Raw genomic sequence first — 54,600 nt, 5'->3', positions numbered from 1 at the left:
CTTCAGCGTCAGCTGCCAGACGTTGCCCAGCCCCGGCAAGGCGTAGCGCATGGTCTGCGGCACCAGGATGCGGCGCAGGATCAGCCAGCGGTTCATCCCGCAGGCGCGCGCCGCCTCGATCTGGCCGTGCGGGACCGCCTGCACGGCGCCGCGGATCACCTCCGTCGAATAGGCGCCGGAGATCAGACCGACCGACAGCACGCCGACCGTGAAGGCGTTCAGCTCGATGTAGCCGTCGTAGCCGAACAGGCGGCCCAGGGCCATCACCATGGTGCCGCCGCCGAAGAACAGCAGGTAGATGACCAGCAGTTCCGGCACGCCGCGCACGATGGTGGTGTAGACCTCGGCGACGGCGTTCAGGATCAGGTTGTGGCTGAGCTTCGCCGCCGCTCCCGCCGACCCGAAGATCAGGCCGAGCGCGAAGGACGTGACCGACACGGCGATGGTCATCGCCGTCCCCGCCAGGAGCTGGCCGCCCCACCCGTTCGGGCCGAAAGAGAGAAGTTCGAACATGGGCTCCGGAACTAGACCGCAATCTCTCCCCCTCTCCCGCCGGAGGCGGGAGAGGGGGAGATTGGCCTTACTTGATCGAGATGTCGTAGCCGAAGTGCTGGGTGCTCAGCTTGGTGATCGTGCCGTCCTTGTTGGCGTCGGCGATCGCCTTGTTGAACAGCTCCTTCAGGTCGGTGTCGCTCTTGCGCAGGCCGACACCCACGCCCTTGCCCAGCACGCCGCGCGAGAAGCCCGGGGCGAACAGCGTCATGTCCTTGCCGGCGTCCGACTTGATGATGGCGTCCACCGCCGAACGGTCGCCGAACATGGCGTCCACGCGGCCGGCGGCCAGGTCGATGCCGGCGTTGTCCAGCTTGTCGTAGGTGCGGACGGCAATCTTCGGCAGGTACTTCTCCATGAAGTTGGCCTGGATGGTGGAGGTCTGCACGCCCACCGTCTTGCCCTTCAGCGCGTCGGCCAGCTTGTCGATGGCGGCCTTGCCGGCCGGGTCATCCTTGGACAGGTCCACGCGGTCCACGTCGAACGTCACCTTGGCGAGCGGCGAGGACTTCATCACGCCGAACATCGACGGCTCCGACCCGTAGGGGCCGGCGAAGGTGATGACCTTCTCGCGCTCGTCGGTGATCGACATGGCGGCCATGATGGCGTCGTACTTGCCCTGCTGGAGCGCCGGGATCATGCCGTCCCAATCCTGCGCGACGATCTCGCAGTCGGTGGCGCCGATGCGCTTGCAGAGATCCTTGGCGAGGTCGACCTCGAAGCCGACCAGCTTGCCCGACGGATCCGTCGCGTTCCACGGGGCGTAGGCGCCCTCGGTCGCGATGCGGACCTTCTTCCACTCCTTGGCCTCGGCGATGCCGCCGGCGGCCGCCACGATGGCGCCCAGCGCCAGCGCCGCAACAATTTTGTTCACGTTCATGCCTCCTCTGTTCGGTTGCCCTGTTGGCCGGGCTATTCTCGAGCTTTGCGGTTTCACGATGCCCGTCAAGGGGCTCGTCAAGGGAATTGCGCGATCATGCGGAGTTGGACAGGTGGCGCGACAGGAACTGTCGCACGCGCTCCGATTCCGGATTGACCAGAACCCGGTCGGGCGGTCCCTGTTCCTCGATTCGGCCCTGGTGCAGGAACACCACCTCCGACGCGACCTCGCGGGCGAAGCCCATCTCGTGGGTCACCAGGATCATGGTGTTGCCCTCCTCCGCCAGCTGGCGGATGACCAGCAGCACCTCGCCCACCAGTTCGGGGTCGAGCGCGGAGGTCGGCTCGTCGAACAGCATGACCTTGGGCTGCATGGCCAGCGCGCGGGCGATGGCGGCGCGCTGCTGCTGCCCGCCGGAGAGCTGGACGGGGTAGGAATCGGCCTTGGCCAGGATGCCGACCTTGTCCAGCAGCATGCGGGCGCGGTCCACGGCCTCCGCCTTCGGCACGCCCAGCACATGGACCGGCGCCTCGATGACGTTCTCCAGGATCGTCATGTGGGTCCAGAGGTTGAAGTTCTGGAACACCATGCCGAGGCGGGTGCGCATGCGGTCGACCTGCCGGGCGTCGGCGGGAACGGTGCGCCCGCCGCGGCCCTTCTTCAGGCCGATGGCCTCGCCGCCGATGACGATGCGGCCCTCGTCCGGCACCTCCAGCATGTTGATGCAGCGCAGCAGCGTGCTCTTGCCGGAGCCGGATGAGCCGATCAGGGTGATGACGTCGCCTTCCCGCGCGGTCAGCGACACGCCCTTCAGCACCTCAAGGCTTCCGAAGCGCTTGTGGAGGTTTTCGACGACGACGGCTTCGGGGGCGCTGGGGTTGGTGGGCGGATGTCGGTGCATGCGGGGGTTGAATCGCGAAGTGGTGCGACCAATCGGGGTCTCAGCCGTTAAGCTAGACCGGCGTCGCGTCCCCCGCAACGCGGATTTTGCAACCCCCGAACGGGAAATGCCGCATCACCAAAGCAGCAGCACCAAAAGCTGCGGCGCCAGGATCCGCAGGCACATCGCCAGCGGGTAGACGGTGGCGTAGGCCAGCGCCGGCGCCTCCGACGTGACCAGCGCGTTGGCGTAGGCGAGGCCCGGCGGGTTGGTCTGCGCGCCGGCCAGCACGCCGCAGATGGTCAGGAAGTTCAGCTTCATCACGCCGCGCGCCACGATGCCGGTCAGCACCAGCGGGATCAGCGTGACCAGCACGCCCCAGGCCATCCAGGGCCAGCCGGCGCCGCTCGCCATCGTCTCCACGAAGCGGTCGCCGGACGCGATGCCCAGCACCGCCAGGAACAGAACGATGCCCAATTCCCGCAAGGCGAGGTTGGCGGCCGGCGGCATGAACCACACCAGCGGCCCGATGTGCCCGATGCGCGCCAGCACGATGGCGACGACCAGCGGCCCGCCGGCCAGCCCCAGCCGCAGCGGCGCCGGCATGCCCGGCAGGAACAGCGGGATGGAGCCCAGCGCCGCCCCCAGCGTCATGCCGACGAAGACCGGGATCATCTCCGCCGTCTGCAACCGCCGCTCCGAATTGCCGATGATGCGGGCGACGGTGCGCAGGTCGTCCGGCTTGCCGATCACGGTCAGGATGTCGCCGAACTGGAGGTGCAGGGCGGCGGTCGGCACCAGCTCCACGCCGGCGCGGGTCACGCGGCTGACCACCACGTCGCACACGCCCTTCAGGTTCAGCGCGGCGATGGACTTGCCCAGCGCCGCGTTGGCGGTGACCACGATGCGCTCCCACTTCAGGTCGCTGCCCTTGGTGGTCAGGCGCACGTCCGACTCCCGGCCCAGCAGCAGGCGCACCTGCTCCAGTTTCAGGCGCGGGCCGACGAGGTGCAGCACGTCGCCGACCTCCAGCCTCGTGTCGTCGCCCGGCACCTGGAGATGCCCGCCGCGCAGCAGGCGCGAGGCGCAGACGCCGAGGCTCGGCAGCATCGTCAGGTCGCCCATCCGCACGCCCTGAAGCGCCGGGTTGCTGATGGCGATGTCCATGGTTTCCAGCGCCGCGACCTCCGCCCGACGGGCGGCGTCGAAGGCCTGGGCCTCGGCCTGCGGGTCGATGCCGAAGACGATGCGCACGGCCGCCATGGCGAGCAGGTTGCCGGCGATGCCGAAGGGATACGTGACGGCGAAGGCGAGGCCCGGCAACGCCATGACGGCGGCGTCGGCCCCGACCTCCTTCAGCACCTGCTGCGAGGCGGCCAGCGCCGGGGCGTTGGTCACCCCGCCCGCGAAGACGCCCAGGCCGGAGCCCAGCGACAGCGCGTCGGTCAGGATCAGCGCGGCGGTGACCAGGATGCTGGACCCCACCATCAGCAGCGCCAGCCCGTTCAGCGCCAGCCCGCTCTTCTTCAGCGCGGCGAAGAAGCCGGGGCCGACCTGGATGCCGATGGTGTAGACGAACAGGATCAGGCCGAAGTCGCGGATGAAGTCCAGCATCTCCGCGTTGAAGGTCACGCCGGCCTGCTTGGCGAGGTGCCCGCCCGCGATGCCGGCGAACAGCACGCCGCCGATGCCCAGCCCCACGCCGCGCAGCTTGATGTGGCCGAGCGCCAGCCCCGCGGCGGAGGTGATGCCCAGCATGAAGACGACGCGCGCGATGGGCGGCATGCCCACGAAAACGCTGGAGAAAACGCTGGCGAAAAGGTCGGCGAGCATGGTCAAGGTCCGTTTCTCCTCGGGCGAGGGAAACGACCGTCCACGGCCCGCCGGACGTACCCGGCGGCCCGCTTCCTACCAGAGGAACAGGACGATCAACTGCGGCGCCAGGATACGCAGGAACATTACCATCGGGTAAACCGTGGCGTAGGCCAGCGCCGGCGCCTCCGACGTGCTCATGGCGTTGGCGAAGGCCAGCGCGGGCGGATCGGTCATGCTGCCAGCCAGCAAGCCGCAGATCGTCAGGTAATTCTCGCGCTCCACCGCGCGGGCGAAGATGCCGACGACGAGCAGTGGAATCAGTGTGACCAGCGCGCCGTAGGCGATCCACAGCAGCCCGTCGCCCTGCGTCAGCGTCTCCAGGAAGCGGTCGCCGGACAGCAGCCCGACCACCGCCAGGAACAGCACGATGCCGATCTCGCGCAAGGCGAGGTTGGCGGCGGGCGGCATGAACCAGACCAGCGGCCCGATGTGCCCGATGCGCGCCAGCACGATCGCCGCCACCAGCGGCCCGCCGGCCAGCCCCAGCTTCAGCGGCGTCGGCATGCCCGGCACGTAGAAGGGGATGGAGCCCAGGATCACGCCCAGAAGGATGCCGATGAAGACCGGCACGAACTCCACCTGCTGCAACCGGCGGGCGGAGTTGCCCATCAGCGCCGCCACCTTGTGCACGTCCGACGGCTTGCCGATGGCGGTCAGGATGTCGCCGAACTGGAGGTGCAGCGCCGGGGTCGGCACCAGCTCCACGCCGGCGCGGTTCACGCGGCTGACCACCACGTCGTAGGCGTCGGCGAGGTTCAGCTGCCCGATGGTCTTGCCCAGCACATGCTCGTTGGTGACGACCAGCCGTTCCCAGCGCATGTCGGTGCCCTTGGTGGTCAGCGTCACCTCCGCCTCCTGGCCGAGGTGGGTCTTCATCCGCTCCAGCTTGGCGCGCGGGCCGACCAGATGCACCACGTCGCCCGGATGCAGGCTGGTGTCCGGGTGCGGCACCTGAAGCCGCCCCTCGCGCAGCAGGCGGGACGCCATCACGCCCAGGTCGCCGAACAGCTGGATGTCGCGCAGCGGCGTGCCGAACACGGCCGGGTTGCGCACGGCGACGTCCAGCGTCTCCAGCGTTTCCATCTGTGCGCGGCGCTTGCGCTCGAAGGCGTCGGCCTCCGCCCCCACGTCGATGCGGAACAGCACGCGGACGGCCCCCATGGCGATCAGGATGCCGACGATGCCGAACGGGTAAGCCACGGCGTAGCCGAGGCTGGGCGTGTTCACCTCCGCCGCCGACGCACCGACCTCCCGCAGGATCTGCTGCGCGGCACCCAGCGACGGCGTGTTGGTCACCGCACCGGAGAAGATGCCCAGCACCGCCGGCAGCGGCACCCCGCCGATCTCGTGGATCGCCACCGCCACCAGGACGCCCATGCCGACCAGCGTCGCGGCCAGCAGGTTCAGCGTCAGCCCGGACTTCTTCAGCGCGGCGAAGAAGCCGGGGCCGACCTGCACGCCGATGGTGTAGACGAACAGGATCAGCCCGAACTCCCGCAGGAAATGCAGGACGTGGTGGTCGAAGGTCAGCCCCAGCACCTTCGCGATGTGCCCGCCCGCGATGCCGGCGAACAGCACCCCGCCGATGCCCAGCCCCACCCCGCGCACCTTCACCTGCCCCAGCGCCAGCCCGGCGGCGGCCACGGCGCTGAGGATCAGCATGATGCGGGCGATGTCGGGCAGTGCGTTGAACTGGTCGATCAGGAAGCTCATGGGGCGTATCCGGGCCGTTCATGATGCGCGCGTGCGTCGAACCCATGAATGCCTGGACAATCGCAAAAGAGCAATGGCGGGGGTATGGGGCGGGCGTCTGGGGCGATTGGGGCGGCCCATCAAAATTTCGCCACTTTCTCCGGTTAGACAGACGACAGCCGCAAGGCATGCTTTGAATGGAAAGGGACGAGACCCCCCGTCCCGAACCTCTGCGACTCACTGGGCGCCCGACCCCGCGGCGCCCCCAGCCAGGCCCCGGCTGGATCCGCGGCCATCGCAAGAACCCCCTTGCGATGGCCGTTTTCTTTTGGATCCGTTTCTTTTTGGCCCGTTTGTTTTTGGTGGGCGGCAACCCTGTGCTATAGCTCCGCAGCCCTTATCAACCGCCCGAGTCCCCCCGCCCCATGCCCGTCTTCGCCGGTTCCGAGCTGACCTGCCTTCGCGGCGACCGGCTGGTCTTCACCGGGCTGGACTTCCGGATCGCGCCGGGCGAGGCGCTGGTCCTGCTCGGCCCCAACGGCAGCGGCAAGTCCAGCCTGCTGCGCCTGATGGCCGGCCTGCTGAAGCCCCTGCGCGGCGAATTGTCCTGGGACGGCGTGCCGGTTCCCGAGGATCCGGACGGCCACCGCGCCAAAATCCACTATGTCGGCCATCTCGACGCCGTGAAGCCGGTGCTGAGCGCGGTGGAGAACCTGACCTTCTGGGCGACGCTGGGCGGAGTCGCCGACCCGCGCGCCAGCGCGCTCGCCGCCCTGAACCGGCTGGGCGTGCCGCACATCGCGAACGTGCCGGGCCGCTACCTGTCCGCCGGGCAGAAGCGCCGCCTGAACCTCGCCCGCATCATCGCCGCCCCCGCCACCCTGTGGCTGCTGGACGAGCCCACCGTGGCGCTCGACCGCGCGGCCATCGCCCTGTTCGAGGAGATGATCGCGGAGCACCGCGCTGGCGGCGGCATGGTCGCGGTCTCCACCCATGTGGACATCGCCATGCCCGGCGCCGGCGAACTGCACCTCGACGACTTCACCCCCGTCTTCCACGACGAGAACGAGGACGAAGTCGTCGAGCATGAGGAGGACGCGGCATGACCCGCTTCCTGCGCCTGATCGGGCGCGACCTGCGGCTGGCCCTGCGCCAGGGGTCGGACGCCACCATCGCCGTGATGTTCTTCGTCCTGTGCGTGGTCCTGTTCCCCTTCGGCGTGGGGCCGGAGCCGAACGTCCTCGCCCGCATCGCGGCCGGCGTGATCTGGGTGGCCGCCCTGCTCGCCTCGCTGCTGTCGCTGGAGCGGCTGTTCCAGAACGACTACGAGGACGGCTCCCTGGAGTTGCTGTCGCTGTCCACCCTGCCCATGGAGGCGGTGGTGCTGGCGAAGACGCTGGCCCACTGGCTGGTGACCGGCGTGCCGCTGATCGTCGCCGCCCCGCTGCTGGCCGTGCTGCTGAACATGAACGCGGAGGGGTTCGGGATCCTGGTGCTGACCCTTCTGGTCGGCACGCCGATCCTCAGCCTGATCGGCAGCATCGGCGCCGCCCTGACGCTGGGCGCCCGGCGCGGCGGCGTGCTGCTGTCGCTGCTGATCCTGCCGCTCTACATCCCCGTGCTGATCTTCGGCGCCGGCGCCATCGACGCCGCGCTGAACGGCCTGACCCCGCGCCCGCACCTGCTGCTGCTGGCCGGCCTGCTGGCGGGTGCGCTTCCGCTCGCTCCCTGGGCGAGTGCCGCGGCGCTGCGGCAGGCCGTGGAGTAGGGCCTTTTTGCCCCTCGCCCGCCTCCGGCTCTCAGCGAATGCCATGGCATTCGCCTGACGCCGTCAGCGCAAGCTTCGCTTGCGCGAGAGGCGGGAGAGGGAGGGACCCATGCGCAGCATGGGAGGGTGAGGGCAAGGTTTCCCCGAAAATCCCGGTGTAGTAGCGTAGGCAGGACTCTCGGGCCAACCTTGCCCTCACCCTCCCACGCCTTCGGCGCGGGCCCCTCCCTCTCCCACCGGGGACGGGCGAGGGGGCCTGCGTCAGCGCTTTAAGCACCATCGTAGCATGGAAATGTCGCCTCTCCTCGTCGTACCGTCAACGCGGAGCAGCAGAAGACCGGCGGAGTGCGGCGCCGCCTCGAAATCGCCACGCTGCACGGCCACTCTTCGTGACCAAGATCAAGGCAAAACCCCTCGCGCTGGGGCATGAGTGCGCTTATATCGTCCGGAGCACGACCAGAGGCCCATAGGTCCTATGCACCGTTTTGCAAACCCTGCCCGTTTCCAGCGCCTCTCTTCGGCGATTCTGCCGTGGAGCGCCGGGGCGACCGTGATCCTGCTGATCGTGGGGCTGTACGTCTCGCTGTTCAGCTCGCCGCCCGATTACCAGCAGGGCAACACGGTGCGGATCATGTACATCCACGTGCCCGCCGCGTGGATGAGCCTGTTCGTGTACGTCAACATGGCGATGGCCGCCGCCGCCGGGCTGGTGTGGAAGCACCCGCTGGCCGACCTGTTCGCCAAGGCCGCCGCCCCGGTGGGGGCCGGCTTCACCTTCATCTGCCTCGTCACCGGCTCGCTGTGGGGCGCGCCGATGTGGGGGACGTGGTGGGTGTGGGACGCGCGGCTGACCAGCGTGCTGATCCTGTTCTTCCTGTATCTGGGCTACATGGCCCTGGTGAACGCCTTCGACGACCCGCAGCGCGGCACGCGCGCCGGCAACGTGCTGCTTCTGGTCGGCGTGGTGAACGTGCCGATCATCAAGTTCTCGGTGGAGTGGTGGAACACGCTGCACCAGCCGTCCAGCGTGATCCGCATGGGCGGGCCGACCATCGACGGCTCCATGCTGGTGCCGCTGGTGGTCATGGCGCTGGGCTTCACCACCTATTTCATCACGGTGGTCCTGCTGCGCCTGCGGGCGGAGATCGTGCAGCGCAAGATCCAGACGATGCGCCTGACGGAAGCGCAGGGCTGAGGGCGAACGAACCATGGCTGATTTCTTCGCGATGGGCGGCTACGCCGCGTATGTCTGGCCGGCCTACGGGCTGGCGGCGCTGGTCATGGTGGGGCTTCTGGTCGCCACATGGAAGGCGCTGCGCTCGGCCGAGACGACGCTGAAGGCGCTGGAGGGCAGCCGCCCGGCGCGGCGCCGTGCCCGCCGTCCGGATGGATCAAAAGGGCAGCCTGCGGCCGGAGCCGCGGCGGAGGTTGGTGAAGGATGACCCGCAAGAAACGTCGCCTCTACATGCTGGGCCTCGCCCTGCTGGGCCTGGGTGCCGCCACCGCCCTGACGCTGACGGCGTTCGAGGACAACATCGTCTTCTTCTTCAGCCCGACCCAGCTGCAATCGCAGCATGTGGGCGACCGCAATTTCCGCCTGGGCGGTCTGGTCGAGCAGGGCAGCGTCAAGAAGCTGCCGGACGGCGTGACCACGCAGTTCGTCGTGACGGACACGGTCAACAGCGTCCCGGTCAGCTATCGCGGCCAGCTTCCCGACCTGTTCCGCGAGGGCCAGGGCGTGGTGGCCGAGGGCAGGATGGCCGGCGGCGTCTTCCAGGCCCGCGAGGTTCTGGCCAAGCACGACGAGAACTACATGCCGCCCGAGGTGGCGGACGCGCTGAAGCAGGCCGAGCATTTCAAGGCCACGGCCAAGACGCTGAAGCCCAGCTCATAGTCTTTCATAAGGGAGCAACGGGTCCGTGATCCCCGAACTCGGCCATTACGCGCTGGTGCTGGCGCTGTTCGTGGCGCTGGTGCAGTCCGGCGTTCCCCTGGCGGGCGCCGCCACCGGCAACGCCGCCTGGATGGGCGTGGCCCGTCCCGCCGCCATCGCGCAGATGCTGCTGGTGCTGGTGGCCTACGCGGCGCTGACCTGGGCGCATGTGGTGTCCGACTTCAGCGTGCTGAACGTCGTTCAGAACAGCCACTCGACCAAGCCGATGCTCTACAAGCTCTCGGGCGTGTGGGGGAACCACGAAGGCTCGATGATGCTGTGGATCGTCATGCTGACCGTGTTCGGCGCGGCGGTGGCGGTCTTCGGGCGCAACCTGCCGCCGTCGCTGAAGGCGCGCGTCATCGGCGTGCAGGGGCTGATCGGAATCGGCTTCCTGCTGTTCATCCTGACGACGTCCAACCCCTTCATCCGCGTGATGCCGGCGCCCATCGACGGCAACGACCTGAACCCGCTTCTCCAGGACCCCGGCCTCGCCTTCCACCCGCCCTTCCTCTACGCGGGCTATGTCGGCTTCTCCATCGCCTTCTCCTTCGCGGTCGCCGCCCTGATCGAGGGGCGCGTGGACCCGGCCTGGGCGCGCTGGGTGCGGCCCTGGACGCTGGCCGCCTGGGCCACCCTGACCGCCGGCATCGCGCTCGGCTCCTGGTGGGCCTATTACGAGCTGGGCTGGGGCGGCTGGTGGTACTGGGACCCGGTCGAGAACGCCTCCTTCATGCCCTGGCTGGCCGGCACGGCGCTGCTGCATTCCGCCATCGTGGTGGAGAAGCGCGACGCGCTGAAGACCTGGACCATCCTGCTGGCGATCATCACCTTCTCGCTGTCGCTGATGGGCACCTTCCTGGTGCGCTCCGGCATCCTGACGTCGGTGCACGCCTTCGCGGTGGACCCGGCGCGCGGCGTGTTCATCCTGGTGCTGCTGGGGGTCGCCACCGGCGGCTCGCTGCTGCTCTACAGCCTGCGCGCGCCGACGCTGAAGGCCGGCGGCCTGTTCGCGCCGATCAGCCGCGAGGGCTCGCTGGTGCTGAACAACCTGCTGCTGTCCACCGCGACGGCGACGGTCTTCATCGGCACGCTGTACCCGTTGTTCCTGGACGTGCTGAAGCTGGGCAAGGTCTCGGTCGGCGCGCCCTTCTTCAACGCCACCTTCGTGCCGGTCGCCATCCCCATGGTGATCGCCATGGTCGTCGGCCCCTTCCTGGCCTGGAAGCGCGGCGACCTGCCGGGCGCCCTGACCCGCCTGTGGTCGGCCGGCGTCGCCACGGTCGCCTGCGTCGCCGTCGCCGCCTACCTGAAGGCCGGCGGCGGGCCGCTGCTGGCGCTGGTGGGCGTGGCGCTGGCCGCCTGGGCCTTCTTCGGCTCGCTGGCCGAGTTCGCGGAGCGCATCCGCCTGTTCCGCATCCCGCTGCGGGACAGCTGGAACCGCGCCGTGAACCTGCCGCGCAGCGCCTGGGGCATGACCATCGCGCACGCCTTCCTCGGCATGTCCATCGCCGGCATGACCGCGACGTCCGCCTGGCAGTCGGAGTCGATCCAGGCCATGAAGCCGGGCGACACCGCCCATCTCGCCGGCTACGCCATCACCTTCGACCGCGTCGGCGAGGTGAAGGGCGAGAACTACCGCGCCGACCAGGGCGTCTTCACCGTCACCCGCGACGGCGCGCCCGTCGCCACCCTGACGCCGGAGCGCCGCAGCTACCCGGTCACCCGCATGACCACGACCGAGTCGTCCATCCACACAACCTGGGCGACCAACCTCTACGTGGCGCTGGGCGACCCGACGCAGAACGGCACGGCCTGGACGGTGCGCATCTACCATCACCCGCTGGTCACCTGGATCTGGTTCGGGGCGCTGGGGATGATGCTGGGCGGGCTGGTCAGCCTGTCCGACCGCCGCTTCCGCGTCGGCGCGCCGGAACGCCGCCGCAGCGCACAGCCCAAGCCTGCCATGCAGCCCGCCGAGTAAGGTCCAACCGATGCGCCGCCTGATCTTCCTGTTGCCGCTGCTGCTGTTCGTCGGCGTCGGCGTGGCCTTCTTCATGGGGTTCGAGCGCGACCCGCGCGACATCCCCTCCGCCCTGATCGACAAGCCGGTGCCGGAGTTCGCGCTCCCCGCGCTGGCCGGCCACAAGGAGGGCATCTCCTCCGCCATGCTGAAGGGCGACGTGACGCTGGTGAACGTCTTCGCCTCCTGGTGCATTCCCTGCAAGGCGGAACACCCGGTCATCACCCGCCTGTCGCGGGAGCTGGGCGTGACGGTGCGCGGCATCAACTACAAGGACAAGGCGGAGGACGCCGCCGCCTGGCTCCAGCGCAACGGCGACCCCTACGCCAGCATCGGCGCCGACCTGGACGGCCGCGTGTCCATCGACTGGGGCGTCTACGGCGTGCCGGAGACTTATCTGGTCGACCGCCAGGGCCGCATCCGCTTCAAGCAGGTCGGCCCCCTGACCCCGCAGGTGGTGGAGGAGCAGATCCTCCCCATGATCAAGCATCTGAGGGCCGCCTCGTGAAAGCCCCCCACGTGAAAGCCCCCCACGTGAAAGCCCCACGCGTGAAAGCCCCGCGCGCGAAAGCCGTCCTCCTCGCCGCCCTCCTGGCGCTGACGCCCATCGCTGCGCCCACCCTCGCCTGGGCCGTCCAACCCGACGAGATCCTGCCCGACCCGGCGTTGGAGGGCCGCGCGCGCGAGATCAGCAAGGATCTGCGCTGCCTCGTCTGCCAGAACCAGTCCATCGACGATTCGAACGCCCCGCTCGCCCGCGACCTGCGCCTGCTGGTGCGCGAGCGGCTGAAGGTCGGCGACAGCGACGAGCAGGTGGTCCATTTCGTCACCGACCGATACGGCGACTATGTGCTGCTGCGCCCACCCTTCAAGGCGACGACGCTGTTCCTGTGGGTCGGCCCCTTCGTGATCCTGGCCATCGGCGCGCTGGGCACGGCGCTGTACCTGCGCGGGCGCAAGGGCGCCGCCGTCGCCGCCGGAGGCGACACCGCCCCCCTGACCGAGGACGAGCGCCGGCGCCTGGACGCCTTGCTCAGCACCACTAAGATGGGCAAGGAAGACGCCTGATGCTGTTCTGGATCGTCGCCGCCGTGATGACGGCGGGCGTGGTGATGCTGATCGTACCGCCGCTGCTGAAGTCGCCGCGCGGCACCGCCGATGGCCGCTCCGCCTTCGACCTGGAGGTCTACCGCGACCAGCTGACGGAGCTGGAGCGCGATCAGGCGCGCGGCCTCATCAGCGAAGCGCAGGCCGCCGCCGCACGGGCGGAGATCGGCCGCCGCATGCTCGCCATCGCCGACGGGAAGGGCGACGAGGCGGCGCAGACGGGCACCGCCACCCCGCGCAGCGCGAAGATCCTCGCGGCTCTGCTGCTGCTCGTCATTCCGCTGGGCGCGCTGGCCGTCTACGGCAAGCTCGGCCGTCCGGAGCTGCCGGCCCAGCCGCTCGCCTCGCGCAACCTGGATCAGGAGCGCGGCGGCCCGCCCAAGAACGTGCTGGCGGCGATGGACAAGCTGAAGGCCCAGCTCGCCCAGAACCCCGGCGACCCGCAGGGCTGGTCGATCCTCGGTCAGGCCTACGCCAAGATGGGCCGCTATCCGGAGGCCGTGGACGCCCTGCGCAAGGCCGCCGAGCTGTCCAAGGGCGACCCGGAGATGCTGGGCACCTATGGCGAGGTGCTGATCAGCGCCAACGGCGGCACCGTGCCGGAGGAGGCGCGCGACGCCTTCGACGCGATCCTCACCCAGAACCCGAAGGAGCCACGCGCCCGCTTCTACGCCGCGCTGGCCCGCTTCCAGGCCGGCGATGCCAAGGACGCCCTGGAGCGCTGGCGCGCCCTGATGGCCGAGTCGCCCGCCGACGCCGCGTGGGTGCCGGTGGTTCAGGGGCAGATCCAGCAGGCCGCCAAGACGCTGGGCCTCGACCCCGCCGCCGTGACGCCGAAGCCGCTGCCGCCGGAACAGCCGCCGGCCGCGCAGGAGAACGGGCCGGGCGATGCCCCGCAGGACCGCGAGCAGATGATCCGCGGCATGGTGGCGAACCTCGCCGCCAAGCTGGAGGCCAACCCCGGCGACGTGGACGGCTGGCTGAAGCTCGCCCGCTCCTACTCCGTGCTCGGCGAAGGGGCGAAGGCCACGGAGGCCGCGCGCAAGGCCAAGGAGCAGGCGCCCAACCGCCCCGACGCGCTGGTCGCCTACGCCACCGCCCTGCTGTCGGCGGAGCCGAAGGCCGACAAGCCCGCCGCCATGCCCGCCGAGGCCGTGTCCGCCCTGCGCCAAGCCCTCAAGGTCGAACCGACCAACCGCGACGCGCTGTGGCTGCTCGGCCTCAACGCCGCCGACATCGGCCAGACCGCCGAGGCGTCGGATCTGTGGAACCGCCTGCTGGCCCAGTTCCAGCCCAGCGACCCGGAATACGCGCTGATCCGCGCCCGCATCGACTCGCTGAAGGCCGGCGGCTGAGCCTCGCCCGCAAAAGGTCACACCCCCGCCCCCCCTGACGCGGTGCGGCGGGGGGACCACCTGAAGGGGGCGCGCGGGATAGGCGATTCGTACGCAGCCAAAAAAATTGAATCGCCCGCCTTTGGCCCCACGCTAGAATGGCGTTTCCCCTTCATCCGGGTTCCCTGGCCCAATGCCCCAAAACGCCGCCTCGACCGCTGCCGCGAACGCCGCGTCGGCCAACTCGGCCATTCGCCGGCCTCGCCTGGAAGCGGCGATCGGCTGGCTGGCGGCGGCCGGGCTGGTGTTCCTGCTGTCGGCCGTCGTCGTCCTCGCCGTCGAATCGCGCCAGCGCGCGATCGGCGAGGCCATGCAGCGCGCCGAATCGGCCGCGCAGATCCTGTCCGAACACGCCGCCCGCCTGTTCGACGCGACCGACCTGCTGGTGGAGCACGCCGCGGAGCAGACCCAGGACCTGACCTGGGACGAGGTGGAAGGCTCGCGCCGGATTTGGGAGAGCCTGCACGGCGAGGTCGCGCGCCTGCCCTTCCTGGATGGCGTGTGGCTGAACGACGGCTCCGGCCGGCTGCGGATGAGCACGGTCGGCTTCCCGCCTCCCGCGTCGAACGCCGGCGACCGCGACTTCTTCCGCGCCCACCTGTCGGGTCCGGAGCGCCCCTACATCAGCGGCGTGTTCGTCGGCCGCGTCACGGGCAAGCCGACCTTCCTCGTCAGCCGACGCCTGAGCGCCCCGGACGGCAGCTTCCGCGGAATCGCGTCGGTCACCGTGGACCCGTCCTACTTCGAAAGCTTCTATCGGCGGCTGGACCTGCCCTACGACCCCGTCATCCTGCTGTTCCGGGCCGAGGACTACAGCGTCCTGGTCCGCCACCCGGAGCCGAACCCCCTGGCCCCGGCGCCTGTGCCGGACTTCGGGCGGCGCGCGGTCGAGGCCAACCCCATCAGCGGCGTGACGGTGGGCGAGCGCGCCATCTTCGCCCATCGGCGCGTGGAGAACTGGCCGATCCACGTCGCCGTCCGCACGAACCTGGACCCGGTGCTGGCCGCGTGGCGTTCGGGCCTCGCCGCCTATGCCGGGCTGGCGGCCGCCGCGGCGACCGCCCTGCTGGCCCTGTCCGCCTTCGGCTTCCGGCAGGCCAAGGCCGCCCGGCTGGTCCGCGAACGGCTGGAAGCGCGGGTGCGGGAGCGCACCGCCTCCCTGGAATCGGCGCTCGCCCAGCGCGACGAGGTGCTGGCCCAGAAGGACCTGCTGATGCGGGAGGTCAACCACCGCATCAAGAACAGCCTGCAGGTGGTCTCCAGCCTGCTGGCCCTGCAAGGCCAGGGCGCCCAAACCCCCGAGGCGCGCGCCAGCCTGAACGAGGCGGGGCGCCGTGTCCGCGCGGTCAGCGACATCCACCAGCTTCTCTACAAGGTGGACGACGTCCGCCTCGTGCCCTTCCACGACTATCTGACCGCTCTCTGCCGCGACGTGGAGCGCTCCGCCCTGGCGGACAGCGGCGACTGGCGGCTGAAGCTGGCGGTGGAGCCCGTGCAGGTGCCGACGGACCAAGCCGTTCCGCTGGGCCTGATCGCCAACGAGCTGCTGATGAACGCCGTGAAGCACGCCTATCCGGACGGCGGCCCCAAGCCCATCACCGTGGGGCTGAGCCCAACCGACGGCGGCGTGCGCCTGACCATCGCGGACGAGGGCGCCGGCCTGCCGGAGGGATTCGACTGGCGGCGCAGCGGCAGCCTGGGCATGCGTCTGGTCCACGCGTTGAGCAGCCAGCTCGGCACCACCCTGTCCGTCGAGCGGCTGCACCCCGGCACCCGCTTCACGGTCGATGTGTCTTTGGCCCCCGTTGCCTGATTGGGCCGCCTGATCAGATTTCCGTTCCAACGGTGGCCTTGCGCCGCTCCGCCTCCAGCGTCGCGCGGGCGCGTTCGCGGTGTTCGGGCTTCATGTTGTTGCTGACGGCCCGGACGGCGGCGGCCAGCACCGCCGCGTCGTCCACGAACCCGATGCCGACCAGCCAATCCGGTATGGCGTCCGCCGGCAGCACGAAATAGGCCAGCGCGGCCATCAGCATCGCCTTGGCCTTGAACGGAGTCCGCGGATCGGTCGCGCAGTAGAAGGCGGCCAGCGCCTCTTCCAGGAACGGCACGCGGTGGAGGTTGGCCCTCAGCGTGTCCCAGAAGCGGCGGCGCACGTAGCGCTCGTCCCGTTCGGCGCGGAGCCGGTCGATCACGGCCGGCAGCATCGAACTGGTCTTGCCCCCATCGGTCGCAGTCTGCATGGAATCCCCCCGCCCGACCGCTGCCCCCCGTTCCGGTTGCGGAAGCGGTCTGTTACACAGGTGTGCCCTTGAACAGATTTACTGGGCCTAAACAGCGCAGCGGCGCCAACGCTCCCGAACGGGACGCCGAAAATGGAGGAGGAACACGCCATGACCATGAAGAAGGGCTACAAGGACCTGCTGGCGGAGGCCAACAGCCGCATCCAGACCATCACGCCCAAGGAGGCGCTGGCCCTGCACGGCGATCCCGACGTGGTGTTCGTGGACATCCGCGACCCACGCGAACTGACCCGCGACGGGATGATTCCCGGCGCCTTCCCGGCCACGCGCGGCATGCTGGAGTTCTGGGTCGACCCGGAGAGCCCCTACCACAAGCCGATCTTCGCGTCGGGCAAGCGCTTCGTCTTCTACTGCGCCAGCGGCTGGCGGTCGGCGCTCGCCACCGACACGGTGCAGAGCATGGGTCTGGAGAACGTCTGCCACCTGGAGGGCGGCTTCAAGGCCTGGAAGGACGCCGGCCTGCCGGTTGCTACCGTGGAAAAGAAGGAGGGCTGACCGCCATGGAACCCCATCCTATGGAACAGCGCATCAGCCTGATCACGTTGGGCGTCGCCGACCTCGCCCGCAGCCGCCGCTTCTATGAGGACGGGATGGGTTGGACACCCTCCCCCGCCAGCCAGGAGGCGATCGTCTTCTTCCAGCTCGGCGGGATCGGGCTGGCGCTCTACGGCCGGGAGGCCCTGGCCGAGGACGCTCATCTGGCCGAGTCCGGCCCGACCTCCGGCTTCGGCGGCATCACGCTGGCCCACAACGTCCGCAGCCGGGAGGAGGTCGCCGCCGTGCTCGCCCGGGCCGAACGGGCCGGCGGACGCATCCTGAAGCCGGCACAGGACGTCTTCTGGGGTGGCCACAGCGGCTATTTCGCCGACCCCGACGGCCACCCGTGGGAAGTCTGCTGGAACCCGCACTTCCCCCTGGCGGAGGACGGGAGTTTGCAACTGCCGGGGTGAGCACCGCCCCTTGCTTTCTTATGAAAGAATTCTACTATGAATTTTCATAGGAAAGCCGAGGAGCATTCCATGCAGCCCAACGCGACGGTCGCCTCGGCGGAGGCGCAGGTGGTCAGCAAGGCGGTTCTCCGCGCGGCGGAGCAGCTTGGTGTGGCGAACAGTGTGCTCGCCCGGACCATCGGCGTGTCGGAGGCGACGGTTTCGCGCATGCGCAACCAAGGGCTTGTCCTGGCACCGGCCGACAAGGCCTTTGAGCTGGCCGTCCTGTTCGTCCGGCTTTACCGGTCGCTGGACGCCGTGACCGGCGGCGATTCGACTGTCGCGCGGGCGTGGCTCGCCAACATGAACACCGCCCTGGACGGTCGCCCCATCGACCGCATTCAGACGATCACTGGGCTGACGCATGTCATCGGCTATCTGGACTCCCGCCGCGCTCTCGTCTGAGGCCCGACCGCTGGCCGGAACGGGCTGGCGGCTGGTCGAGGCCCAGCACAAGGTGTCCACGCTCAAGCTGGTCGACACGCTGGAGGAGCAGGACATTCTGGAGCGGCTGATCGAGCGGACCAAGCCGCCGGTGCCCGAGGACTGCCGGGGCCTGCATTACCTGCTGGCGACCCCGTTCCGCTACGACGCGCCCTACCCCGCCGGGTCGCGGTTCCGGCGCGCGGGGATGACGCCGGGGGTCTTCTACGCCGCGGAGGCCGTGGGCACGGCAGTGGCCGAACTGACCTTCTACCGGCTGCTGTTCTACGCCGAATCGCCGCAAACGCCCTGGCCGGCCAATCCGGCGGAATACACGGCGTTCGGCGTTCCCTACGGCACCGACTTTGGGCTCGACCTCACGGCCCCGTCCCTCGATACCGATGCGGCGGACTGGTCCCACTCCACGGAGTACGGCCCCTGCCAAATGCTGGCCGACGTCGCCCGCAAGGCGGGGATCCTGGCGATCCGCTACGCGTCCGTACGCGATCCGGAACGGGGGGCCGCCTTGGCCCTGTTGAGCTGCACCGCGTTTCGGGCCAAGGCGCCGGAGCTGTTCCAGACTTGGCGGATTTATCTGCGCGCCACCGGTGCCCAAGCCCTGTGCGAGTTTCCGGGCAGGCGAATCGAGTTCGACCGTTCGGCCTTCGCTGCCGACCCGCGCATCGCCGGCATGCGCTGGAACCGGTAGCCTGAAACGAAACGAGGGGGCCTCTCGGCCCCCTCGCGTCACGCACATGCGTCAACTCGACCCGACTTGTGTCAAGTCTTCTTGACGTCGGCCTTACTTGACGTTCTGGCGCGCCATAGCGCCCAGGCGCAGGCGGAGCGCGTTCAGCTTGATGAAGCCTTCCGCGTCCTTCTGGTTGTAGACGCTGTCTTCCTCGAACGTCACATAGTCCATGCGGTAGAGCGAGTTCGGCGACTTGCGGCCCACCACCGTGACGTTGCCCTTGAACAGCTTCAGACGGACGGTGCCGTTGACCGTCTCCTGCGTCTGGTCGATCAGGGCCTGGAGCGCCAGACGCTCCGGGCTGAACCAGTAGCCGCAGTAGATCAGCTCCGCGTAGCGCGGCATCAGCTCATCCTTCAGGTGGCCGGCGCCGCGGTCGAGCGTGATGCTCTCCATCGCGCGGTGCGCGGCCAGCAGGATGGTGCCGCCCGGCGTCTCGTACACGCCGCGCGACTTCATGCCGACGTAGCGGTTCTCGACGAGGTCGAGGCGGCCGATGCCGTTCTCGCCGCCCAGGCGGTTCAGCTCGGTCAGCAGGGCCGCCGGCGACAGGGCCTTGCCGTCGATGGCGACCGCGTCGCCACGCTTGAACTCGATCTCGACGTAGGTCGGGGTGTCCGGCGCCTTTTCCGGAGCGACCGAGCGGGTGAACATGTCCTCGAACGGCTCGACCCACGGATCCTCCAGCGCCTTGCCCTCGTAGGAGATGTGCAGGAGGTTGGCGTCGGTGGAGTACGGCGCCTCACCGCGCTTGTCCTTGGCGATCGGGATCTGGTTCTTCTCGGCGTAGTCGATCAGCCGGGTGCGGCTGTTCAGGTCCCATTCGCGCCAGGGGGCGATGATCTTGATGTCCGGGCGCAGGGCGTAATAGCCCAGCTCGAACCGCACCTGATCGTTGCCCTTGCCGGTGGCGCCGTGGGCGACCGCGTCGGCGCCGACCTGGTTGGCGATCTCGATCTGGCGCTTGGCGATCAGCGGCCGCGCGATCGAGGTGCCGAGCAGGTAGGTGCCCTCATAGAGGGTGTTGGCGCGGAACATCGGGAACACGAAGTCGCGCACGAACTCCTCGCGGAGGTCGTCGATGAAGATGTTCTCCGGCTTGATGCCCAGGAGTTCCGCCTTCTTGCGCGCGGGCTCCAGCTCCTCGCCCTGGCCGAGGTCGGCGGTGAAGGTCACCACCTCGCATTGATAGGTCTCCTGCAGCCACTTCAGGATGACCGAGGTGTCGAGGCCGCCCGAATAGGCGAGCACCACTTTCTTGATCTGTTTGCCGGACGCACCGCTCATGGGAGTACTCACGCGGATGGAGAGAAAAGTCGGTGCCGGACAGTAGCCCTACGCCCGATGCGAATCAATCCGTTGCGGCGTCGGCGGTGACGGTCGCGGCCGGGCGCCGGTCCACGAAGGGCCAGCGGATGTAGGCGTAGACCCACAGCGCGATGATGTCGGCGCCGTTGATCAACAGCACCAGCGCCCACAACGGGCTGCGCCCGCCCTTGGCCAGCAGCCAGCCGCCGAAGACCAGCTTCAGCATCAGCAGGATCGCCATGACGAGGTTCGACACCCACGGGTCCATCGCCATGATGGAGGCCCAGGGCTGCCAGTAGACGGCGTTCAGGATCGCGACGATCGAATCCATCAGACGGTCCTCCGCGCCTTGCGCACCGGGGCCGGCGCGTCCACCAGCATGCGCGCGGGCCAGCGGCGCACGGTCAGGATGCCCAACACGGCGACCAGCCCGACCACCGGCAGGAAGATCAGCAACGCCCACCACGGCGCGAATCCGGCGCGCCGGAAAATGCGCATCAGCGGCCAGACGGCCGCGGCGTTGAACAGGAACAGCACAAGGCCGGGATCGACGGCGAATTCAGGCACGGGGGTCTCCAGACGGGCACGCAAAACACCCCCTCTCCCATCGGGGATGGGAGAGGGGGATAAATCACGATGCCAGGGCCGCGTCCTTTTCCGCCAGCACCTTTTCGATCGCCGCGCGATCCGCGGCGGACAGGCGCACCGACGCGCTCTTCAACTGCCCACACGCCGCCATGATGTCCTCGCCGCGGGTGGTGCGGACGGGGCTGGCGTAGCCGGCGGCGTTCACCAGATCGCCGAAGACCTGGATCGCCTTGTCGGTGGAGCGCTCGTAGGGCGCGCCCGGCCAGGGGTTGAAAGGGATCAGGTTGATCTTGGATGGAATGCCTTCCAGCATCTTCACCAGCGCCCGCGCGTCGGCGGGGCTGTCGTTGATGCCCTTCAGCATCACATATTCGAAGGTGATGCGCCGCGCGTTGTTCAGGCCCGGGTAGTTCCGGCAGGCGTCCATCAGCTCCTTCAGCGGATACTTCCGGTTGATGGGCATGATGAGATCGCGCAGCTCGTCCGTGACGGCGTGCAGGCTGACGGCGAGGTTGACGTTCAGTTCCTCCCCGCAGCGCTTCATCATCGGCACGACGCCAGAGGTGGACAGCGTGATCCGCCGCTTGGAAATGGAGATGCCGTCGCCGTCCATGACGATCTTCAGCGCCTTGGCGACGTTCTCGTAGTTAAACAGCGGCTCGCCCATCCCCATCATGACGATGTTGGAGATCATGCGCCCGTCCGGCGGGGCCGGCCATTCGCCCAGCGCGTCGCGCGCCAGCATCACCTGCGCCACGATCTCCGACGCGTCCAGATTGCGCACCAGCCGCTGCGTGCCTGTGTGGCAGAAGCGGCAGGTCAGGGTGCAGCCGACCTGGGAGGAGACGCAGAGCGTGCCGCGGTCCTCTTCGGGGATGTGGACGCTTTCCACCTCCTGCCCGTCGGGCATGCGCAGCAGCCACTTGCGCGTGCCGTCCACCGACTTCAGGTCGCGCACGACCGTCGGGCGGGCGACGGCGTAGCTCTCGGCCAGCTTCTCGCGCACCGGCTTGGCGAGTGTGGTCATCACCGCGAAGTCGGTCGCTCCGCGATGGTAGATCCAATGCCAGAGCTGGCGGGCCCGGAACTTTTCCAGGCCGATGGATAGCATTTCGGCTTCCAGCTCGTCGCGGGACAGGCCGACAAGGTTTTTGCGCCCGTCGGCAACATGGGCCGGCAGGGCTAGGGCTTCAGCGGGGATGGAGGCGCTCATGGCCCCCTAGATAGGGCCATGAGCCGCAAGAGTCAAAAGACCGAGTCGGCGATTCGGTGAAAACTTTACCGCTTCACGCCGCAGGCCTGGTTGATGGCGTCGAATGCCTGGACCGCGCCGTCGGTGCTGTAGGTGTCGGTGGTCTTGGTGCCGCGCGCGGAGATGCCCTTCACCACCAGGGGCTTGCCCTTGGCGTCGCGCAGGGCGGCGGTGATGCCCTTGTCGTCGGCGTCGCGCGCCCAGGCGGTCTCGCCCTCGTTGTACAGCTTGAAGGTCTTGCCGGCGACCTCCACCACCGTGTCGGCGTCCTTCTTGTAGGAATAGCCGGCGATGAAGCTGACCACGTCCAGCGCCTTTTCCGCCGGGCGGTGGGTCACCAGCATGAAGGCCTCGCCCCGCTTGGCGGCGGCGGGCTCCTTCTTCTTGGGCTGGCTGGAGATGTAGCAGACCTTGTGCCCGCCTTCCTCGAAGGCGAAGGCGTTCCAGTCCTTGTAGGTGCCGAGCAGGCGCGGGTCGGCGGCCATCGCGCCGGTTGCGGCAGCGGCGGCCAGGACCACGGGGCCGGCCAGGAGCAGGGCGGCGCCGGCGGCGCGACGAAGGGTGCGGGACGGCAACATCGCTGGGCGAATGCTCACGTAATTTCGCGATACGGGGTTTCGAAGGGACGGGTTTCGCAGGAATGGGTGACGGAAAGGTCTTGGAACGGCCGGGACACTACCCCAATTCGGACAGCGTTTCCAGGGCCGCACGGGGCGGACGGCGAAGGTCATAGCCTGCCCCTTTCGAACGGGGAGTGATCCGGCGGGCGCGCCGCTGCGTAGAAGGCGCATCGGAAGCAGAACCGCCATGATGCCGCTCACCCTTCGACGCCCGGACACACGCTTTGCAGGGGAAAGACGCACGCGCCATCTTGTGCCGTGCGCGCCGTTCGCCTTCAATGCGGGCATGCAGGACATTGGTCCCCCAGCCACCGGGTCGGCCCGGACGCTCGAAGAACTGCTGCTCGCGGTCGGGCGGGGGCGTGACCGCGCGGCCTTCGCGGAGCTGTTCGGCCATTTCGCCCCGCGGCTGAAGGCCTATCTGCGCCGCCAGGGCTGCGATGCCGGCGGGGCGGAGGAGCTGGTGCAGGAGGTGATGCTTCTGGTCTGGCGCCGTGCGGAGACCTACGACCCGGCGCAGGCGTCGGCCAGCACCTGGGTCTTCACCATCGCCCGCAACAAGCGGATCGACGTGCTGCGGCGGGAGCAGCGGCCGGAGATCGACCCGGACGACCCCGCCCTGGTCCCCGACCCGCTGGAGAGCGCCGACCACCGCGTGGAAGCGAAGGAGACCACCGGCCGCCTGCGCGCGGCCCTGAAGGACCTGCCGCCGGAACAGGCCGAGCTGCTGCGGCTCGCCTATTTCGAGGACAAGCCCCACAGCGTGATCTCGTCGGAGCGGGGAATCCCCCTCGGCACCGTGAAGTCGCGCCTGCGGCTGGCCATGGAACGCCTGCGCAAGGCCTTGAGGGACACCGCATGACCCTGCCGACGCATCATCCCCCAACGCACCATCCGGGCGATACGCTGCTGATCGATTACGCCGGCGGGGCGCTGGACGAGGCGGTGTCGCTCGCCGTCGCGACGCATCTGGCGCTGTGCCCCTGCTGCCGGCTGAACGTCGCCGAGATGGAGGCCATCGGCGGCGCGCTGCTGGAGGAAATCGAACCGGAAGCGGTCTCTCCCGCCTGCCTGAAGGCCGTGCTGGCCCGCCTGGACGAGCATCCCCCGCTGCCCCGCGCGCCCCGGCCGACGCCTGGGCCGACGCAACCGCTCATGCGGGCCGCCGAGTCGCCGCTTCTGCCCGAGCCGTTGCGCCGCTACGTCGGCGACGATCTGTCGCGGCTGCCCTGGACATCGCTGATGCGCGGCATGGACTGCTGCGATCTTCCCTTGTTCGGGCCGACCACCGGCCGGGGCCGGGCGCGGCTGATGCGCATGAAGGGCGGCGTCGGCCCGCCGCAGCACACCCATCGGGGCATCGAGCTGACGCTGGTGCTGGACGGCGGCTTCACCGACGACCTGGGCCAGTTCCTGCGCGGCGACCTCGCCGTCGGCGACGAGTCGGTCCGGCACCGCCCGGTGGCCGACGAGGAAGGCTGCCTGTGCCTTGCGGTCACCGTCGGCACCCTGCGCTTCACCGGCCCCTTTGGGCGGTTCCTGAACCCGTTTGTAAAGTTCTGAGGGCGTGAAGGTCTGAGGAAAATCGGAAGCGGCGGAGAGCGGCGAGGCGCCCTCCGCCGTTTTTTCCCGTTCACGCCCGGTCGGCGGCCTCGCCAATGACGGGAACGCCGTCGAGTTCGCGGGGCAGATCGCTTGGGACGCTTGGGCTGAACTTGACCTTGAGGGCGTATTCGTCGCCCTGCTGCGCGATGTCGACGCGGTTCATGCCCGGCAACTGGCTGAGCGTCGACAGGTAGCGGTCACGGGCGGCTTCGGCGGCTTCCTTCGTCACGGACATGACAACCTCCCCAGGTGTTTTGACAAAGGTTGGGTTCGCCCCGATGTCCGTCAACGGCTCATTCGCCGACGCGGGGCCATCCCTTACGGAACAGGCAACCACTGCCGCTGCACGGGGCAAGGGACTTTACACGACCCTCCGCTTCATGAATTATTGGAGAGAGAACCGCGCATAAATGAAGTCGACTCCGCAGGATGTCGTTGTATATATCAAGCACACAACGACAGACGGCGCCCACGACAACTGCCCTCATCGGTCACCTTGATGTGCCGACAAAACAGGCAATATTGCAATGACTTCAGAAGAGCCGGATTTTATTGAAAAAGGAGCCTTGCGCGCGACGCGCGCATATCATATGACCAACATACGGCTTTCGCGCCGAGCGCTATCGCAACGCAAGCAGGAGAGGTCATCATGAAGATCAGCGCCCGCAACCAGCTCAAGGGCACCGTCACGCTCGTCGAGCCCGGCCCGATCTCGGCCAAGGTCAAGATCGACCTGGGCGGCGGCAACGTCATCACCTCGACGGTCACCGCCGAAACCGTCGAGGATCTGGGCTTGAAGCCGGGCGACAGCGTCGTCGCCATCATCAAGGCGTCCGACGTCCTGATCGGCAAGTGATGCCGCGGGCGGGCGACCGTCCGGTCACCGCCGAAAAGAGGGGGCGCCTCCGCAGGGAGGCGCCCCCCTTTGTCGTTCAGGCTTTGGTCGTTCCGGCCTTGCGGCCTCACTCGTCGTCGCTGATGATCACCGGTTTCTGGATGCCGCGCATGCGGCGGCGCCGTTCGGGGTTGCGCATGATCTGCCGGCCGTGCTGGTGCTCGCGCAGCGGTTCGGTCGGGCCGCCGACGCGCACCGGGCGCTCGGCGAAGCGGCCCAGACTGATCATGCGGTCGTACATGACCAGCGCGCCGGCCACGCCGACGTTGATGCAGAATTTCATCGGGATCTTCACGACGAAGTCGCAGCGCTCCAGCAGCGGTTCGGACAGGCTGCCGCGCTCCGGCCCCAGCACATAGGCGGCGCGGGTCGGGTGGCGGAAGCTGGGCAGCTCCACCGCGTCCTCGGTCAGCTCCACGCCCACCAGTTGGCAGTCCTTGGGCAGGGCCAGATCGGCCACCCGGTCGTAGACGTAGAGCGGCAGATGCTCAGCCGCGCCCGAGGTGTCGACGAAGCGCGCCTCGCGCAGGTCGGGCTCCGGGTCGATGGCGAAGAAGAAGGAGGCGCCGAAGGCGTGGGCGGAGCGCATCAGGTTGCCGACGTTGCCGGGCTTGCTGATCCGTTCCACCCCGATGGCGAAATATCCACGCATGGTCGCAAATCATCGCTGTTCCGACCCGGTGCCCGCGCGGTCATATCCGCATTGGCCTGACGGGTCTGATGGTGCGGCACCTTGCCTCGGGCCGTGCGCGGAGGCAAGTTTTACGCCCATGAGCCAAGATCATTCCTCCTGCTGCGGCGGCCACGGTCACCACCACGGCCACGCCCACGATTCTTCTCCCGCCCAGGGTCCCGCCGAAGGTCACGCCGACCTGTCCGGCCCGCCCGAGGCGCCGATCCTCGTCGAGGTGACGCGCGGCGGCATGGTGGAGTCCGTCCACCATGGCCGCGCCTGCATCGTCGATTCCGACGGCCGGGTGCTCGCCCAATGGGGCGACATCGAGGCGCCGGTCTATCCGCGCTCCGCCGTCAAGTCCCTGCAGGCGATCCCGCTGGTGGAGACCGGCGCGCTGGACGCCTTCGGACTCAGCGACCAGGAGCTGGCGCTCGCCTGCTCCTCCCACAACGGGGAGATCCGGCACACCCGGCTCGCCGAGGCCTGGATCAAGCGCATCGGCCTGACCGTCGACGACTACGAGTGCGGGTCGCACCTGCCCTATGACACCGAGACCGCGCACGAGATGATCCGCCACGGGGAGGCGCCGACCGCCTTCCACAACAACTGCTCCGGCAAGCACGCGGGCTTCCTGACCACCGCCCTGCACAAGGGGGAGCCGACCAAGGGCTACGTCCGCTTCGACCATCCGGTGCAGCAGCGCATCCTGGGCGTGATGGAGCAGATGACCGGCCAGGATCTGTCGCGCGCCCCCTGGGGCGTGGACGGCTGCGCCATCCCGACCATCGGCATCCCGCTGGGCGCCATCGCCTACGCCATGGCCCGCATCGGCGACCCCAAGGACCTGCCTGACGCGCGGGCCGACGCGGTCACCCGCATCCGCCGCGCCTGGAGGGCGCACCCCTACCTGATCGCCGGCAAGGACAGCTTCGACACGGCGATGATGCAGGCGGCCGGCGGGCTGGTGCTGGTCAAGGGCGGGGCCGAGGGCGTCGGCTGCGCCGTGCTGCCCAAGCAAGGACTGGGCATCGCGCTGAAGATCGACGACGGCGCCCCCCGCGCCCGCGAGGTCGCCATGGCCGCGCTGATCCGCGCCACCAACGTGCTGAGCGAGCAGCTCTGGTCGCGGGCGTCGCAGCTCCTCACCCAGCCGATCACCAACCGCAACGGCCTTGAGGTCGGCGTGGTGCGCCCGGCGGAGAGCTTGCCCGGGGAGATTGCACAGCCTTAACATCGCAAGCGCGATCAAGAGGCCCTCCGCTAGGGTGACGGGCACGGAGGAACCATGACCAAGCCCGACACCCTGCTGGACTACGGACGCCGGATCGAGCGCGTGGTGGACCACATCGCCACGCACCTCGACCTGCCGCTCGACCTGGAGCGGCTGGCGGGCATCGCCTGCTTCTCGCCCTACCACTTCCACCGGATCTACCGCGCCATGACCGGGGAGACGGCGGCCGACACGCTGCGCCGCCTTCGCCTGCACCGCGCAGCGGGCCATCTGGTGCAGGGCACGGACGAGATCGCGCGCATCGCCCGCCGGGCCGGCTACGGCAGTGTGGAGGCCTTCACCCGCGCCTTCGGCCAGACCTACGGGGTGAGCCCCGCGGCCTACCGGCGCCATGGCCGTCTGGTCCCTCCGCCCAACCATCCCACGGACACGGAGGCACCCATGTACGACGTCACCATCCAAGACCTGCCACCCCTGCGCGTGGTCGCCATGGACCATTGCGGCCCCTACATCGCCATCGGCACGACCTTCGAGAAGCTGTACGCCTGGGCCGCCGCCCGCGGCCTGCTGGGGCCGGAGACGCGCGCCTTCGCCGTCTATTACGACGACCCGGAGTCGGTCCCGGCCGACAAGCTGCGCTCCAAGGCCGCCCTGGACCTCGGGCGCGAGGCGCCGGAGGACGCGGCGGTGCACCCCCTGGACATCGCCGGCGGCCGGCACGCGGTGCTGGTGCACAAGGGTCCTTACGCGGAGCTGGAGCGGGCCTACCGCTGGCTCTACCGCGACTGGCTGCCGACGAGCGGCCAAACCCCGGCCCACCGCCCCGCCGTCGAGCAATACCTGAACAACTCCCGAAACCTGCCCCCTGAGGAGTGGCTGACGGAGATCCGGCTGCCGCTGGAATAGCTGGACTGTCATGGAGCGGGCGCGGTGCTATTGTCCGGCACCCGCCCCACCAGACCGGCTGCCTATTCCATGAGCATCGACACACTGCGCGCCCAGTACGAGGCCTACCCGTACCCCGCGCGCAACCCGGCCGACGAGAAGAAACGCCTGATCACCGGGTCGCCCAGCCACCTGGACGAGGTGAACCACTTCGTCTTCGGCGGGCGGCTGGACCACGGCAAGCCGCTGACTGTGCTGGTGGCCGGCGGCGGCACCGGGGACGGCACCATCATGATCGCCCAGCAGATGGCCGACGCCGGCAATCCGGGGCGCGTCACCTACCTGGACCTGTCGGACGCCGCCCGCGCCGTCGCGGAGGCACGGGCCAAGGCGCGCGGGCTGACCAACATCGACTTCCGGCGCGGCTCCCTTCTGGAGTTGGAGGGGCTGGGGCCGTTCGACTACATCGACTGTTGCGGCGTGCTGCACCACCTGGACGATCCGCCCGCCGGCCTGCGGTCCCTGACGGGCGCCCTGAAGCCGGGCGGGGGCATCGGGCTGATGGTCTACGCGCCGCTGGGCCGCACCGGCGTCTACCCCATGCAGGCGGCCCTGCGCACCATCACCCGGGACTTGCCCCCCAATGAGAAGGTGGCGCTCGCCAAGCGGCTGATCGGGCACCTGCCGCGCTCCAACTGGCTGCTGAACAACCCCTTCATCGGCGACCACAAACAGGCGGACGCTGACCTCTACGACCTGCTGCTGCATTCCTGCGACCGGCCCTACACGGTGACGGAGCTGGCGGAGCTGGCCGGCACGGCCGACCTCGCGATCGCCGCGCTGATCGAGCCGTCCCGCTACGAGCCGTCGGTCTGGGTCAAGGATCCGCGCGTGCTGAAGCGGCTGGACGGCCTGCCCTGGCTGGAGCGCGCCGCCTGGGCGGAGCAGGTCACCGGCGCCATGACCAAGCACATCGCCTACCTCGTCCGCCCGCAGGATGTGGACGCCGCCGTCGCCCGTCCCGACAGGCCGGACGTGGTGCCGGTCCTGCGCGACCTGGACGGCGCCGCCATCGCCAAGGGCCTGCCCCCCGGCGGCAGCCTGGAGGCGGACCTGATGGGCGCCGTCGTCCCCCTTCCCCTGCCCCGCCTCGCCGGCCCGATCCTGGCGCGGGTCGACGGCCGGACCACCCTGGGCGCGATCCACGAAGCCGTCGCCGAAAAAGCGGGCACCCTGCCCTGGGACGCCTTCCTGACCCAGTTCCAGCAGCTCTTCGCCGCCCTGAACGGCGTCAACAAGATGTATCTGCGCCGCCCCTGATTCCCCTCCTCCAACAAAAAAATCCGCCGCCGGGGAGGCCCCGGCGGCGGAAGTCATGGAGGAAACAACCAGGCAGAACGAACGCTTGGTGACAGACCTTAGTGGATGGTCTCGCCGTGCAGGGCGAGGTCCAGGCCGTCGCGCTCCACGTCCTCGTCCACGCGCAGGCCGATCACCACGTCGATGACCTTCAGCAGGACGAAGGTGGCGACGGCGCACCAGACGGCGGTGTAGGCGATGCCCTGAACCTGGATCCACACCTGGGCGGCGTTGCCTTCCAGCAGGCCCAGCGTGGCATTCGGGGTGTCCTTCAGGACGGAGGCGAAGGCGCCTTCGCTGTTCGACACCGACATCTTGGCGAACACGCCGGTCAGCAGGGCGCCGACCAGACCGCCGACGCCGTGCACGCCGAAGGCGTCCAGGCTGTCGTCATAGCCCAGGGCGTGCTTCAGGCTGGTGGCGGACCAGAAGCAGATCACGCCGGCGACCAGACCGATGATGATGGCGCCCGTCGCGTCGACGAAACCGGCGGCCGGGGTCACGGCGACGAGGCCGGCGACCGCACCCGAGATGATGCCGAGAACCGACGGCTTGCCCTTGGCGGCCCACTCCGCGAACATCCAGCCCAGCGCCGCACCGGCGGTGGCGATGTGCGTGGCGGCCATGGCCATGCCGGCGCGCGGACCGGCGGTCAGCGCCGAACCGGCGTTGAAGCCGAACCAACCCACCCACAGCAGCGAGGCGCCGATCAGCGACAGCACCAGGTTGTGCGGCATGAAGTTTTCCTTCGGGTAGCCCTTGCGCTTGCCCACCACGATGGCGGCGATCAGGCCGGCGATGCCCGCGTTGATGTGCACGACCGTGCCACCCGCGAAGTCCAGGACGCCCAGGCTGAACAGGAAGCCGGCCGGGTGCCAGACCCAGTGGGCGATCGGCGCGTAGACGACCAGCGACCACAGGGCCGTGAAGATCAGCAGCGACGAGAACTTCATGCGGTCCGCGAAGGCGCCGGTGATCAGCGCCGGCGTGATGATCGCGAAGGTCATCTGGAACATCATGAAGACCGGCTCGGGGATCGTCGTCGGCACGGCGGCCGACAGCCCGTCACCCAGAGTGAAGGCCTTCGTGAAGTCCAGGCCGTTCAGGAACAGGCGGTCCAGGCCGCCGATGTAGGCGCCCTCGCCGGTGAAGGCCAGGCTGTAGCCGATGACGTACCAGAGCACGCTGATGAGGCAGGTGATCGCGAAGCTCTGCATCACGGTGGCGAGCACGTTCATCTTGCGGACCATGCCGCCGTAGAACAGGGCCAGGCCGGGGATGGTCATCATCAGGACCAGCGCGGTGGACACCAGCATCCACGCCGTGTCGCCGTTGTTCAGGGTCGGCGCGGCCGGAGCGGCGGCAGCCGCCGCAGCCGCCGCGTCCTGGGCGAAGGCGGCGGCAGGCAGACCGGCCGAGCCCAGAATGGCCGCCATCGTCGGCGCGGCTAGAAGGAAGAGACGGCTCATCGAGGCTCCTCTTGATTCGAATGCATCGGCCCGGTTCGCCCCGTCCCCGGATCAGACGGGGCGGCGGGAGGGGCCAAGTTCGCCAAACCAGTTTCAAGAAGCGTGCCACTTCAAAAGGGCTAGGAATCGGGGTGGTTGCGGTTCCGGCTATGACCACAAATCATCCCGCAACCCGAGTCGCAAGACCACTCTGCACAGATCTTGGGCAGCTTTTCGACCCATCCGGACCTGAGCACGTTCGTAGGATTCGGTTGTTATCACGGGAGGGAACGCCGCACCGCCGCCTGTCGCCGGCCGGCATTCCAGGCGTGTGGCTATTTTTTAGGCAATGATGTGCGCCGCTTTCCTGCACACAGCTTGGGCGGTGGGCCTATTTCCACGCTGTCCCCCTCGGCCTATTGGCCCGCAAGGGGGAATGTGGCACGGTCACGCTCGCGCTGTTCGGGTGGGGGCGCACCGAACCACCCCGCCGGACGGCCGTAAGGATGGTCGGCGACAAGAAGAACCGAAAGGGGACCACCATGCTCGACAAACGGGATCTGCGTCTGGCGCCGCGTCGTGCGGTGGCCTTGGTTCTGGCCGGCGGGCGGGGCAGCCGCCTGAAGCAGCTCACCGACCGGCGCGCCAAGCCCGCCACCTATTTCGGCGGCAAGTTCCGGATCATCGATTTCGCGCTGTCGAACTGCATCAACTCGGGCTTCCGCCGCATCGGCGTGCTGACCCAGTACAAGTCGCACAGCCTGCTGCGCCACCTGCAGCGCGGCTGGAACTTCTTTCGCGGCGAGATGAACGAGTTCTGCGACCTGCTGCCCGCCCAGCAGCGCATCAGCGAGACCGCCTGGTACCAGGGCACCGCCGACGCCGTGTACCAGAACCTGGACATCCTGCGCGGGCATGACCCGGAATACATCCTGATCCTGGCCGGCGACCACATCTACAAGATGGACTACGGCGCGCTGCTGCTGGATCACATCGCCAAGAAGGCCGACGTGACGGTGCCCTGCATTGAGGTGCCGCGCCCGCAGGCCACCGGCTTCGGCGTGATGCACATCGACGAAACGCAGCGCGTCATCGACTTCATCGAAAAGCCGGCCGACCCGCCGCCGATGCCGGGCAAGCCCGACAAGGCGCTGGCCAGCATGGGCATCTACGTCTTCAACGCGCAGTTCCTGTACGAACAGCTGGAGCGCGACGCCAACGCGCCGGGCTCCAGTCGCGACTTCGGCAAGGACATCATCCCGCATCTGGTGAAGAGCGGCGCGCGCGTGATGGCGCACGACTTCGCCGAATCGGCCATCCTGAACGGCCACGAGTCCGAGCCCTACTGGCGCGACGTCGGCACCATCGACGCCTATTGGGAGGCCAACCTGGACCTCTGCCACGTCACGCCGCAGTTGAACATGTACGACCGCGAGTGGCCGATCTTCACCTACCAGGAGCAGCTTCCCCCCGCCAAGTTCGTCTTCGACGACGAGGACCGGCGCGGCATGGCGGTGGACAGCCTGGTGTCCGGCGGCTGCATCATCTCCGGCTCGCTGGTGAAGAACTCGCTGCTGTTCAGCGAGGTGCGCGTCAACTCCTACACCGAGCTGCACGAGGCGGTGGTCCTGCCGGACTGCGACATCGGCCGCCACTGCCGCCTGCGCAAGGTGGTCATCGACCGCGGCGTGACGATCCCCGAGGGCCTCGTCGTCGGCGAGGATCCGGAGCTGGACGCCAAGCGCTTCCACCGCAGCGAGGGCGGCGTCTGCCTGATCACCCAGGACATGATCGACCGCCTGCCGAAGTGAATGATGCAGACTTCCGCGTCCGTCATCCCCGCGAAGGCGGGGATCCAGAGCCGCTCGGGAACCTCTCGAAATGCCCTGGATTCCCGCTTTCGCGGGAATGACGGAGACAATGAAAAATAAAAAGAAAGACCGACCTCCCCATGCGCGTCCTGTTCGTCACGCCGGAATGCTACCCGCTCGTCAAGACCGGCGGGCTGGCCGACGTCTCCGCCGCCCTGCCCGCCGCCCTGAACCACGCGGGGGCCGACGTCCGCCTGCTGATGCCCGGCTATCCGGCGGTGCTGAACGGCCTGACCAACCTGCACGAGGTGGGGGAGCTGATCACCGACCTGCCCGGCTGCGACCGCGCGCAACTGATGATCGGCCGCACGCCGGACGGGGTTCTGGCCTACGCGCTGGACGCGCCGTCGCTCTTCAACCGGCCGGGCAACCCCTATCTGGGGCCGGACGGCAACGACTGGCCGGACAACGCCCTTCGCTTCGCAGCACTCTCCTGGTGCGCGGCGGGCTTCGCGTCCCACGCATCCTACGATCCCTGGTGGCGGCCGGATGTGCTGCACGGGCACGACTGGCAGACCGGCCTGATCCCGGCCTATCTGACGCTGCGCCCCGACCGCTTCGACGGGCCTTTCCGCCCGGCGACCGTGATGACCATCCACAACATCGCCTACCAGGGCCAGTTCGGCGCCTGGATGATGGGCGACCTGGGCCTGCCCTCCGCCGCCTACCGCGTTGACGGCGTGGAGTATTACGGCGGCATCGGCTACCTGAAGGCCGGCTGCCTCTACGCCGACCGCCTGACCACGGTCAGCCCCACCTACGCCCACGAGATCCAGACCGACGAGCACGGGTCGGGCCTGCAAGGGCTGCTGGCCGGGCGGGCCGACGCGCTGACCGGCATCCTGAACGGCGTGGACTATCACGTCTGGGACCCGACCACCGATCCGCTCATCGCCGCCCGCTACAGCGCCAATGACCTGGGCGGCAAAGATCTGTGCAAGGCCGACCTGCAATCCGCCTTCGGCCTGGACCGCCGCCCCGACGCCCCGCTGGCCGCCGTGGTCAGCCGCCTGACCTGGCACAAGGGCCTGGATCTGGTGCTGGAGGCTGCGACCCAGTGGGTGGCCTGGGGCGGGCAGCTCGTGGTGCTCGGCACCGGCGAGCATGGGCTGGAGGCCGGCTTCCGCCACCTCGCCACCTGGCACCCGCAGTCGGTCGGCGTGCGCATCGGCTATGACGAGGCGCTGTCCCACCGCATCCAGGCCGGCGCCGACATCCTGCTGGTCCCCTCCCGGTCGGAGCCCTGCGGCCTGACGCAGCTCTACGCCCTGAAATACGGAACCCTGCCGCTGGTCCGCCGCACCGGCGGTCTGGCCGACACCATCGTGGACGCCAACCCGGCGGCGGCCAACGACGGCAGCGCCACCGGCTTCCAGTTCGTCAACCCGACCGCGCAGGAACTGACCTGGGCGCTGCGCCGCGCCATGACCAGCTACCGCAAGCCGGAACGCTGGCACACGATGCAGCAGCGCGCCATGACCCGCGACTTCGGCTGGCACGGCCCGGCCGAGGAGTACATGGAGCTTTACCGGGAGATCGCGCCCGCGCTGGTGGGGTGAGCCTCCCCATCCGGCGGCGGCAGGGAGTCGAGAAAGGCTTGGGTTACGGCCGGCCAATCCGGCCTGCCTAGCTGAACGAACAGGTTGAGCGAGCGTTCGGCCAGGGCGCGGGCCTCTTGCGGCTTGCCGGTTCTGGCGAGCAGCCGGGCAAGATCCAGCCCGACCACGGCGATGCCGTCGGCGCGGCCGATCTCAACGGTGGTGTTGTAAGCGAAGGTCAAAGCCTCCAGCGCGCTTTTCGCGGCCGCGTTGTCGAGGGAGGGGCCGCGAAGCCGCAGCAAGGCAATGGACCAGTGGGCATTGGCTTGGCCGTCCCTATCGCCGAGTTCCTCGTAAATCCCAAGCGCTTCCTGGTGAAGGGCAAGCGCCTCCTCCACCGCACCGCGGTTCGCCTTCAGACGCGCGATGCTCCCCAGCGTCAACGCCCGCATCTGCACGTCGCCGAGTTCTTCGTAAATCCCAAGCGCCTCCTGGTGAAGGGCAAGCGCCTCCTCCACCGCGCCGTGGTTCGCCTTCAGACGCGCGATGTCCCCCAGCGTCACCGCCCGCGACCGCACGTCGCCGAGTTCCTCATAAACCCCAAGCTCCTCCTGGTGGAGAGCAAGCGCCTCCTCCACCGCGCCGCGATCCGCCTTCAGACGCGCGATGTCCCCCAGCGTCACCGCCCGCGACCGCACGTCGCCGAGTTCCTCGTAGACCCCAAGCGCCTCCTGGTGGAGGGCGAGCGCCTCCTCCACCTCGCCGCGGTTCGCCTTCAGCCACGCGATGCTGCCCAGTGTCACCGCCCGCGACCGCACGTCGCCGAGACTCTCGTAAATCCCAAGCGCCTCTTGGAAAAGGGCCAGAGCCCCCTCCGGCTTGCCTTGGTGCGCAAGGATTCGGGCGGCGCGCCCCTCGGCATTGGCGGTCAGCCTGCCGTCTCCGAGTTGTCGCGCTATCGCCAGCGCTTCCTCAGCGGCCAGGAGCGAAGCGCCGTAGTCGCCGACACGTTCGGTGACGTCCGCAAACTCGATCAGCAAGCGTGCCCGCCGCTCCCCGCCGTCCGATCCGATCTCCTCCAGCATTCGGCGCAGCAGGGCGACGCGCCGCAGCGCATCCTCCTTCAGCTGCGCCTGCCACTCCTCGTCCGGCCGGGGAACCAGCCGATTGAGCTTCTCCACCACCGGCAGGTCCGGTGAGTCGGTGCAGAGGTCGAAGGTGGCCGCCCGCCAGTGCCAGAGGTCGGGGGCGAGCCGGCTGATCGCCGGCAGGGCGAGGCTGGTCACCCACAGCACCAGCGGGGCCGGGCAATGTTCCGGGAAGGCGTCGCGCTGGAAATTGGCGTCGGCCAGCAGGGGGCTCGGCTTGTCACCGTCGCGAACGCCGCCGTTGCCGATGTCGAGGTGCCATTCGATGCCGACGACCCCGACCGCCGCCGGGCGCCCGTCGATCGCCGCGAGCCGCCGCCGGATTTCGGCCAGCAGGACCGCGTCGTCCGGCAGGTCGCGCAGGTCGATGGTCAGCCATTCGATGCCGTCCGCCGCCAGTTCTGCGGTCAGCGCCGCAATCGCTTCGGCGCGCGCGCTGTCGTCGTCGATCACCGCGACGCCGAACTGGAACCCGACCCGCTCCTTCAGGAACGCGCGCAGCAGGGCGTATTCGAGCGCCCGGTCGTGCTCCGGGCCGGGCGTGCCCGCGCCATCGTCACTCGGCGGGTTCGTTGAGGTCCTTAAGGGCATTCTGGAACGCCTTCGAATCCCGGATTACCGGATGCACGTCGTACCACAGGTCGCCGTTCTCGTATTCGAGGACCGCCGAATTGTCGAGCAGCGCCCGAAGCGTCTCGACCGTGCCATCCTGGTCGTTTCCAAAGAGCTTGGTGCGATGCATGGCGGCAAGGAACGGGTAGTAGCTGCGCGCGAAGGGGGCCAGCGTCCGTTCATACTCGATGCGCAGGCGCTTCACCGCCTCTTCCACGCTGCGCTCGTCGATGCGCGGCTGTTCCAGGGCGCGGGCGATGCGGGCCGCCTGACCGACGAGGCGCACCAGATCGCGGATGTTGCCGCCCGACGCGTGGCACAGGCGGTCGATCAGCCCCGGATCGGCGAACAGCGCGGGATCGACCCGGCGTTCCGTCAGGCGGCGCAGCAGGTCGAGGCCCGGCCCTAACGGTGTGCCGTCGCGGCGGCACGCCTTGATGATCGGCATCATGTAGGAGTCGGAGAACACGGTTTCGATCTTGAACGGCGCGAGCGTCGTCGCGACCGGCGCCGTGAAGATCGTATGGGCGTGCACCTGACGCAAAAGTCCGCTGGTGTCGCGGAAGAACTGCCGGGCGATGTCGCCACCCAGCTTGTCCAGATTGTCCTGGATGACCAGAAGATGCGCCGGGCGCCCATTGCGGATCAGCGTGTCGCGGGCCTCGTCCAGCAGCGCGTTGACCTTCGCGATCAGTTCGGTCGCGTAGCTTTGCAGCCGGGTGCGGATTTCCCGGCGCCGGGTCAGGCTGCCCCGCGCCTCCGACTTCACCCGGCCCAGCAGCTTTGCACCCAGGCCGAACACCGAAAACCCGCCGCCCGCTTCCCCCTCTGCCGACGCGGCGGCGGCCGCGGTCGTCTCCCTGACATCGGTTTCGGTCCGTTCGGCGAACCAGCGGCCGACCTCGCCCACGATGCCCTCGTCGATCGGCATGCCGTCGTCTCGGAAGCGGTCGGCGATCTTCTCGCACAGCCACAGCAGGAACAGCGAGTAGTCGAAATCCTCGATCAGGTTCTGTTCGTCCAGCGACAGGTGGATGCAGTAGAATTCGTCGCCGAGGTCCCGCTCGATCAGCTTCAGTTCCGTGGTTTTGCCGCTGCCGCGGTGGCCGGAGAACACGATCTTGACGTAATCCGTCTCCTGCATCCGATCCGCAGGCAGGTCCACGACCTCCCGAAGGCGCAGGCGGAGCACCTTGAGCATGGACACATCCTCCGCCTCGCACAGGCTGACGTAGCGGCGGTCGCCGGCATCCAGCGGCGTCAGGGCCGTCGTCTGCGGCACATCCTCCAGCCGGCGGGCCGGTTGCGTGTCGAGCAGGGCGGGCGGATTGCGGGTCATCAGGGCGGCACTCTGCGTGAAAATCAACTGATTGCCGCATGATGCTCCAGCGGATAAGCAAGCTCAAGCGCGCGTAAGCCGACGAATCCCCATCCGCAGGCGCGGTTTGCGCGTTTCCCGTGTTCCATTCCGCCGCCGTCCGCCCTATGTTCCGCGGGCAAACCAGGGCTCCGGGCACCGATGACTGACCTTTCGCACATCCGCAATTTCTCCATCATCGCGCACATCGACCACGGCAAGTCGACGCTTGCCGACCGGCTGATCCAGCAGTGCGGCGGCCTCGACGCGCGCGAGATGCGCGAGCAGGTGCTCGACAGCATGGACATCGAGCGCGAGCGCGGCATCACCATCAAGGCGCAGACCGTCCGCCTGCTCTACAAGGCCAAGGACGGGCAGCAGTACACGCTGAACCTGATGGACACGCCGGGCCACGTCGACTTCGCCTACGAGGTCAGCCGCAGCCTCGCCGCCTGCGAGGGCTCGATCCTGGTGGTGGACGCCTCTCAGGGTGTGGAGGCGCAGACGCTCGCCAACGTCTATCAGGCGATCGACAACAACCACGAGATCATCCCGGTTCTGAACAAGATCGACCTGCCGGCGGCGGAGCCCGACCGCGTCAAGCAGCAGATCGAGGACGTGATCGGCCTGGACGCCAGCGACGCCGTGGAGATCTCGGCCAAGACCGGCCTGAACATCGACGCGGTGCTGGAGGCGGTGGTGCAGCGCCTGCCCGCCCCCAAGGGCGACGCGGACGCCGAGCTGAAGGCCCTGCTGGTTGATTCCTGGTACGATCCGTACCTGGGCGTGGTCATCCTGGTGCGCGTGGTGGACGGCAAGCTGAAGGTCGGCCAGAAGGTCCGCTTCATGTCCACCGGCAGCGCCCACGACGTGGACCGCGTCGGCGTCTTCACGCCGAAGGCCCTGCTGACCGGCGAGCTGGGGCCGGGCGAGATGGGCTTCATCACGGCGGCCATCAAGGACATCACGCTGACCAAGGTCGGCGACACCATCACCGAGGACCGGAAGCCCGCGGCGGAGCCGCTGGCCGGCTTCAAGCCCTCCGTCCCCGTGGTGTGGTGCGGCCTGTTCCCGGTGGACGCCGCCGACTTCGAACGGCTGCGCGACAGCTTGGGCAAGCTGAAGCTGAACGACGCCAGCTTCCATTACGAGGCGGAAACGTCGGCGGCGCTGGGCTTCGGCTTCCGCTGCGGCTTCCTCGGCCTGCTGCACCTGGAAATCATCCAGGAGCGGCTGGAGCGCGAGTTCAACCTGGACCTGATCACCACCGCCCCCTCGGTGGTCTACAAGCTCTACATGACGAACGGCACGGTGATGGATTTGCACAATCCGGCCGACATGCCCGACGTGATGAAGATCGACCGCATCGAGGAGCCGTGGATCAAGGCCACGATCATGCTTCCCGACGAGCATCTGGGCGGCATCCTCCAGCTCTGCACGGAGCGGCGCGGCCAGCAGATCGAGCTGACCTACGCCGGCAGCCGCGCCATGCTGGTCTACCGCCTGCCGCTGAACGAGGTGGTGTTCGACTTCTACGACCGGCTGAAGTCGATCAGCCGCGGCTACGCCAGCTTCGACTACCAGATGGACAGCTACGAGGAAGGCGACCTCGTGAAGATGTCGATCCTGGTGAACGCCGAGCCGGTGGACGCGCTGTCGATGATCGTCCACCGCTCCCAGTCGGAGCGGCGCGGCCGCCAGCTCTGCGAGCGGCTGAAGGAGCTGATCCCGCGCCAGCTCTTCAAGATCGCCGTGCAGGCGGCCATCGGCGGCAAGATCATCGCCCGCGAAAGCATCGGCGCGCTGCGCAAGGACGTGACCGCCAAGTGCTACGGCGGCGACATCAGCCGCAAGCGCAAGCTGCTGGACAAGCAGAAGGAAGGCAAGAAGCGCATGCGGCAGTTCGGCCAGGTCGAAATCCCGCAGAGCGCCTTCATCGCCGCGCTCAAGATGGGCGACGAGTAAGGAAACAAAAAAGGGGGCCAACCGGCCCCCTTTCTTTTTGGAAACGACGGTTCGGCCGATCAATGGCTGGCCATCTTTTCCTTCTGCTCCAGGCTGATGTATTTGCGGGTGATCGGCTCGATCAACCGGGTCATCGTCTGCGCCATGGCTTCCTCCTCCCGCAGAGATTGCTGGAAGCCGGTCGTGTTTTTGAAGCCCGCCGCGTCGGCCATGACGATCAGCGACTTGTAGGCCGCGATCTCGTAATTCTCGAAGGCGTGGTTCGCGAACATGTTCTTGAGGATCTCGTCCGCGGCGGGCGAGTGCGCCACGGCGGCGACGTTCCCCATCAGGCCGAAGATGGCCTCCTTGATGGTCGAGGGGCTGACGCCCACCTGGTTCATCGCCTCTTCGATGCGCTGGCGCTGCTGCTCGGTTTCCGCGATGTGCTGGCGCAGGGCCTGCTCCAGCTCCGGATAGCTCTGCAACCGCTCGACCTGGCGGTTCATGATCTGCAGCGCTTCCATCTCCAGCGCATGGGTGTTGTGAAGGCCCGCAATGAAAATATCGTTCACAGCATTTGTCGGCGAAGCCATAACGCAAAGCTCCTCGTTTGATTCGGTACGCGCCCAACCGAGGAGACTTTAAGAAGTTCCTTTCCCGATCTTATTATCATAGAAACGGCAAAACCTGGCTCCATAGTATAATTTTACTTAAGAAATCCGGACCACGCCGCTTCATGATTCTTACGGCCGGACGATGGAAGCGGATCACCAGCCTTCGAAAAAATTCTTAAAAAGGATTTCCGGCGCGTCCGTCCCCTCAAAACGCTCCGGCCTGAGCCCCGAAAAAGTCGGATGACTCGACAGGCCGAATCCCCTATCACACGGTCAGGCTTTCAAGCGGACTGTCCCCTCTTGTCGCGATTCATCACCCTCATTCTGCCCGCCGCCGCCCTTGCCGGCTTCGTCGCAGGCTGCACCCCGACCTACTCCCCCAACACCTACGCCGCCAGCGCCGCACAGCAGGCGAACAAGGTGGAGCGCGCGGTCGTCATTGGATTCCGTCAGGTGCACATCAGCACCAACGGCACCGTCGGCGCGGTTACCGGTGGCGCGGCGGGCGGCGTGCTCGGGTCACAGTCCGGGGCATTCGGCCTCAATTCCGCGCTGGGCGCGGTCGGCGGCACGGCGCTCGGCGGCCTGATCGGCACCTCCATCGAGCATGTGACCGGCGACACCGACGGCTGGGAATACATCGTCCGCAAGCCCGACGGCGAGCTTCTGTCCGTGACCCAGAAAGAGGAAAGGCCGCTGGCCGTCGGTCAGAAGGTTCTGGTCATCAGCGGGAATCAGGCGCGCATCGTCGCCGACTATTCGCTCGCCACCGACCCGGAGCCGCCCAAGGAGCCCGCCAAGGAAAAGGCGAAGGCCGAGGAGAAGCCAAAGCCGGAAACGGCGAAGGCGGACGAAAAGAAGCCCGACGACAACAAGCTCAACGACAACAAGCCCGACGAGACGGTCGAGGCGAAGGACGTTCCGGCCCCGGAACCGGCACCCGCGCCGGCTCCCCCCCCCACGCCGGAGGCCGCGCCCGCCCAACCGCCCGACGCTCCGTCCAACGCTCCGCTGCCCGAACCGCCGGCCCCGCCGCCCGCTTCCCCGACGGCGGACGCCGCCCAGTCCCCGGCCCCATCCCCCGCCAAGCCCCTGTCCCTCCTTCCGGCGGAGGGAGAGCGGACCGCGCCGCAAGCGGCGGGTCCCGCCACCTGACGCTTTACGATACCACCACCAACAGCGCCAGGGCGGCCAGCGCGGGCAGGGCCGGCATGTAGGGCAGCCGGAACCGCCAGGCGCGGGGTTCGGCGACGGCGCGGGCGCGCGGCTGCGGGGCGTCCATTCGCCCGGCCTCCAGCACCACCGTGGTCATCGCGCCCAACACGCCGCCAAATCCACCCATACCATGCCTGCCCATCATCCGTTCCTCCTGCTCGATGGGGGGCACCCTGCACCCATGCGCAAAATCTTGGAAACGAATAGGCTTTATGGGGATCATCACAAACCGTGATGAGCAAATCGCTCGTGACGGAAGGCGCACGTTGAAGCGAAGCGGCCGCTCTGCTTCAATGCGGCCACCATGCCCGTCAACCTCGACACCGATCTGTTGCGCGCCTTCGTCGCCGTCGCCGACGCGCGCAGCTTCACCCGCGCGGGCGAGGCTCTGTGCCGCACCCAGGCCGCCGTCAGCCAGCAGGTGCGCCGGCTGGAGGAGGCCGTCGGCAAGCGCGTCTTCGAACGCGACACCAAGAGCGTCAGCCTGACCCGCGACGGGGAACTGCTGCTGACCTACGCGCGGCGCATGCTGACCCTGAACGACGAAGTGATGGCGCTGATGCGGCGGCCGGCCCTGGCGCCCAGCGTGCGCATCGGCACGCCGGACGACTACGCCACCATGCTGCTGCCCGACGTGCTGGCCCGCTTCGCCGCCTCCTACCCGGAGGTGCCGGTGGAGGTGGTGTGCGACAACAGCCCCGATCTGGTCGCCGAGATCGACAAGGGCCGCTACGACCTCGCCCTCGTCACCCGCCACCCCGACACCAAGAGCGGCGAGTTGGTCCGGCGGGAACCGGTGGCCTGGGTGGCGCCCCCGCAGGGCGCGATCGAGCGGGAGGATCCGCTGCCGCTCGCCCTCTTCCCCAAGGGCTGCGTGGTGCGCGACATCGCCGTGGCGGCGCTGGAGGGGATGGGGCGCGGCTGGCGGGCCGCCTTCACCAGCAAGAGCGTGGTCGCCGTCCACGGCGCGGTGCTGGGCGGGCTCGGCGTCACCGCCATGGAGGCCTGCACGGTGCCGCCGACGCTGCGCCGGCTGACCGAGGCGGACGGCTTCCCCACGCTGCCCGACATCGACATCGCGCTGCACCGCGCGCCGGGCGCGGCGGCCAAGCCGGTCCGCCTGCTGGCCGAGGCCATCCACGACCTGCTGGGTCCCGAAACGCCCCGGTGATGCGCCCCGGTGATGCGACCGGACGCCATCACGTCGTAACAGTATGCCCGTGACATCGCCGCCTCCGCCCATCCGCCGGGTTGCCCCGGTGCGGGGCGGCGATGCACAATGGGCAGGCATTCGAAAGAGTTACCCGTCATGGCGCAGCGTTCCCGCATCGGCACCCGACTCCGCGCATCCGCGCTGCGGATGGCCTTGGCCGCGGCGACGCTGTGGTTCGCGCCGGAAACCCTGGCGCAGAGCCCCGTCGCGATCGGCGCCCCCCTGACCGGGGAGGTGGTGCTGAACCGCGACATCGAGGTGCGCATCGGCCCCAACGAGGACGCCCGCATCATCATGACGCTGAAGCGCGGCAAGGCGCTGAACGCGCTGGGCACGCCGCGCGGCACCGCCTGGACGGAGGTCGCCATCGGCGGTCAGCCCATCGGCTACGTCCCGGCGGATTCGCTGGACCCCGCGCTGATGGTGGCGCGCCCGATCACTGGTGGCGGAGGTAGCGGCGCCAAGCCGCCCGCCAAGGCCGGGGAGGCCGCCGCCCCGCACCGCAACGCCGCCGTCGTGCCGCGCGCCGCGTGGGAGATGGCCGCCCAGGTGCCGGCCCAGGGCTACGTCGTCGCCACCCAGAACATCGCGGCGACCGAGATCCTGGACAACAAGAAGCGGCGCGCCTTCACCCTGCGCAAGGGTGACGTGGTGGGCGTCATCGACGTCGCCAACGGCCGCGCCACGCTGTCCATGCCCGGCCGGTCCAAGGCGGTGGCGACGGTCGACGGGCTGGTCGGCGTGGTCGCCCCCTACCCGCTGCCGGGCATGCCGCCCATCGAACCGGGGCCGCTCTACGCCGCCCGGCTCGGCGAGTATGTCAGCCACGCCGAGGGCCTGCGCGCCTGGAAGGAGTTCACGGCCGGTGCCGGCAGCGCCTACCGCGACCTGCCGCCCATGGTCTGGCCGGTGTTCCACGGCACCCGCACCACCTACGTGATGGGGCTCGGCCCCTTCAGCCGCAATCAGGTGGACAACGTCTGCGGCGTTCTGGCCCAGCGCGGCCGTGACTGCTGGGTGATCGAGCTGGACAGCTTCTAAAATTTATTAATATTTCTGTTTTATAATACGACGAAGCTTGGCGGTGGGTCGATGCGGCCTTCCCGTGGTAAGCTTGGTTGTCTCCACGCGGGTTCGCATCGGGCTTCCGCCATGACCAACGACGAAGACGACTTCCTCTTCCTCGACGACCAGGACGGCGGCGCGACGCCCGCACCCTGCCCGGCGAACCGCTGGAAGATGATGATCGTGGACGACGAGCCGGAGGTGCACTCCATCACCAAGCTCGTCCTGGCCGACTTTTCCTACAAGGGCCGCCCGGCGCACTTCATCTCCGCCTTCTCGGCCACGGAGGCGAAGGCCATCCTGGCGCGCGAGGACGACATCGCCATCATCCTGCTGGACGTGGTGATGGAGACGGACGACGCCGGCCTGCAACTGGTCCACCACATCCGCGAGGAGTTGAAGAACCGCCACGTCCGCATCATCCTGCGCACGGGCCAGCCCGGCCAGGCGCCGGAGCGGGCGGTGATCCTCGATTACGACATCAACGATTACAAGGCGAAGACCCAGCTCACCGCCCAGCAACTCTTCACCACCACGGTCGCCGCACTCCGGTCCTACGAGGACATCATGGCGATCGAGATGAACCGCCGCGGGCTGGAGAAGATCATCGAGGCGTCCTCCTCCCTGTTCCAGGCGCGCTCCATGAAGCTGTTCGCCGCGGGGGTGTTGACGCAACTGTCCGGCATTCTCGGCGTCGGGCCGGACGCCATCCTGTGCGTGCAGCGCGGCCCGGTGATCGGCGGCAGTGCGGGCGATGGCGGCGGTGAAAACAGTGGCGGCAAGGGGCTCTACGTGCTGGCCGGCTCCGGCCGGTACGAGACGCTGATCGACGAGCCGGCCGGCGACCATGTGGACCCCGCGGTGCTCGCCGCCGTCCACCATTGCCTGGAGATGCGCCGCAACCATTACGGCACCGACCACTGCACGCTGTACATCCGCACCCCCAACGACCGTGAGAATGTGGTCTATCTCTGCTCCGACCGCCCCCTGTCGGAGCTGGACCGCAACCTGATCGAGGTGTTCTGCCGCAAGATCTCGGTCGGCTTCGACAACCTGCATCTCTACGAACAGCTGCGCCGCACCCAGGAAAGCACGCTGATCGCCATGGCGGGACTGGCCGAGCTGGGGACGGAACCGGAGGCCTACCCGCGCATCGCCGCCCTGACCGAGCGCATCGCCCGCCGCCTGCACGACGACGGCCGGTTCCGCGGCATCATCGACGAGCCGTTCCTGGACATGGTGGGGCTGGCGGCCATCCTGCACGACGTCGGCAACGCCACGCTCGACCCCGCCATCCTCGGGAAGGCCGGTCCGCTGTCCCCGGAGGAGCGAGCCACCATGCAGACGCACACCATCGCCGGATGGAGCCTGCTGGAACGCGCGAGCCGCCAATCGGACAGCCGCAGCTATCTGCATCTGGGGGCGGAAATCGCCCGGTCGCATCACGAGAATTGGGATGGCACCGGCTATCCCGACCGCCGGAAGGGCGACGCCATTCCACTCAGCGCACGGATCGTTGCGGTGGCGGACTGTTTCGACGCCATGACGCGCGACCGCCCCTACCGCCGGGCGCTCGACCACGATGTGGCGGTCGCGGAGGTCCGGCGCCTGTCCGGCACCCGCTTCGACCCGGCCGTGGTCGAAGCGTTCCTGCAAGAAGCTGGGGGCTTCAAGCGCACCCGATGATCGGGACGCGGGCCGAGGTTGAGTTTTCACCACCGCCGCACGCCGACCCACAGCGGATAAAACTTGCAAGCCCCTCTCCCTTGAGGGGAGAGGGGCCTTCCACTAGGCTGCCGACCTCGTGTCTTCTTAGGCGAAGCTGCAACCCGACCGGCGGTAGACCGGCAATCGGCCGTCAGCCCTCGCCCTTCATCAGCGCGTCCACCATGTCCTTCAAGGGGCCGATCTGCACCGGCTTGTGCAGCAGGCGGCAGCCCAGCGCCGCGGCTTCGGCCTGGCGTTCGGGGGTGGTGTCGCCGGTCAGGATCAGGGCGGGCACGGGGGCGCCGACGTGGTTGCGCACCATCTCCACCGCCTGGGCGCCGGTGCCGCCGGCCGGCAGGAAGTGGTCGGCCAGGACGAGGCCGGGGCGGCCGCTGGCCTGCGGCAGCTGCTTCGCGAGTTCGTCCAGCGACAGCGCCGTCAGGACCTCGTAGCCCCAGCCTTCCAGAAGCAGGGCCAAGCCTTCCACAATGGACCGGTCGTCATCGACCACGACGATCAGGCGGCTTTGCTCGCCGGCGCCACTGCCGCCCCCAACGCCATCACCGACGCCGGTGATCGTGCAGACGCCGGGATTGGACGGAAACGTGCCGTCCGGTCCGAAGTGGGCTGAGCCCTGGTTTTTTGCTACTCGCATCATGAGAATTTCCACCAGCGCTGCGCAACCCAAACTTTGTTAGACATCGGGCGAAAATTCGCCCGAAACCGAAATGCACGCACACATCACGTTCAAAACAGAGGCGCGTTCATTTCAGGATAGAAATAGTTTTCTTTTACGAAATTTCGTTCCTGAGGCCAGGAAGTTTTCTTACGTACATGAAAGTTTGTGTCTGTGCATTGTTTATTCGCTTTATCTGATCGAACTGGGGCGCTCAACTCTGCAAAAACGCATATGCTGGACGGCGCAATGACGGAAGCTGGGCAGGATCATCCTCAACCATACGTCTCGCAACCGCAACGATCCATGCATCACAGGGTGTTACCGCCTCTTCCGACCGGAAACGCCCAAAAGGAAGGGGCTCCGGCCTCGCGGCGGGAGCCCCATTTTTGTCGCAGACGTGCTGCCGGCAGTGCGTTACGCGCGCAGCGAGCCGCCCGTAGCCTTGGCGACCGCGGCGACGATCTTCTGGCCGATGGCCTCGATCTCCTCCTCGGTCAGGGTGCGCTCGGACGGCTGGAGCGTGACGGAGACCGCCACCGACTTCTTGCCGTCCTCCACGCCCGGCCCCTGGTAGATGTCGAACACCGCCACGTCCTTGACCAGCGCCTTGTCGGCGCCCTTGGCGGCGCGGACGACCTTGTCGGCCTCCACGTCCTGGCCGACGACGAAGGCGAAGTCGCGCTCCAGCGGCTGGAAGGGGGAGAGCTGGACCAGCGGCTTGGCCGTGCCGCCCTTCTTCTTGGGCAGCGGGATGGTGTCCAGAAACACCTCGAACCCGACGACCGGACCCTTCACGCCCAGCGTGTCGAGCACCGTCGGGTGGATCTCGCCGAAGCGGGCCATCACCGTGGGGCCGAGGCGCAGCACGCCCGAGCGGCCCGGGTGATACCAGCCCGGCGCGTCGGTGGTGACCTGAAGGTTCGCGGTCGGCGCGCCGGCCGCCTCCAGCACCGCCAGCGCGTCGGCCTTGGCGTCATAGGCGTCCACGCCGCGCGCCTTCACCGCCCAGTGGCGGGGTACGGCGTTGCCGGCGCGGATGCCGGCGGCCACGATGTCCTGCCCGTCCGGGGTCGGCTTGCGGAAGGCCGGCCCGACCTCGAACAGGCCGACGTCGGCGCAGCCGCGGTCGGCGTTGCGACCGGCGGCCTGGATCAGGTTGCCCAGGATCGACGGGCGCATCACGTCCAGGTCGGCGCTGATCGGGTTGACCAGCTTCAGCCCGTCGTCCACGCCCCCGAACAGCTCGGCCACCGGGCCGGCCATGAAGGACCAGGTCACCGCCTCCGACAGGCCGCGCACGGCCAGCGTGCGCTTGGCCAGCCCGACGCGGCGCTGCTTCGTGGTCAGCGCCGGGCGGGTCAGCACGCTGTCGCGCGGCAGCGGCGCCGCCGGGATGGCGTCGAAGCCGTGGACGCGCAGCACCTCCTCCACCAGATCGGCCTCGCCGTGGATGTCGGCGCGCCAGGACGGCGGAACGACACGCAGGGTGCCGTCAGCCTCCTCGCCGACAATCTCGCAGCCGAGGTCGGTGAGGATGCGCACCTGTTCCGCGCGCGGCACGTCGACGCCGCCCAGGCTGGCGACGCGGCCCGGACGCAGGATCAGGGTGCGGCGCCAGTCCGGCTCCTGCCCGGCGACGACGATGTCCGACGCCTCACCGCCGCACAGCTCCAGGATCAGGCGGGTGGCGCGCTCCATGCCGGAGACGACCGCCGCGGGGTCCACGCCGCGCTCCAGCCGGTAGCGGGCGTCGGACTCGATGCCCAGCCGGCGGCCGGTCTGCGCCGTGCGCACGGTGTCGAAGATCGCCGCCTCAAGGAAGACGTTGGTGGTGCCTTCCGTGCAGCCGGAATCCTCGCCGCCGATGATGCCGGCCAGGGCTTCCGCCCGCTCATGATCCGCGATCACGGTCATGCTGGAATCGAGCGCGTATTCCTTGCCGTTCAGGGCGTTGAGGGTCTCCCCCTCCCGCGCCATGCGCACGACGATGCCGCCCTTCACCTTGTCGGCGTCGAAGGCGTGCAGCGGGCGCGACAGGTCGAAGGTGATGTAGTTGGTGATGTCCACCAGGGCCGAGATCGGGCGCAGGCCGATGGCGGTCAGGCGGTCCTGCAACCATTTCGGGGACGGACCGTTCTTTACGCCCCGGAAATAACGGCCGACATACATCGGGCAGGCGTCCGGCGCCTCGATCGTCACGCCGAAGGGGCTGGCGAAACCGCCCGTCACCGGCGTGGCGTCCAGGCGCCCCGCGGTCTGCGGCTTCAGCGTGCCCAGCCCCGCGGCGGCAAGGTCGCGGGCGATGCCGCGCACGCCGGCGCAGTCGGCGCGGTCGGGCGTCAGGCTGATGTCGATGACCGGGTCGTTCAGCTCCGCATATTCGGCGAAGCTGGCGCCGACCGGGGCGTCGTCCGGCAGCTCGATGATGCCCTCATGCTCGTCCGACAGCTTCAGCTCGCGCTTGGAGCACATCATGCCGTTGGACTCGACGCCGCGGATCACGCCCTTCTTCAGCGTGATGTCGGAACCGGGGATGTAGGCCCCCTCCGGCGCGAAGACGCCCTTCAGGCCGGCGCGCGCGTTCGGCGCGCCGCAGACGACCTGCAGCTTTTCCGTGCCGGTGTCCACCACCAGCACGCGCAGCTTGTCGGCGTCCGGATGTTTCTCGGCCGAAACGACATGCGCGACGCGGAAGGGCGCCAGCTCCTTGGAGCGGTCATGCACCCCCTCGACCTCAAGGCCGAGGGCGGTCAGCTTCTCCACGATCTGGTCGAGCGTGGCGTCGGTATCCAGATGGTCCTTCAGCCAGGACAGCGTGAACTTCATGGGTCCGGCTCCTTATCGCGTCAGGCCCTGGGCCATGCTGGGAACGTCGAGCGGCACGAAGCCGTAATGCTTCAGCCAGCGCAGGTCGGCTTCGAAGAAGGTGCGCAGGTCGGGGATGCCGTACTTCAGCATCGCCACGCGCTCGATCCCCATGCCGAAGGCGAAGCCCTGGTACTTGGTGCTGTCGATGCCGCAGGCTTCCAGCACGTTCGGGTGCACCATGCCGCAGCCCAGGATCTCCAGCCAGTCGCCGTAGTTGCCCAGCTTCAGCTCGCCGCCCTTGCGGGAGCAGCCGATGTCCACCTCCGCCGACGGCTCGGTGAAGGGGAAGAAGCTGGGGCGGAAACGCAGCGGCAGGTCGTCCACGTCGAAGAAGGCGCGGCAGAACTCGATCAGGCAGCCCTTCAGGTGCCCCATGTTCGTCGCCTCGTCGATGACCAGCCCCTCGATCTGGTGGAACATCGGGGTGTGGGTCATGTCGTAGTCGGAACGATAGGTGCGCCCCGGCGCGATCACGCGGATCGGCGGCTTCTTGTTCAGCATGGTGCGCACCTGCACCGGGCTGGTGTGCGTGCGCAGCAGCATCTTCTTGTCGCCCCCATTTTCCGAAACGGCGTCGGGCAGATAGAAGGTGTCGTGCATGTCGCGGGCGGGGTGGCCCGGCGGGAAGTTCAGGGCGGTGAAGTTGTGGAAGTCGTCCTCGACGTCCGGCCCTTCGGCAACGCTGAAGCCCATTTCCGCGAAGATGGCGACCATCTCGTCGATGGTCTGGCTGATCGGGTGGATGCGCCCTTCGGTTTCCGGCCGGACCGGCAGGGTCACGTCGATGCGCTCTGCTTCAAGGCGGGCTTTCAGATGCGCGGTGGCGAGGTCGGCCTTGCGCGCGTCGATGGCGGCGGCGATCTCGTCCTTCAGCGCGTTCAGTTGCTGGCCGCGCTCGCGGCGTTCGTCGGGCGACAGGCCGCCCAGCTCCTTCATGAAGCCGGTGATGCGCCCCTTCTTGCCCAGCGCCGTCACCCGCACCTCTTCAAGGGCGGCGAGGTCGCCGGCGGCGTTGACCTGCGACAGGAGTTCGTCTTTCAGCGCATCGAGCATGTCATTTCCCGCGAGCCATGAGAAACATCGGGCATAAAGAAAAAGGGAGCCGGCCCAGAGGCGCGGCTCCCTTCTTTCGTGTCTGGCGCCTGTTCGAGGCTCCGCTGTGACGCGGAGGCCTTAAGCGGCGGCCTTGGAGGCGAGAGCGGCCTGGGCCTGATCGACGATGACCTTGAAGGCCTCCGGCTCGCGGGCGGCGAGGTCGGAGAGGACCTTGCGGTCGATCTCGATGCCGGCCAGCTTGATGCCGTTGATGAAGCGCGAGTAGGTCAGGCCGTACTGGCGGACGCCGGCGTTGATGCGCTGGATCCACAGGCCGCGGAAGTCGCGCTTCTTGTTGCGACGGTCGCGGTAGGCGTATTGAAGGGCCTTTTCGACCTTCTCGATCGCAATCCGGAAGTTCTTGGAATTGCGGCCGCGATAGCCCTTGGCGAGCTTCAGAATCTTGCGGTGACGGGCGTGCGTGGTGACGCCGCGCTTAACACGAGCCATGGTTCAAATCCCCTTCGATATCAGGCGTTGCGCAGCCAGTTCTTCAGCACGATCCGCTGGTCCGGCTCGGACAGCGTCATCATGCCGCGCGCGTTGCGCTTCATCGTCGGGCTCTTCTGCTCCAGGCAGTGGCGCTTGAAGGCAGCACCGGCGCGAACCTTGCCGGTGGCGGTCACCTTGAAGCGCTTCTTGGCGCCGCTCTTCGTCTTCAGCTTGGGCATTTTCGATCCTTGCGTTGGATGTTCCGAACTCGGCGGTTGGGCATGCCCTGGGCCTTAGGCCCGGCCTCGCCGCCCGTTGGAGTGCCGGGTTATACGCGCCGCACCGCCGCAACGCAAGGGGGCGCGGTGGCGCAACCTCGGATTCCGAACCCGGAACGGCAGACGGCCCGCCTCCGAGGGGACGGGCCGCCGCATTCACGACCGCGACGTTCAGGCCGCGCCGTGCACCGGCCCGAACAGGGACAGATGTCCAGTGTGCTCCCACTCCGCCTTCCATGCGTGGACGGCCAGCGCGAGCGAGGACACGGCCCAGAAGACCAGATACTCGACGCCACCCAGGTTCCACAGCCAGCCCACGCCCTTGGTGTTGAAGACGGCGTAGGCCGCAACACCCATCACCCCGGCGGACAGCAGGCCGACCCACTTGGTGTAGAGGTCGAAAGTCAGGCCGACCGCGCAGGCGATCTCCATGACCAGCGCCAGGACGACGAACGCCATGGGCGGCGAGAAACCGGCCTTGGCGAAGAAGGTTGCGGCACCTTCCATGCCGTTCAGTTTGAACAGAACGTGCGGAATGTAAAAGACGCCGCACATGACCCGCAGGACAACCACGGGGTTCGTGACGTCGAAACTGGCTGAATTTTTGGTCATGGCTCACCTCAGGAGCGTGGCGGATATTTGAGGGAGCTTCCCGAGAAAGCCCTTCCACCCGCACTTCATGACCAAAAGTATTTGCCCGTCCCATCACCGCGGCATTGAGCCAGATCAACCCATTGTTGCCGGATTCTTGACAATCTGTTGTGCGCCTCAATGAACGCCGCGGCACTTCTACCGCAACAGCTCCTTGAACCGCTCCGTCGCCTGGACGAGGGCGGCGCGGATGCCGGGCTCCATGGCGGAATGGCCGGCGTCGGGCACCACGCGGTATTCGGCTTCGGGCCAGGCGCGGTGCAACTCGTCGGCGGTGGCGATGGGGCACACGATGTCGTAGCGGCCCTGGATGATCGCGCCCGGCAGGTTGCGGATGCGGTGCAGGTCGCGCAGCAGCTTGTCCTCGGGCGTGAAGCGGTTGGCGCGGAAGTAATGCGCCTCGATGCGAGCGAGGCCCAGCGCGTGGGTGTCCTCCGCGCTCGTCGCGATCAGCTCCGGCGAGGGCAGCAGGGAGGAGCAGGAGCCCTCATACATGCTCCAGGTGCGGGCGGCCGCCATGCGGGTCGGGGCGTCCGGCGCGTCAAGCCGCTTCCAGTAGGCCTCCAGCAGGTCGCCGCGCTCGGCCTCCGGGATGTGGTTGACGAAGGCGGTCCAGGCCTCCGGAAAAATGATTCGCATGGAATAGAGGAACCAGTCGATCTCCGCCTTCCGCATCAGGAAGATGCCGCGCAGGATCAGGCCCAGGCAGCGTTCCGGATGGGTCTGGGCGTAGGCAAGCGCCAGCGTCGATCCCCAGCTGCCGCCGAACAGCAGCCAGCGCTCGATCCCCAGCTGCCGGCGCAGCCGCTCGGCGTCCTCCACCAGCAGGTCCGTGCTGTTGCGGCGCACCTCGCCCAGCGGGGTCGAGCGCCCGGCCCCGCGCTGGTCCATAACGACGATTCGGTAGAAGGTCGGGTCGAAGAAGCGCCGGTGTGCGGGCGAGGCCCCGGCCCCCGGCCCGCCGTGCAGGAACAGCACCGGCACGCCGCGCGGGTTGCCCGACTGTTCCCAATACAGCGTGTGGATCTCGTCGACGGGAAGGATGCCGGACTGGAAGGGGTCGATGGGCGGGAAAAGCTCGCTGCGGGGCATGGAATGGTCCTGTGGTGCGGGCCGGTTCAGTGTAGGGGCCATCCCCCCTTTTCGCCACAGCGATGCGCGGGGTATGACGATTGAGGCCCCCTCATCCGCCGCCCTCATCCGCCGTCGTCATTCAACCTCCTCCTCGCCGGTATCGTCCCCGCGCGGCAGAGGCCGCGACGCCCGAGGCACGGGAGCCGGCGGGCGGCCGTCCTCCACCCGCTCGATCTGCTCCGGGTGGGTGGCCTCGATCATCGGGCCGCTGCGCAGCCCGACCCAGCCGCGCACGCGGACAATCCGGCCTTCAAAGGACAGCGGGTCGATGCCGGCCTTGACGAAGTCGCGCAGGGCCGCGCGCCCGATGTGGACGGTCACGTCCGTGCGCCAGTCCTCGCCGAAGTCCAGATAGGCCTCGCTCCCCTTGGTGACGCGCAGCACGCGGCCCTCCACGATCTGGAAGCTGTCGCGGTCGCGTCGCAGCGCCTCGGGGTCGGCGGCCGGTCGCACGCCGTAGACGCGCGAGCGCCAGAGGCCGCGCGCCGCTGTGCGGGCCGAGGCTTCCGCCGCCTGCATCTCGCGGGCGAAGGCGCGGGAATGGGGCTGCGTGTGCACGCGGGCGAGACCGCGCGCCAGCAACTCCCCCTGGAGCCACAGCCCGTCGTCGCGCTGCACCTGCGCCACGAGGCGCCCGTGGCGGTCGGTCCTTCCCTCCCCGCGCAGGGTCAGCTCCCGCCCGAGGGCAAGGTCCGTCAGCGCGGCGGTCGCCGCCTCGGCCAGCGGCCAGTTCCGCCTTGGTTCGGCGTTGGGAAGCGGTTTGGGCGCTTCGACGCCGGCCAGACGCAGCCGGCGGCCGTCCTCCAGCGCCAGCGTATCCCCGTCGATCACCGCGGCGACGCGCAGCCGCTCCGCCGGGGTGGCGGCCGTCAAAAGCAGCAGGGCGGCAAGAAGGTGGAGGACGCGGCGCAGCATGGAACAACCGGAAAGCGGCCGAGTTTGATGTCGGCAAGGTCCTTTCCGGTATGACGCGCCATGCCCACCGAACGCAACACGGCCTCCAGCGCTTCGCTGCGCCGAATTGCCGCCGCCCTGACGGCGGTCCTCCTGCTCGTCACGTCGGCGGCCCCAAGCCGCGCCCAGCTTCTGGGCGGCGGCAGCGAGGAGGCCTTGGGCGCGCAGGAGCACCCGAAGATCCTGGCGCAGTTCGGCGGCGCCTACCAGGACCCGCGTCTTCAGGCCTACATCGACCGCCTCGGCAACCGGATGGCCGCCCAGACCGACCGGCAAGGCCCGTGGACCTTTACGGTGCTGGACAGCGACGTGGTGAACGCCTTCGCCCTGCCCGGCGGCTATGTCTACGTCACGCGCGGCCTGCTGGCGCTCGCCAAGGACGAGGCGGAGGTCGCCGGCGTGCTGGGGCACGAGATCGGCCACGTCATCGCCCACCACACCCGCGAGCGGCAGACCGGCCAGACCATCGCCGGGCTGCTGGCGGCCGGCATCGGCATCTTCCTGGGCAGCCCGGAGCTGGCGCAGATCGCCAACCTCGGCGGCGGCGCACTGCTCGCCAAATACTCGCGCGGGCAGGAGTCGGAGGCCGACCGCATCGGTATCGAGCTTCTGGAGCGCGCCGGCTACGACCCCTTCGCCGTGGCGACCTTCCTGGAAACCATGCGCCGCGACAGCCAGTATGAGGGGCTGCGCTCCGGCAAGGGCTCGGGGGAGAGCGGCTTCGACTTCTTCGCCAGCCACCCGCAGACCGAGTCCCGCGTCCAGGATGCGGCTGTCCTCGCCCGCAAGCTTCCCCAGGGCGGCGCCCGGCCGGTGGAGCCCTACATGGCGGCCATCGACGGCGTCATCTTCGGCGACAGCCCGGAGAACGGCTTCGTGCGCGGCCGGACCTTCGCCCACCCCGGCCTGGGCATCGCCTTCGAGGTCCCGCCGGGCTTCGCCCTGCTGAACGGGGCGGAGCAGGTGATCGCCAAGGGGCAGAACGGCGGCGCTATTCTTTTCGATGCCGGAACGTCCCAGGGCGTGACCGACCCGGCGCGCTACCTCGTGGGAGTCTGGGCGCAGGGCGCGCAGCTTCAAGGCGTCCAGTCCTTCGCCGTGAACGGCCTGCCCGCCGCCACCGCCGTGACCCGCGGGGAGACGGACAACGGCGCCGTGGACGTGCGTCTGGTGGCCGTGCAGGCGGGCGGGAACGGGATGTTCCGCTTCACCTTCCTGGCCCCCAGCGGCACGCTCGGCCGGCTTGACCCCGCCTTCCAGCAGACCGCCAACAGCTTCCGCCGCCTCAGCCGGCAGGAGGCGGCGTCGCTGCGCCCCCTGCGCGTCCGGGTGGTGACCGCGCGCCCCGGCGACAGCGCGGAAGGCCTGATCCGGCAGATGCCGCAAATGCCCTACGCCGAGGAACTGTTCCGCATCATCAACGACCTGCCGCCGGGAACGCCCTTGCAACCGGGCCAAAAGGTGAAGATCATCACCGGCTGACAACCTGTTAACGCTTTCATTAACCAAAGTGATCGTTCAGGGACGCGGCGACTTGGCCGATTGCCCACGCCCGCGTGCGTCTGTACCCTCCGCGCCATGCCCGATCACCCCACCCTGCAGCACACCGCCAAGGCCGGTCACAAGCCCGGTTCCAAAAAGGCTTCCCGGAAACGAACCGGGCTGGGCGGGGCCACGCGCATGCGGCTGCCCATCGCGGCGGTGCTGGTGGCCGGCTTCGGTTCGCTGATGCTGCTGGCGGTGGCGAGCGTGCTGGTGCTGGGGCTGGTCAGCGCCAGCCGGAACACC

55 protein-coding genes (2 of these 55 running past the window's edge) are annotated in these 54,600 nt (G+C 68.5%); 29 read left to right on the top strand and 26 right to left on the bottom strand.

The features are described 5' to 3' along the window. From ACSVC7_RS07920 to ACSVC7_RS07900, 5 genes are all read right to left on the bottom strand, one after another. On the bottom strand, window positions 1-513 hold the 5' portion of the coding sequence (locus ACSVC7_RS07920; RefSeq protein ID WP_448203597.1) for an ABC transporter permease. It extends 198 nt beyond the left edge of the window; only the first 513 of its 711 coding nucleotides appear in the window; the start codon lies at window positions 511-513; its stop codon lies off the left edge, out of view. Between the two features lie 67 nt (window positions 514-580). Then, on the bottom strand, window positions 581-1,432 hold the full coding sequence (locus ACSVC7_RS07915) for a lysine/arginine/ornithine ABC transporter substrate-binding protein (protein ID WP_448203598.1): 852 nt from the start codon (window positions 1,430-1,432) through the stop codon (window positions 581-583). 94 nt (window positions 1,433-1,526) lie between these two features. After that, window positions 1,527-2,333 (bottom strand): ABC transporter ATP-binding protein, encoded by an 807-nt coding sequence (locus ACSVC7_RS07910; protein WP_448203599.1) that lies wholly within the window; start codon window positions 2,331-2,333, stop codon window positions 1,527-1,529. Window positions 2,334-2,447: 114 nt separating this feature from the next. Beyond that, a complete protein-coding gene (locus tag ACSVC7_RS07905; protein WP_448203747.1) occupies window positions 2,448-4,145 on the bottom strand; it encodes a putative transporter in 1,698 nt (565 codons plus the stop codon). Between the two features lie 75 nt (window positions 4,146-4,220). Beyond that, window positions 4,221-5,900, bottom strand: a complete 1,680-nt coding sequence (locus ACSVC7_RS07900; protein ID WP_448203600.1) for a putative transporter — start codon at window positions 5,898-5,900, stop codon at window positions 4,221-4,223. Window positions 5,901-6,304: 404 nt separating this feature from the next. Between ACSVC7_RS07900 and ccmA the strand changes: the two genes are divergently transcribed. The 10 genes from ccmA (at window position 6,305) to ACSVC7_RS07850 (ending at window position 15,917) form a co-directional block, all read left to right on the top strand. Further along, window positions 6,305-6,985 (top strand): heme ABC exporter ATP-binding protein CcmA, encoded by a 681-nt coding sequence (gene ccmA / locus ACSVC7_RS07895; protein ID WP_448203601.1) that lies wholly within the window; start codon window positions 6,305-6,307, stop codon window positions 6,983-6,985. Beyond that, window positions 6,982-7,647 carry a heme exporter protein CcmB gene (gene ccmB, locus ACSVC7_RS07890; protein WP_448203602.1) on the top strand — a complete coding sequence of 222 codons (666 nt, stop codon included), beginning with the start codon at window positions 6,982-6,984 and terminating at the stop codon, window positions 7,645-7,647. The genes ccmA and ccmB overlap by 4 nt, the downstream gene beginning before the upstream one ends. Before the next feature lie 475 nt (window positions 7,648-8,122). Then, entirely contained in the window at window positions 8,123-8,842 is a 720-nt protein-coding gene (locus ACSVC7_RS07885) for a heme ABC transporter permease (RefSeq protein WP_448203603.1), read from the top strand. Window positions 8,843-8,855: 13 nt separating this feature from the next. Continuing rightward, window positions 8,856-9,089: a heme exporter protein CcmD gene (ccmD, locus tag ACSVC7_RS07880; RefSeq protein ID WP_448203604.1), complete on the top strand. Its 234-nt coding sequence runs from the start codon at window positions 8,856-8,858 to the stop codon at window positions 9,087-9,089. Beyond that, window positions 9,086-9,541, top strand: coding sequence for a cytochrome c maturation protein CcmE (gene ccmE / locus ACSVC7_RS07875; RefSeq protein WP_448203605.1), 456 nt, complete (start codon window positions 9,086-9,088; stop codon window positions 9,539-9,541). The genes ccmD and ccmE overlap by 4 nt, the downstream gene beginning before the upstream one ends. Before the next feature lie 25 nt (window positions 9,542-9,566). Beyond that, on the top strand, window positions 9,567-11,564 hold the full coding sequence (locus ACSVC7_RS07870; RefSeq protein WP_448203606.1) for a heme lyase CcmF/NrfE family subunit: 1,998 nt from the start codon (window positions 9,567-9,569) through the stop codon (window positions 11,562-11,564). 10 nt (window positions 11,565-11,574) lie between these two features. Then, the gene (locus ACSVC7_RS07865) at window positions 11,575-12,111 is read left to right on the top strand and encodes a DsbE family thiol:disulfide interchange protein (protein ID WP_448203607.1); all 537 of its coding nucleotides are present in this window, start codon (window positions 11,575-11,577) and stop codon (window positions 12,109-12,111) included. Between the two features lie 41 nt (window positions 12,112-12,152). After that, window positions 12,153-12,671, top strand: a complete 519-nt coding sequence (locus ACSVC7_RS07860; RefSeq protein WP_448203608.1) for a cytochrome c-type biogenesis protein — start codon at window positions 12,153-12,155, stop codon at window positions 12,669-12,671. After that, a complete protein-coding gene (ccmI, locus tag ACSVC7_RS07855) occupies window positions 12,671-14,065 on the top strand; it encodes a c-type cytochrome biogenesis protein CcmI (RefSeq protein ID WP_448203609.1) in 1,395 nt (464 codons plus the stop codon). The genes ACSVC7_RS07860 and ccmI overlap by 1 nt, the downstream gene beginning before the upstream one ends. A 172-nt stretch (window positions 14,066-14,237) precedes the next feature. Continuing rightward, entirely contained in the window at window positions 14,238-15,917 is a 1,680-nt protein-coding gene (locus ACSVC7_RS07850; protein ID WP_448203610.1) for a sensor histidine kinase, read from the top strand. Window positions 15,918-15,930: 13 nt separating this feature from the next. Here ACSVC7_RS07850 and ACSVC7_RS07845 read toward each other — a convergent pair whose 3' ends face one another. Next, window positions 15,931-16,344, bottom strand: coding sequence for a YkvA family protein (locus ACSVC7_RS07845; RefSeq protein ID WP_448203611.1), 414 nt, complete (start codon window positions 16,342-16,344; stop codon window positions 15,931-15,933). A gap of 150 nt (window positions 16,345-16,494) precedes the next feature. Here ACSVC7_RS07845 and ACSVC7_RS07840 point away from each other — a divergent pair, with 150 nt between their 5' ends. From ACSVC7_RS07840 to ACSVC7_RS07825, 4 genes are all read left to right on the top strand, one after another. After that, window positions 16,495-16,899, top strand: coding sequence for a rhodanese-like domain-containing protein (locus ACSVC7_RS07840; RefSeq protein WP_448203612.1), 405 nt, complete (start codon window positions 16,495-16,497; stop codon window positions 16,897-16,899). Between the two features lie 5 nt (window positions 16,900-16,904). Beyond that, the gene (locus tag ACSVC7_RS07835) at window positions 16,905-17,354 is read left to right on the top strand and encodes a VOC family protein (RefSeq protein WP_448203613.1); all 450 of its coding nucleotides are present in this window, start codon (window positions 16,905-16,907) and stop codon (window positions 17,352-17,354) included. A 69-nt stretch (window positions 17,355-17,423) separates the two neighbouring features. Beyond that, window positions 17,424-17,798: an antitoxin Xre/MbcA/ParS toxin-binding domain-containing protein gene (locus ACSVC7_RS07830; protein WP_448203614.1), complete on the top strand. Its 375-nt coding sequence runs from the start codon at window positions 17,424-17,426 to the stop codon at window positions 17,796-17,798. Then, window positions 17,758-18,525, top strand: a complete 768-nt coding sequence (locus tag ACSVC7_RS07825) for an RES family NAD+ phosphorylase (RefSeq protein ID WP_448203615.1) — start codon at window positions 17,758-17,760, stop codon at window positions 18,523-18,525. The genes ACSVC7_RS07830 and ACSVC7_RS07825 overlap by 41 nt, the downstream gene beginning before the upstream one ends. Window positions 18,526-18,618: 93 nt before the next feature. On the opposite strand, the gene ACSVC7_RS07820 is transcribed toward ACSVC7_RS07825, so the two are convergent. From ACSVC7_RS07820 to ACSVC7_RS07800, 5 genes are all read right to left on the bottom strand, one after another. Further along, window positions 18,619-19,854 carry an argininosuccinate synthase gene (locus ACSVC7_RS07820; RefSeq protein WP_448203616.1) on the bottom strand — a complete coding sequence of 412 codons (1,236 nt, stop codon included), beginning with the start codon at window positions 19,852-19,854 and terminating at the stop codon, window positions 18,619-18,621. Window positions 19,855-19,918: 64 nt separating this feature from the next. Beyond that, complete coding sequence (locus tag ACSVC7_RS07815; protein ID WP_448203617.1) at window positions 19,919-20,206, bottom strand: hypothetical protein; 288 nt, start codon at window positions 20,204-20,206, stop codon at window positions 19,919-19,921. After that, entirely contained in the window at window positions 20,206-20,442 is a 237-nt protein-coding gene (locus ACSVC7_RS07810; RefSeq protein WP_448203618.1) for a hypothetical protein, read from the bottom strand. The genes ACSVC7_RS07815 and ACSVC7_RS07810 overlap by 1 nt, the downstream gene beginning before the upstream one ends. Before the next feature lie 64 nt (window positions 20,443-20,506). After that, on the bottom strand, window positions 20,507-21,676 hold the full coding sequence (gene rlmN, locus ACSVC7_RS07805) for a dual-specificity RNA methyltransferase RlmN (RefSeq protein ID WP_448203619.1): 1,170 nt from the start codon (window positions 21,674-21,676) through the stop codon (window positions 20,507-20,509). 65 nt (window positions 21,677-21,741) lie between these two features. Further along, complete coding sequence (locus ACSVC7_RS07800; protein ID WP_448203620.1) at window positions 21,742-22,311, bottom strand: invasion associated locus B family protein; 570 nt, start codon at window positions 22,309-22,311, stop codon at window positions 21,742-21,744. Between the two features lie 310 nt (window positions 22,312-22,621). Here ACSVC7_RS07800 and ACSVC7_RS07795 point away from each other — a divergent pair, with 310 nt between their 5' ends. After that, on the top strand, window positions 22,622-23,197 hold the full coding sequence (locus tag ACSVC7_RS07795) for a sigma-70 family RNA polymerase sigma factor (protein ID WP_448203621.1): 576 nt from the start codon (window positions 22,622-22,624) through the stop codon (window positions 23,195-23,197). Further along, entirely contained in the window at window positions 23,194-23,898 is a 705-nt protein-coding gene (locus tag ACSVC7_RS07790; RefSeq protein ID WP_448203622.1) for a ChrR family anti-sigma-E factor, read from the top strand. The genes ACSVC7_RS07795 and ACSVC7_RS07790 overlap by 4 nt, the downstream gene beginning before the upstream one ends. Before the next feature lie 70 nt (window positions 23,899-23,968). Here the strand turns inward: ACSVC7_RS07790 and ACSVC7_RS07785 are convergent, their stop codons facing one another. Next, on the bottom strand, window positions 23,969-24,175 hold the full coding sequence (locus ACSVC7_RS07785) for a hypothetical protein (RefSeq protein ID WP_448203623.1): 207 nt from the start codon (window positions 24,173-24,175) through the stop codon (window positions 23,969-23,971). Window positions 24,176-24,589: 414 nt separating this feature from the next. Here ACSVC7_RS07785 and ACSVC7_RS07780 point away from each other — a divergent pair, with 414 nt between their 5' ends. Continuing rightward, on the top strand, window positions 24,590-24,796 hold the full coding sequence (locus ACSVC7_RS07780; protein ID WP_448203624.1) for a TOBE domain-containing protein: 207 nt from the start codon (window positions 24,590-24,592) through the stop codon (window positions 24,794-24,796). Between the two features lie 106 nt (window positions 24,797-24,902). Here the strand turns inward: ACSVC7_RS07780 and ACSVC7_RS07775 are convergent, their stop codons facing one another. Beyond that, window positions 24,903-25,487: an RNA methyltransferase gene (locus tag ACSVC7_RS07775; protein ID WP_448203625.1), complete on the bottom strand. Its 585-nt coding sequence runs from the start codon at window positions 25,485-25,487 to the stop codon at window positions 24,903-24,905. A 118-nt stretch (window positions 25,488-25,605) separates the two neighbouring features. Between ACSVC7_RS07775 and ACSVC7_RS07770 the strand changes: the two genes are divergently transcribed. From ACSVC7_RS07770 to ACSVC7_RS07760, 3 genes are all read left to right on the top strand, one after another. Beyond that, the gene (locus tag ACSVC7_RS07770) at window positions 25,606-26,742 is read left to right on the top strand and encodes an asparaginase (protein ID WP_448203626.1); all 1,137 of its coding nucleotides are present in this window, start codon (window positions 25,606-25,608) and stop codon (window positions 26,740-26,742) included. 54 nt (window positions 26,743-26,796) lie between these two features. Then, window positions 26,797-27,648: an AraC family transcriptional regulator gene (locus ACSVC7_RS07765; protein WP_448203627.1), complete on the top strand. Its 852-nt coding sequence runs from the start codon at window positions 26,797-26,799 to the stop codon at window positions 27,646-27,648. Window positions 27,649-27,717: 69 nt separating this feature from the next. Further along, on the top strand, window positions 27,718-28,947 hold the full coding sequence (locus ACSVC7_RS07760) for a class I SAM-dependent methyltransferase (protein ID WP_448203628.1): 1,230 nt from the start codon (window positions 27,718-27,720) through the stop codon (window positions 28,945-28,947). Window positions 28,948-29,045: 98 nt separating this feature from the next. Here ACSVC7_RS07760 and ACSVC7_RS07755 read toward each other — a convergent pair whose 3' ends face one another. Beyond that, the gene (locus ACSVC7_RS07755; RefSeq protein ID WP_448203629.1) at window positions 29,046-30,455 is read right to left on the bottom strand and encodes an ammonium transporter; all 1,410 of its coding nucleotides are present in this window, start codon (window positions 30,453-30,455) and stop codon (window positions 29,046-29,048) included. A 521-nt stretch (window positions 30,456-30,976) separates the two neighbouring features. Here ACSVC7_RS07755 and glgC point away from each other — a divergent pair. Then, window positions 30,977-32,245: a glucose-1-phosphate adenylyltransferase gene (glgC, locus tag ACSVC7_RS07750; RefSeq protein WP_448203630.1), complete on the top strand. Its 1,269-nt coding sequence runs from the start codon at window positions 30,977-30,979 to the stop codon at window positions 32,243-32,245. Window positions 32,246-32,385: 140 nt separating this feature from the next. After that, window positions 32,386-33,864: a glycogen synthase GlgA gene (gene glgA, locus ACSVC7_RS07745; protein ID WP_448203631.1), complete on the top strand. Its 1,479-nt coding sequence runs from the start codon at window positions 32,386-32,388 to the stop codon at window positions 33,862-33,864. Here the strand turns inward: glgA and ACSVC7_RS07740 are convergent. Together ACSVC7_RS07740 and ACSVC7_RS07735 are read right to left on the bottom strand one after the other, a co-directional pair. Next, on the bottom strand, window positions 33,831-35,582 hold the full coding sequence (locus ACSVC7_RS07740; RefSeq protein ID WP_483508154.1) for a tetratricopeptide repeat protein: 1,752 nt from the start codon (window positions 35,580-35,582) through the stop codon (window positions 33,831-33,833). The two genes, glgA and ACSVC7_RS07740, sit on opposite strands and share 34 nt — an antisense overlap. Then, window positions 35,548-36,942, bottom strand: coding sequence for a hypothetical protein (locus tag ACSVC7_RS07735; protein ID WP_448203633.1), 1,395 nt, complete (start codon window positions 36,940-36,942; stop codon window positions 35,548-35,550). The genes ACSVC7_RS07740 and ACSVC7_RS07735 overlap by 35 nt, the downstream gene beginning before the upstream one ends. A gap of 180 nt (window positions 36,943-37,122) precedes the next feature. Between ACSVC7_RS07735 and lepA the strand changes: the two genes are divergently transcribed. Next, a complete protein-coding gene (gene lepA / locus ACSVC7_RS07730; protein ID WP_448203634.1) occupies window positions 37,123-38,925 on the top strand; it encodes a translation elongation factor 4 in 1,803 nt (600 codons plus the stop codon). Between the two features lie 59 nt (window positions 38,926-38,984). Here lepA and ACSVC7_RS07725 read toward each other — a convergent pair whose 3' ends face one another. Then, window positions 38,985-39,479: a ferritin-like domain-containing protein gene (locus ACSVC7_RS07725; RefSeq protein ID WP_448203635.1), complete on the bottom strand. Its 495-nt coding sequence runs from the start codon at window positions 39,477-39,479 to the stop codon at window positions 38,985-38,987. Between the two features lie 342 nt (window positions 39,480-39,821). On the opposite strand from ACSVC7_RS07725, the gene ACSVC7_RS07720 reads away from it, so the two are divergent. Further along, the gene (locus tag ACSVC7_RS07720) at window positions 39,822-40,676 is read left to right on the top strand and encodes an outer membrane lipoprotein (RefSeq protein ID WP_448203636.1); all 855 of its coding nucleotides are present in this window, start codon (window positions 39,822-39,824) and stop codon (window positions 40,674-40,676) included. 4 nt (window positions 40,677-40,680) lie between these two features. Here the strand turns inward: ACSVC7_RS07720 and ACSVC7_RS07715 are convergent, their stop codons facing one another. Continuing rightward, window positions 40,681-40,881, bottom strand: coding sequence for a hypothetical protein (locus ACSVC7_RS07715; protein ID WP_448203637.1), 201 nt, complete (start codon window positions 40,879-40,881; stop codon window positions 40,681-40,683). 159 nt (window positions 40,882-41,040) lie between these two features. Here ACSVC7_RS07715 and ACSVC7_RS07710 point away from each other — a divergent pair, with 159 nt between their 5' ends. The 3 genes from ACSVC7_RS07710 to ACSVC7_RS07700 all read left to right on the top strand — a co-directional run bounded on the left by ACSVC7_RS07710 (window position 41,041) and on the right by ACSVC7_RS07700 (window position 44,700). Beyond that, complete coding sequence (locus ACSVC7_RS07710; protein ID WP_448203638.1) at window positions 41,041-41,907, top strand: LysR substrate-binding domain-containing protein; 867 nt, start codon at window positions 41,041-41,043, stop codon at window positions 41,905-41,907. Between the two features lie 138 nt (window positions 41,908-42,045). Next, window positions 42,046-42,990, top strand: a complete 945-nt coding sequence (locus tag ACSVC7_RS07705) for an SH3 domain-containing protein (protein WP_448203639.1) — start codon at window positions 42,046-42,048, stop codon at window positions 42,988-42,990. Window positions 42,991-43,101: 111 nt separating this feature from the next. Continuing rightward, window positions 43,102-44,700: a DUF3369 domain-containing protein gene (locus ACSVC7_RS07700; protein ID WP_448203640.1), complete on the top strand. Its 1,599-nt coding sequence runs from the start codon at window positions 43,102-43,104 to the stop codon at window positions 44,698-44,700. A gap of 172 nt (window positions 44,701-44,872) precedes the next feature. On the opposite strand, the gene ACSVC7_RS07695 is transcribed toward ACSVC7_RS07700, so the two are convergent. From ACSVC7_RS07695 to ACSVC7_RS07660, 8 genes are all read right to left on the bottom strand, one after another. After that, entirely contained in the window at window positions 44,873-45,379 is a 507-nt protein-coding gene (locus tag ACSVC7_RS07695; protein ID WP_448203641.1) for a response regulator, read from the bottom strand. A 435-nt stretch (window positions 45,380-45,814) separates the two neighbouring features. Continuing rightward, window positions 45,815-48,226, bottom strand: coding sequence for a phenylalanine--tRNA ligase subunit beta (gene pheT, locus ACSVC7_RS07690; protein ID WP_448203642.1), 2,412 nt, complete (start codon window positions 48,224-48,226; stop codon window positions 45,815-45,817). 12 nt (window positions 48,227-48,238) lie between these two features. Next, a complete protein-coding gene (pheS, locus tag ACSVC7_RS07685) occupies window positions 48,239-49,321 on the bottom strand; it encodes a phenylalanine--tRNA ligase subunit alpha (RefSeq protein ID WP_448203643.1) in 1,083 nt (360 codons plus the stop codon). Window positions 49,322-49,441: 120 nt separating this feature from the next. After that, a complete protein-coding gene (rplT, locus tag ACSVC7_RS07680) occupies window positions 49,442-49,813 on the bottom strand; it encodes a 50S ribosomal protein L20 (protein WP_149468022.1) in 372 nt (123 codons plus the stop codon). Between the two features lie 20 nt (window positions 49,814-49,833). Next, window positions 49,834-50,034, bottom strand: a complete 201-nt coding sequence (gene rpmI / locus ACSVC7_RS07675) for a 50S ribosomal protein L35 (protein ID WP_448203644.1) — start codon at window positions 50,032-50,034, stop codon at window positions 49,834-49,836. Window positions 50,035-50,244: 210 nt separating this feature from the next. Then, window positions 50,245-50,685 carry a DoxX family protein gene (locus ACSVC7_RS07670; RefSeq protein WP_448203645.1) on the bottom strand — a complete coding sequence of 147 codons (441 nt, stop codon included), beginning with the start codon at window positions 50,683-50,685 and terminating at the stop codon, window positions 50,245-50,247. A 177-nt stretch (window positions 50,686-50,862) separates the two neighbouring features. Then, the gene (gene pip, locus ACSVC7_RS07665) at window positions 50,863-51,816 is read right to left on the bottom strand and encodes a prolyl aminopeptidase (RefSeq protein WP_448203646.1); all 954 of its coding nucleotides are present in this window, start codon (window positions 51,814-51,816) and stop codon (window positions 50,863-50,865) included. A 117-nt stretch (window positions 51,817-51,933) separates the two neighbouring features. Then, window positions 51,934-52,773 (bottom strand): thermonuclease family protein, encoded by an 840-nt coding sequence (locus ACSVC7_RS07660; protein ID WP_448203647.1) that lies wholly within the window; start codon window positions 52,771-52,773, stop codon window positions 51,934-51,936. Between the two features lie 60 nt (window positions 52,774-52,833). On the opposite strand from ACSVC7_RS07660, the gene ACSVC7_RS07655 reads away from it, so the two are divergent. Next, window positions 52,834-54,294: a M48 family metalloprotease gene (locus ACSVC7_RS07655; protein WP_448203648.1), complete on the top strand. Its 1,461-nt coding sequence runs from the start codon at window positions 52,834-52,836 to the stop codon at window positions 54,292-54,294. 198 nt (window positions 54,295-54,492) lie between these two features. Further along, window positions 54,493-54,600 carry the 5' portion of an adenylate/guanylate cyclase domain-containing protein gene (locus ACSVC7_RS07650; protein ID WP_448203649.1) on the top strand. The gene runs 1,767 nt beyond the window's last position, so 108 of the gene's 1,875 nt are visible here — the first part of the coding sequence; it begins with the start codon at window positions 54,493-54,495; the stop codon falls past the right edge of the window.

Source organism: Azospirillum mesophilum, from assembly GCF_053470405.2.
This window is presented reverse-complemented; position numbering and strand designations above follow the sequence as displayed.

Bases quoted from the DNA above. Each gene is read 5' to 3' on its own strand.
- ccmA (WP_448203601.1), top strand. From the start codon at position 6,305: ATGCCCGTCTTCGCCGGTTCCGAGCTGACCTGCCTTCGCGGCGACCGG.
- ACSVC7_RS07845 (WP_448203611.1), bottom strand. From the start codon at position 16,344: ATGCAGACTGCGACCGATGGGGGCAAGACCAGTTCGATGCTGCCGGCC.
- pip (WP_448203646.1), bottom strand. From the start codon at position 51,816: ATGCCCCGCAGCGAGCTTTTCCCGCCCATCGACCCCTTCCAGTCCGGC.
- ccmD (WP_448203604.1), top strand. From the start codon at position 8,856: ATGGCTGATTTCTTCGCGATGGGCGGCTACGCCGCGTATGTCTGGCCG.
- ACSVC7_RS07790 (WP_448203622.1), top strand. From the start codon at position 23,194: ATGACCCTGCCGACGCATCATCCCCCAACGCACCATCCGGGCGATACG.
- ACSVC7_RS07820 (WP_448203616.1), bottom strand. From the start codon at position 19,854: ATGAGCGGTGCGTCCGGCAAACAGATCAAGAAAGTGGTGCTCGCCTAT.
- ACSVC7_RS07660 (WP_448203647.1), bottom strand. From the start codon at position 52,773: ATGCTGCGCCGCGTCCTCCACCTTCTTGCCGCCCTGCTGCTTTTGACG.
- ACSVC7_RS07780 (WP_448203624.1), top strand. From the start codon at position 24,590: ATGAAGATCAGCGCCCGCAACCAGCTCAAGGGCACCGTCACGCTCGTC.
- ACSVC7_RS07765 (WP_448203627.1), top strand. From the start codon at position 26,797: ATGACCAAGCCCGACACCCTGCTGGACTACGGACGCCGGATCGAGCGC.
- ACSVC7_RS07755 (WP_448203629.1), bottom strand. From the start codon at position 30,455: ATGAGCCGTCTCTTCCTTCTAGCCGCGCCGACGATGGCGGCCATTCTG.
- ACSVC7_RS07795 (WP_448203621.1), top strand. From the start codon at position 22,622: ATGCAGGACATTGGTCCCCCAGCCACCGGGTCGGCCCGGACGCTCGAA.
- ACSVC7_RS07740 (WP_483508154.1), bottom strand. From the start codon at position 35,582: ATGCCCTTAAGGACCTCAACGAACCCGCCGAGTGACGATGGCGCGGGC.
- ACSVC7_RS07905 (WP_448203747.1), bottom strand. From the start codon at position 4,145: ATGCTCGCCGACCTTTTCGCCAGCGTTTTCTCCAGCGTTTTCGTGGGC.
- ACSVC7_RS07710 (WP_448203638.1), top strand. From the start codon at position 41,041: ATGCCCGTCAACCTCGACACCGATCTGTTGCGCGCCTTCGTCGCCGTC.
- ACSVC7_RS07770 (WP_448203626.1), top strand. From the start codon at position 25,606: ATGAGCCAAGATCATTCCTCCTGCTGCGGCGGCCACGGTCACCACCAC.
- ACSVC7_RS07695 (WP_448203641.1), bottom strand. From the start codon at position 45,379: ATGATGCGAGTAGCAAAAAACCAGGGCTCAGCCCACTTCGGACCGGAC.
- ACSVC7_RS07830 (WP_448203614.1), top strand. From the start codon at position 17,424: ATGCAGCCCAACGCGACGGTCGCCTCGGCGGAGGCGCAGGTGGTCAGC.
- ACSVC7_RS07885 (WP_448203603.1), top strand. From the start codon at position 8,123: ATGCACCGTTTTGCAAACCCTGCCCGTTTCCAGCGCCTCTCTTCGGCG.
- ACSVC7_RS07715 (WP_448203637.1), bottom strand. From the start codon at position 40,881: ATGATGGGCAGGCATGGTATGGGTGGATTTGGCGGCGTGTTGGGCGCG.
- ACSVC7_RS07835 (WP_448203613.1), top strand. From the start codon at position 16,905: ATGGAACCCCATCCTATGGAACAGCGCATCAGCCTGATCACGTTGGGC.
- ACSVC7_RS07700 (WP_448203640.1), top strand. From the start codon at position 43,102: ATGACCAACGACGAAGACGACTTCCTCTTCCTCGACGACCAGGACGGC.
- ACSVC7_RS07840 (WP_448203612.1), top strand. From the start codon at position 16,495: ATGACCATGAAGAAGGGCTACAAGGACCTGCTGGCGGAGGCCAACAGC.
- ACSVC7_RS07850 (WP_448203610.1), top strand. From the start codon at position 14,238: ATGCCCCAAAACGCCGCCTCGACCGCTGCCGCGAACGCCGCGTCGGCC.
- pheT (WP_448203642.1), bottom strand. From the start codon at position 48,226: ATGAAGTTCACGCTGTCCTGGCTGAAGGACCATCTGGATACCGACGCC.
- ccmB (WP_448203602.1), top strand. From the start codon at position 6,982: ATGACCCGCTTCCTGCGCCTGATCGGGCGCGACCTGCGGCTGGCCCTG.
- ACSVC7_RS07775 (WP_448203625.1), bottom strand. From the start codon at position 25,487: ATGCGTGGATATTTCGCCATCGGGGTGGAACGGATCAGCAAGCCCGGC.
- ACSVC7_RS07915 (WP_448203598.1), bottom strand. From the start codon at position 1,432: ATGAACGTGAACAAAATTGTTGCGGCGCTGGCGCTGGGCGCCATCGTG.
- pheS (WP_448203643.1), bottom strand. From the start codon at position 49,321: ATGCTCGATGCGCTGAAAGACGAACTCCTGTCGCAGGTCAACGCCGCC.
- lepA (WP_448203634.1), top strand. From the start codon at position 37,123: ATGACTGACCTTTCGCACATCCGCAATTTCTCCATCATCGCGCACATC.
- ACSVC7_RS07735 (WP_448203633.1), bottom strand. From the start codon at position 36,942: ATGACCCGCAATCCGCCCGCCCTGCTCGACACGCAACCGGCCCGCCGG.
- ccmI (WP_448203609.1), top strand. From the start codon at position 12,671: ATGCTGTTCTGGATCGTCGCCGCCGTGATGACGGCGGGCGTGGTGATG.
- ACSVC7_RS07910 (WP_448203599.1), bottom strand. From the start codon at position 2,333: ATGCACCGACATCCGCCCACCAACCCCAGCGCCCCCGAAGCCGTCGTC.
- ccmE (WP_448203605.1), top strand. From the start codon at position 9,086: ATGACCCGCAAGAAACGTCGCCTCTACATGCTGGGCCTCGCCCTGCTG.
- ACSVC7_RS07900 (WP_448203600.1), bottom strand. From the start codon at position 5,900: ATGAGCTTCCTGATCGACCAGTTCAACGCACTGCCCGACATCGCCCGC.
- ACSVC7_RS07670 (WP_448203645.1), bottom strand. From the start codon at position 50,685: ATGACCAAAAATTCAGCCAGTTTCGACGTCACGAACCCCGTGGTTGTC.
- ACSVC7_RS07815 (WP_448203617.1), bottom strand. From the start codon at position 20,206: ATGGATTCGATCGTCGCGATCCTGAACGCCGTCTACTGGCAGCCCTGG.
- glgA (WP_448203631.1), top strand. From the start codon at position 32,386: ATGCGCGTCCTGTTCGTCACGCCGGAATGCTACCCGCTCGTCAAGACC.
- rplT (WP_149468022.1), bottom strand. From the start codon at position 49,813: ATGGCTCGTGTTAAGCGCGGCGTCACCACGCACGCCCGTCACCGCAAG.
- ACSVC7_RS07760 (WP_448203628.1), top strand. From the start codon at position 27,718: ATGAGCATCGACACACTGCGCGCCCAGTACGAGGCCTACCCGTACCCC.
- ACSVC7_RS07655 (WP_448203648.1), top strand. From the start codon at position 52,834: ATGCCCACCGAACGCAACACGGCCTCCAGCGCTTCGCTGCGCCGAATT.
- ACSVC7_RS07825 (WP_448203615.1), top strand. From the start codon at position 17,758: ATGTCATCGGCTATCTGGACTCCCGCCGCGCTCTCGTCTGAGGCCCGA.
- glgC (WP_448203630.1), top strand. From the start codon at position 30,977: ATGCTCGACAAACGGGATCTGCGTCTGGCGCCGCGTCGTGCGGTGGCC.
- ACSVC7_RS07865 (WP_448203607.1), top strand. From the start codon at position 11,575: ATGCGCCGCCTGATCTTCCTGTTGCCGCTGCTGCTGTTCGTCGGCGTC.
- rlmN (WP_448203619.1), bottom strand. From the start codon at position 21,676: ATGAGCGCCTCCATCCCCGCTGAAGCCCTAGCCCTGCCGGCCCATGTT.
- rpmI (WP_448203644.1), bottom strand. From the start codon at position 50,034: ATGCCCAAGCTGAAGACGAAGAGCGGCGCCAAGAAGCGCTTCAAGGTG.
- ACSVC7_RS07705 (WP_448203639.1), top strand. From the start codon at position 42,046: ATGGCGCAGCGTTCCCGCATCGGCACCCGACTCCGCGCATCCGCGCTG.
- ACSVC7_RS07785 (WP_448203623.1), bottom strand. From the start codon at position 24,175: ATGTCCGTGACGAAGGAAGCCGCCGAAGCCGCCCGTGACCGCTACCTG.